Source organism: Kitasatospora sp. NPDC005856, from assembly GCF_040629945.1.
GTDB lineage: Bacteria > Actinomycetota > Actinomycetes > Streptomycetales > Streptomycetaceae > Kitasatospora.
Map to the genome: position 1 here is coordinate 55,808 of NZ_JBEXWT010000005.1, position 55,708 is coordinate 111,515.

Below are 55,708 nucleotides of genomic sequence, written 5' to 3' on the forward strand. Positions count from 1 at the left end.
CGGCGGCCCCGCCGACCGGCGCGCCGGCGCCCGGGAACAGGTGGCCGCCCTGACCACCCGGGAACGGGACGTACTGACGCTGATCGCCGCCGGGCTGTCCAACGGCCAGATCGCCCGTCGGCTGGGGGTGGTGGAAGGCACCGTGAAGGCCCATGTGAGCTCCATCCTGGCGAGGCTGGGCGTGGCCAACCGGGCGGCCGCCGCCGTCCTCGCCCACGAGGCCGGGCTGACCCTCGGCGCGAACTGCGCCGGCGGCCCGCGGGACTGAGCCTGCCGCGCCCGGGGCCGTGCCGGAGCACGAGCCCGTGGCGGAGCCCGTGCCCGCGCCCGGTGCCGACGGTATCGACGGTGCCGACAGCAGCCATCCGAGGACGGGCGCCCCGGCCAGGGCCGTCACCAGGGCAGTGGCCGCCGGCCGCAGGGCGAGGACCACCGCCGCCGTGACCGTGCCGCCGAGCGCGGCACCGGCGAGCACGTCGTGCGGGTAGTGCACCCCGGCCGCCACCCGCAGCGCGGCCGTGGCACCGCCGACGGGTATGACCAGCAGCGCCCACCGCGGGCGCAGCAGCACCAGCCCCGTCGCCAGCGCGACCGCCAGGGTGGCGTGGTTGCTCGGGAACGACCAGTCGCCCGGCGGAGGACAGTCGGCTACCGCCGTGCCCGGCAGCCCGGCCAGTGCCCGGCAGGGCCGCTCCTCGTCGAGGAGCACCTTCAGTACCTCGCTCGCCCCGTAGGCCAGCACCGTGCCGAGCCCCACCAGCACCACCCCCGCGACCACCCCGGCGGCCCGCCGCCCCCGGGCCGTCCACCAGCAGAACGCCAGCAGGAGCCCCAGCACCAGCAGCCCGACCTCGGTGGCCGGCTCCAGCAGCGAGGCCACCGCGCTCGGGGTGTCGCCGACGGCCTCCACCACCCGCCGGTAGCCGCCGGCCGACCACCCGGCCGAGACCCGCACGGGCCCCGACCCGCCGCCCCGCTCCGGCACCAGCCACGCCACCACCCCGGCCCCCGCACCGAGCAGGGCCGCGGCCAGGACGGGCCTGGACCTGGGCCTGGGCCTGGCGGTGGCCCCTCGCCCGCCCGCCTTCCGCGGTGTGCTGTTCTGCCTCGAATTCCCGTCCGTGTACGTCATGGTCCGGACGGTAGAAGCCGAGACCCCCTGGCCGCCCGACCCGAAAGTCATGCCGTGCCCCTGACGATGGTCAGGGTTGACAGCACATCACAGGGCGACGGCCGGCCAAGTGGCCGTCCGTGCCGGCTCCCCCCCCGGCTCGCCCTCCCGCCCGCCCGCCTTCCCGCCTTCCCACCCGCTTCGCCGGTTCCCCCGACCGCGTCGTGCTCGTCCTCCCGGGCGTCGGGTACACCCCCGCCCGGCCGCTCCTCCACTTCGCCCGCTCGGGGCTCCTCCGACACGGTTGGACCGTCCAGGAGGTGTGGTGGCAACTCCCCGACGAATTCTGCACGTTCGAGCCGGCGGCCCGGATCGCCTGGGCCGAGCGGACCGTGCGGCGATTGCGAGGAACGTGCGGCGGATTCACGCGGAAGAGCGGTCACCGCCGCCCCGGGAACCCGTGGCGCCGACTGCCGAGGGTGGCGGCCAGGGAGGCGGCCAGGAGGACGAGGGCGGACCAGGGCAGGGCGGTCGGGCCGGCGTGGTCGAGGAGGAGGCCGCCGGCCAGGCCACCGGCGGCGATGCCGAGGTTCCAGCAGGTGACGAGCAGCGACTGGGCGATGTCCCCGGCCGGGCCGGCCGCGTCGGCGATGGCGGTCTGGAGGAGGGTGGCGACGCCACCGAAGCCGAGGCCCCAGAGCGCGGCGGCGGCGTAGGCCGGCCAGCCGGTCGAGCCGAGCAGGGCGGCGGCGAGGAGCAGCGCCGCGGCGGCGAGGAGGACGGAGGCCACGATGGTCAGCGGCCGCAGGTGCCGGTCGATCAGGACGCCGGTGCCGAGGATGCTCACCAGCGAGGACAGCCCGATGACGAGCAGGACGGTGTCCGTCCGGCCGTCGAGCCCCAGCGGTGCGAGCAGCGCGGCGACGTACGTGTAGAGGACGTTGTGGGCGAGGACGAAGGTCGCCGTGACGGCCAGGACGGCGGCCACGCCGGGCATCCGCAGTACCCGCCGGACGGGGATCCGGGCCTGGTCGGCCGGGCTGGGCAGTTGCGGGAGCACGAGCAGCATCCAGCCGGTCAGTGCCGCGGCGATCAGGCTCATCAGCCCGAAGGTGATCCGCCAGCCCACCAGATCGGCGAGGAGGGTGCCGGCGGGCACGCCCACCGACAGGGCCACCGTCGAGCCGGTCATGGCGACGGCCATCGCCCGTCCGCGCTGCTCGGGCGCGACGATGCCCCGGGCGTACCCGGCCAGCAGCGCCCAGAGCAGCCCCGCGACCAGACCGGCCGCGAACCGGGCGGCCATGGTGAGCGGGTAGCTCGGCGAGACGGCGGTGACGGCGTTGGCCGCGGCGAAGCCGCCGACGGCGACCAGCAGCAGGCGTTTGCGCGGCAGGCGACCGGTGACGGAGGTCAGCGGGATGGCGGCCGCGATGGAGCCGACCGCGTAGACGGTGACGGACTGCCCGGCGGCGGACTGGCTGACGCCGAGGTCGGCGCTCATCGCGGGCAGCACCCCGGCGGGTAGGGCCTCGGTCATGATCGTGACGAATCCGCCGGTGCTCATGGCCAGCAGGGCGGGCCAGGGCAGCTTCGGTGCGGCGGCCACCGGTCGGTCGGGGGTGCGGAGTTCGGGAGTGGGCATGGGCCCGATCGTCTATCGTTGACATACGTGTCAAGGTCCAGTCGGGACGGCATCGGACCGGAGTGAGGGTGGTCACACATGCGCATCGGTGAACTCGCCCGGCGGGCGGAGACCACTCCGCGCCTGCTGCGCTACTACGAGCAGCAGGGACTGATCACGCCGCACCGCGAGGCCAACGGCTACCGCGAGTACGACGAGTACCTCGTGGACAGGGTGCTGCAGATACGGGGGCTGCTGGACGCGGGGCTGCCGACCCGGATCATCAAGCAGATCCTGCCCTGTCTGGACACCCCGCGGACGATCCACTTCGCCGACGCCACGCCGGACATGCTCGACACCCTGGAGTCCGAGACGGACCGGATGACCCGCCGGATCCAGTGCCTGACGCGCAACCGGGACGCCATCCGGGAGTACCTGGACGTGGTCAGAGGCCTGTCCGACCAGCCGACCGACCGGCCGACCGAGCCGCTGACCTCCCGCCCGGAGGTCGCCGCTTGACCTTGCCACCGGTGTCAAGGTCGGATCCTGTCGCCATGACCGAATCCCCGATCCGCCACACCGCCTTCGGCGACGGCACCCCGATCGTCCTGATCCACGGCTACACCGTCGACCACCGCGTGCTGCTCCCGCTCGAACCCGCCTTCGCCGACCGCCCCGGCTGGCAGCGCCTCTACCTCGACCTCCCCGGCCACGGCGCCAGTCCCCGGCTGCCGGGCCGGGCCTCGGCCGGCGCGCTCGTCGAGGCCGTCTCCGGATGGATCGAGGAGCGGGTCGGCCGGCGGCCCTTCGCCGTGGTCGGGCAGTCCTTCGGCGGCCAGCTGGCCAGGGCGGTGACCGCGCGGTTCGGCGAGCAGGTGCTGGGCTCGGCGCTGCTGGTGCCGGTGGTGCGCTGGGGAGCCGACCGGTCCCTGCCCGAGGAGTCCGTGGTCGAACGCGACGACGACCTCCTCGCCCGGCTCCCGGCCGCCGACCGCGAGCTGTTCCGGTACGTCATGGCCCGCCACACCACCGTGAGTTGGGAGCTCTTCGAGCGCTACGTCCGGCCGGGCTGGGAGGCGCACGACCGGGCGGCCGCCGCCGAGCTCGAGGGCGACTTCCTGCTGCCGCACTGGCCCGAACACCGGGCCGCGCCGCCGCACCGCGGCCACCACCTGCTGGTCACCACCCGGCAGGACGCCCTGGTCGGCTGGCGCGACCAGCTCGCCCTGCTCGACCACTACCCCCGGATGACCGCCGCCGTCCTGGACGGTGTCGGCCACAACCCCCAGGTCGAGGCCGCCGGGACCGTCCGCACCCTGTTCGGCCACTGGCTCGACGCACTCCGCCGCTGAGGCCCGGCCCCGGGAAGGCCGACGGCCCCGCGACCGGTCGTTCCGGTCGCGGGGCCGTGCGCCGCCATCGTCGCGCCCGCCGTGGTCACCGTCGTCCCCGTGCACCACCACCGTCGTCGCCGTCGTCGCCGTCGACGCCGTCGACGCCGAGGTCTCCGCCGGGGCCCGACCCCGGCGGGCCCGGGCTCAGCCGATGGAGCGGGGGAGACGGGTGGTCAGGTAGAGGATGGTGAAGGAGCCGAGGAGCTGGATGCCCAGGCACAGGGCGAGGGCGCGGTCCATGCCGAGGACGGGGGAGAGCGAGAGGTAGAGCGTGCCGAGGGTGGCGACGCCGAGGGCGAGGCTGGCCTGCTGGCCGGTGGCGAGGACGCCGCTGCCGACGCCGGCCCGCGCGGCGGGCACCTTGGAGAGGACGACCCGGAACAGCGGGGTGCCGATCAGGCCCTGTCCGATGCCGGCGAGGGCGACGCCCGGGGCCATCCGCAGCGGGGAGAAGTGCGACCAGTCGGCCAGGACGGTCAGGGCGAGGGTGGCGAGGCCGGCGGCCTGGACGACGGCGCCCGCGCTGAGCACCCGGCTGCCCCAGCGGCCGATCAGCCGCGGGCCGGCGAGCGAGGCGGTGAAGTAGCCGACCGCCATCGGGACGAGCGCCCAGCCGGCCGCGACCGGGCCGAGCCTCAGGCCCTGCTGGAGGGCGACGGCGATGACGAACATGAAGCCGCCGAAGCCCGCGAAGTAGGGGAGCGCGATGCCGAGGCCGCGTCGCATCTCCGGGATGCGCAGCAGGGACGGCGGCACCAGCGGGGTGTCCCCGCGTCGTTCGGCGCGGCGCTCGACGGCGACGAAGGCGACGGCGAGGACGGGGAACAGCACGAGCAGCACCCAGGACCAGAGCGGCCAGCCGGCGGCCCGGCCCTCCATCAGCGGGATGAGCAGGGAGAGCAGCGTGGCGGTGAGCAGGACGGTGCCGGGGACGTCGACCCGGGCGGCCGCGGTGGCCCTGCTCTCCGGGACGTAGCGGACCGCGAGCACCACGGCGAGCAGCGCGAAGGGCGTGTTCAGCAGGAACACCGAGCGCCAGCCGGTGCCGAACAGGTCGGCGGCGACCAGCATTCCGCCGAGCACCTGCCCGATCACCACCGCGATCCCGCCGACCGCGCCGTAGACGCTGAGCGCGCGGCCGCGCCGGGCGCCCTCGGTGGCGGCGGTGATGGTGCCGAGCACCTGCGGGATCAGCAGCGCGGCCGAGGCGCCCTGGGCGGCCCGGGCGGCGACCAGGGACCAGGCGTCGGGGGCGAGACCGCAGGCCAACGAGGTGAGGGCGAACGCGACGGCGCCGTGGACGAAGAGCCGGCGGCGGCCGTAGCTGTCGCCGAGGCGCCCGCCGAGGACGAGCAGCACGGCGAAGGCGATGCCGTAGCCGGCGGCGACCAGTTCCAGGACGGCGGGCCCGGCGGCCAGGTCGTGGTCGATGGTGGGCAGGGCGACGTTGACGATGAAGAAGTCGAGCATCGGGAGGAAGGCGCCGAGCAGGACGGTGACCAGCCCGGCGGTGCCGAGGGTGCCGGCGGCGGGACCGGCGGCGGGGCCGGTGGGGCCGCCCGGTCCGGGGGTGGTCGTACGGGCGGCCGCGGTGCCCGGGGTGGTGGCGGTGCGGCCCGATGCGGGGGCGACGGCGAGTTGTTGGGTCACGGGTCCTACGATCCGCCGCGCCGTACCCTGGTACCAGAGTGTGGTTATCCAGGTATAAGAAGTACCTGGCAACAGGCTGACGGCTGACGCATGCTGGGGAGCATGAGTCTCGCCACGCCCCCCGCGCAAGCCCGCACCGGTTCGGCCGGTCCGCGCCCGGCCACTCCCGACGACGCCCGCCGGCACGAGCTGGCCGCGTTCCTGCGCAGCCGCCGCGAGCGTCTGGCGCCCGAGCAGGTGGGCCTGCCGATGACCGGCCGCCGCCGGACGCCGGGGCTGCGCCGGGAGGAGGTCGCGCAGCTCGCCGCGGTCGGGGTGACCTGGTACACGTGGCTGGAGCAGGGGCGGGACATCCAGGTGTCCACCCAGGTGCTGGACTCGGTGGCCCGGGCGCTGCTGCTGGACCCGAGCGAGCGCACCCACCTGTTCACCCTGGCCGGCGCCGACGACCCGGCGCCGCTGAAGGAATGCCCCTCGGTGACCCCGAGCGTGCGGCTGCTGCTGGACCACCTGGCGCCGTTCCCGGCCATGGTGCTCAACTCCCGCTACGACGTACTGGCGTACAACGACCAGTACGCCGCGATCGTCGGCGACCTCGACCGACTGGCCCCCGAGGACCGGAACCTGATGTGGATGGCGTTCACGCCCTCGCGCTTCCGGGAGGTGCTGGTCGACTACCGCACCGAGCGCCTCGGCATCATGGCCCGGTTCCGCTCGGGGATGGCCGACCACAGCTCGGATCCGGCCCGGAAGGCGCTGCTGGCCCGGATGCTCAAGGCCTCGCCGGAATTCGCGGAGCTCTGGCAGCGGCACGACGTGAAGCGGCCGGGCAACGGGATCAAGCGCTTCCAGGTGCCGGGCGTCGGGCTGTTGCGCTGCGAGTACACCAACTTCTGGCTCAGTCCGCAGCTGGGGACGCGGCTGATCACGTACACCCCGCTGGACGACGAGACCCGCGCGCTGATGGACGAGCTGCCCACCCGGCGGGGCAGGTCCTAGGCGGCCCGAACCGCCGCGTCCCGGCCGAGCCACAGGCACACCACGGCGAGCGGCAGTTCGATGCAGGAGGCCATGACCAGCGCGGCGAGCATCGCCACGCCCGGTCCGGCGCAGGCGATGTCGGCCAGCGCGTCCCCGGTGAGCAGCAGGGCCACCGCCGCGCCGGCCCAGAGGGCGGCGGGGCTGCGCCGGCGCAGCAGCCCGTCCAGCGAGAGCAGGGCGGCGAACTCGGTGAGGTCGAGCACGACCCAGGGGGTCTCGTGGCAGACGGCGAGGACCGCCAGCCAGGGCAGCAGCGCGACCGCGGCCAGGAGGGGGAGCCGGGCGAGGCGCGCGGGCGGGACGTACGAGGAGGCGGGGCGGGCGGCGAGGACGGCGGTGCTCATGCGGCACCCCGGTCCCGGTGGCGCACCCGCTCCAGCGGAAGGCGCTCGGCCGTTCCGCCCGCCGGGTGTTCGACCCGCACCGCGTCGAAGGGGCCCTCGGCCCAGGCGATCCAGAACCGGCCGGCCACCGTGACCACCTCGGCCGTCGACCGCACCCGGCGCAACGGCCGCCGCCCGGTGAACACCACCGCGGGCGCGGCGCCGTCGGCCGCCAGCCGGCCCCAGGCCAGCACGTGCCGACTCCGCCCGGCGGACGGGCAGCGCCGGGCCCCGCGCAGCAGGTACGGGGTGAGCCGGGCGGCGACCACGACGTCGGTCAACTCCCCGTACTGGTAGAGCTCCAGCGCGGCCCGGCCGCGGCCGGACCCGACGCTGCGGACCGACCAGGGCCCGGCCCCGGCCGGCAGCGCGTCCTCCGGCAGCGTGCCCTCGAAGAGCGTCGTCGGGAACAGCGCGCCCTCGGACGGCGCCCCCGCCGGCAGCGCCCCCGCCGGCGCCGGCGCTCCGGAAGCACCCCCGGGGCCGGGCCGCCCGTGCGGCGGAGTGATGGAGTGCGATGCAGTGCTCGTCATGTCCCCAAGCCTTCCGCCGGGACCCCCGTCCTGTCGGTGGTGCCCCACACCGAATCAGGGGTGTACTTAGCTACACCCCCACCCGGCACCCCCCTTCATGGCGGCTCGTGATCACCGGGCCCTACGCTGTCCGCCATGTCCTCCACCACGTTGCGCCGAGCGCTCGTCAGGAGCCTCCGGCGCCCACCGTGGTCGCCCGAGGTCTGGCGGGACGTCCGCTTCACGGCCGCCGGAATCCCCATGGCGCTGCCGGTCTGGCTGGCCGTCACCGAGTCGACGCTGCTCCTCCCGGTGCTCGTCGCCGTCCTGCTCTGCACCCGCCCGCTGACCGCCGTCCAGCGCGGTCGGCTGCGCGCCCTGCACGGGGTGGAGGTGCCGCCGCTGCGCCCGCCGACCGGGCGCCAGGTCTGGCTGCTGGGGATGACCTGGCGTCAGGTGCTCCACCACCTGGTGGCCGGCCCGCTGCTGGCGGCGGGCGCGCTGGTGGTGCTGTACGCCTGGGCGGCCGCCGTGGTGCTGGCCACCGTGTACGGCTGGATGTGGCTGCTGCCCGCCGGCACGGCGCTGCGCTCCGGCCTGGCCGGGGAGGACGTCGTACTCACCCTCGGCGGGTTGCTGCTGCTGGCGGCCCTCCCCTCGGCGGGCACCCAGCTGGCCCGGCTGGAGGTGTGGGTGGCCCGGCGGCTGCTCGGCCCGGACCGGGCGGAGGCCCTGGAGCGGCGGGTCGAGGAGATCGCCGAGAGCCGGGCCGGGCTGGTCGACGCGGTGGACGCCGAGCGCCGCCGGATCGAGCGCGACCTGCACGACGGCGCCCAGCAGCGCCTCACCTCCCTGGCGATGAACCTGGGCCTGGCCCGGCGCACCCTCAAGGACCTCCCGCCCCACGTCATGCAGGTGATCGTCGAAGCGCACGTGGAGGCCCAGGCGGCCATCGACGAGCTGCGCGACCTGGTCCGCGGCCTGCACCCGGCCGTCCTGGAGGACCGCGGTCTGGACGCGGCGCTGTCCGGCATCGCCGCCCGGGCCCCGCTGCCGGTGCGCCTGGACGTCGACCTCTCCGAGCCGGTCGCCCCGACCGTCGAGGCGGTCGCCTACTTCACCGTCTCCGAGGCGCTCACCAATGTGGCCAAGCACGCCCGCGCGCAGCAGGTCGACCTCTCGGTGCGGACGGCCGACGGCCGGCTGCGCCTGGTCATCAGCGACGACGGCGTGGGCGGCGCGGACGCCTCGCGCGGCACAGGGCTCACCGGTCTGCGCAAGCGCGCCGCCTCGGTCGACGGCACGCTGTCCGTTCTCAGCCCCCTCGGGGGCCCCACCACCATCACCGTGGAGTTGCCGTGCGCGCTGTGATCGCCGAGGACTCGGTCCTGCTGAGGGTCGGCCTGGTCAAGGTCCTGGAGGCGGTGGGCTTCGAGGTCGTGGCCGCCGTCGGGGACGCCACCGAACTGCTGGCCGCCGTCGAGGAGCACCGCCCGAAGGTGGTGGTGGCCGACGTCCGGATGCCCCCGGGGTTCAGCGACGAGGGGGTGAAGGCGGCGATGGTGATCCGCCGGCAGTGGCCGGACACCGCCGTCCTGCTGCTCTCCCAGTACGTGGAGGAGCGCTACGCCGCGGACCTGCTGGCGACCAACACCAGTGGCGTCGGCTACCTGCTCAAGCAGCGGGTGGCCAATGTCGACGACTTCGTGGACGCGCTCCAGCGGGTCGCCGAGGGCGGCACCGCGCTGGACCCCGAGGTGGTCGCCCAGCTGCTGGTGCGCCGCCACCGGGATCCGCTGGAGAAGCTGACCCCGCGCGAGCGCGACGTGCTCGCCCTGATGGCGGAGGGCCGGTCCAACGCCGCGATCGCGGGTTCGCTGGTGGTCAGCGACAGCGCGGTGGCCAAGCACATCAACTCGATCTTCACCAAGCTCGACCTGCCGCCGGCCGACGACAGCCACCGCCGGGTGATGGCGGTGCTGCGCTTCCTGGAGGTCGGGTAGCGGTGAAGGGGGCGAAGGGGGCGAGGGGCTGGCGGGCCGTCGGGACGGTCGTGATCGTGCTGGTCATGCTGGGTGCCGGACTGCAGACCTGGTCGATGGCGGTCCAGCAGCGCACCAGCACGACCCGGCCGTACGACCTGGCGATCCACCGTCTCCAGCTGGAGACCGGCAACGCCTCGGTCCGGGTGCGGGCCGGGCGGGAGGGCCGTGTGGTGGTCCGGCAGAGCCTGGACTGGCTGGTGCGCAAACCGGTGGTGTCCACCGTCTTCGACGGTGACGTGCTCACGGTCGGGATGCGCTGCCGGCAGGTCCTGCCGTTCGCGGACTTCGGCTGCGGCGCCGAGATCGAGCTGGAGGTGCCGGCCGCGACGGAGGTGTCCGGCTCGGTGGGCTCCGGCTCCGTCCAGGTGGAGGGCCTGAGCGGGGACGTGCGGATGGAGCTGACCTCCGGGCAGCTGTTGCTGTTCGACACCTCCGGGGACGTGTCCTTGCACGCCACCTCCGGCCAGGTGCGGGGCACCAACCTGAGCATGCGGCGGGTGACGGCGCAGGTCGTCTCGGGCTCGGTGCAGCTGGGCTTCGCGAAGGCCCCGCGCGAGGTGGACGCCACGGCCACCTCCGGTTCGGTGGAGCTGACCGTGCCGAAGGGCAGCCGGTACGCCGTCTCCAGCGAGATCGGCAGCGGCAACGGCCGGATCGACCCGCGGCTGGCGGACCCGGCCAGCCCGAACCGGGTGCACACCGCGGTCACCTCCGGATCGATCACCGTCGTCCCGGCGGCGTCGGAGCCGCAGGAGCAGCCGATGCCGCCGATGTCGCCGATGTCGCCGATGTCGGCGGAGCAGACGGGGCCGACCGGGCCCGCGGAGTCGTCATCGCCCTCCATGGCGCCGACGCCGCCGTCGGCTCCGTAGCGGGAGCGCCGCGGAGCGGGCGGCGGCCGCTCGTCCGGGCGGGGGACGGGTGGGGGACAATGGAGAGTCCCGTCCCCATCACCCGAGGTCAGCCGCGCATGACAGCCACGCCCGCACCCACCGCGCCCGACACCGAGTTCGCGCCGCTCGACATCGGCCCGATCCAGGTGTGGCCGCCCGTCGTGCTGGCGCCGATGGCCGGCATCACCAACGCGCCGTTCCGCACCCTGTGCCGTGAGCAGAGCGGCGGCCGCGGCCTGTACGTCTCGGAGATGATCACCACCCGGGCGCTGGTCGAGCGCAACGCCAAGACCATGCAGCTGATCAAGTTCGACCCGAGCGAGAAGCCGCGCTCGATCCAGCTGTACGGGGTGGACCCGGTGACCGTCGGCAAGGCCGCCCGGATGATCTCCGAGGAGGGCCTGGCCGACCACATCGACCTCAACTTCGGCTGCCCCGTCCCCAAGGTCACCCGCAAGGGCGGTGGCTCGGCACTGCCGTACAAGCGCAACCTGCTGCGCGAGCTCCTGCGTGAGGCCGTCGCCAACGCCGGCGACCTGCCGGTGACCATGAAGATGCGCAAGGGCATCGACGACGACCACCTCACCTACCTGGACGCCGGCCGGATCGGCGCCGAGGAGGGCGTGGCGGCGATCGCCCTGCACGGGCGCACCGCCGCCCAGCACTACGGCGGGACGGCGGACTGGTCGGCGATCGCCCGGCTGCGCGAGTCCGTCCCGGCGCACATCCCGGTGCTGGGCAACGGGGACATCTGGTCGGCCGACGACGCGGTGCGGATGATGCGCGAGACCGGCTGCGACGGCGTGGTGGTGGGCCGCGGCTGCCTGGGACGGCCGTGGCTGTTCAGGGACCTGGTCGCGATCTTCGAGGGCGACGTGGACTACGCCCGCCCCGACTTCGGCTACGTGGCCGAGGCGATGGTCCGGCACGCGCAGCTGCTCGGGGAGTGGCTGGGCGACGAGGCGCGCGGCGTGATCGACTTCCGCAAGCACGTCGCCTGGTACACCAAGGGCTTCTCGGTCGGCTCCGAGCTGCGGGTGAAGCTGGCCGGCTCGTCCTCATTGGCCGAACTGGCCGAAACCCTCTCCCAGGTGGAGCAGTCCCAGGGCTGGCCGGACGGTGCGGACGGCCCGCGCGGGCGGACCAGCGGCAACAACCGGGTGGTCCTGCCCGAGGGCTGGTTGGACGATCCGTATGACTGCGCCCGACCGGGCGTTGACGCCGAATCGGACACATCTGGCGGATGATCTATACGGAACAGCGAAAACGACCCTGCGAGGCCGAATGCCACTAGGTCCCAGCCCTCTTGTCCATCCTGGACAAGAGGGCTCCTTTTCGGCGCTCGAACGTCACGGAGCGAGCACGTTTCCGGACAGTGTGCGACGATCGGCGGAGGCGTTCTACGTTCGACCCGTGAGATGCGCTGGTGACGCTTGCCACACGGGGTGGGGGCTGACGGCCGGTCAGTGGACGAAGTGGACAGGTCGGCTGTGAATCGCTTCCCGAAGTCGGTCGGCCGGTGATCGGGCGATCCGGGTGCAGGAAATCAAGCCGGGGCAACGCCATGGACCCGCGGTCGTTACGGTGCGTCCGGATCGTACGATCTTCGGGCTCGCTTGCATTCAAGAGTTGAACGCTGGCTCGCGTCAGGCGGACGATTTCACCAACAGAGGTGAACGCCTTTATGTGCATTCGATCTAGCGGGTTACCGCTTGGTACCGGCCTCGGGTGGCCTATTCAGGGCAGAGAAGTGCCTTCGAAATGGGTATGTTCTCCGGCGTCAGGGCAACCGCGTACGAGGAGACCGACCCGTGCCGTCCCAGCAGAAGTTTGTTTACTCCTTCACCGAAGGAAACAAGGACCTCAAGGATCTTCTCGGCGGCAAGGGCGCGAACCTGGCCGAGATGACCAACCTGGGCCTCCCCGTCCCTCCGGGGTTCACCATCACCACCGAGGCCTGCAAGGTCTTCCTGGAGACCGGCAGTGAGCCGGCCTCGCTGCACGAGGAGATCAGCGCCCACCTGGACGCCCTCGAGCAGGAGATGGGCAAGAAGCTCGGCCAGGCCGACAACCCCCTCCTGGTCTCGGTGCGCTCCGGCGCGAAGTTCTCCATGCCCGGCATGATGGACACCGTCCTCAACATCGGCCTCTCCGACGCCTCGGTGGCCGGCCTCGTCGCCCAGTCCGGCAACGAGCGCTTCGCCTGGGACTCCTACCGCCGCCTGGTCCAGATGTTCGGCAAGACCGTGCTGGGCGTCGACGGCGAGCTGTTCGAGGAGGCCCTGGACGAGGCCAAGCACGCCAAGGGCACCGTCAACGACCTGGACCTGGACGCTTCCGACCTCCGGGAGCTGGTCGAGGTGTTCAAGGGCATCGTCGAGCGCGAGACCGGCCGGGCCTTCCCGCAGGACCCGCGCGAGCAGATGGACCTCGCCGTCCACGCGGTCTTCCACTCCTGGAACGGCGACCGCGCCCGGCTGTACCGCCGCCAGGAGCGCATCCCGAACGACCTCGGCACCGCGGTCAACGTCTGCACCATGGTCTTCGGCAACCTCGGCGAGGACTCCGGCACCGGCGTCGCCTTCACCCGCGACCCCTCCACCGGCGCCCAGGGCGTCTACGGCGACTACCTGTCCAACGCCCAGGGCGAGGACGTCGTCGCCGGCATCCGCAACACCCTGCAGCTGTCCGAGCTGGAGAAGCTCGACAAGAAGTCGTACGACGAGCTCATGGCGATCATGCAGAAGCTCGAGAACCACTACCGCGACCTCTGCGACATCGAGTTCACCATCGAGCGCGGCAAGCTCTGGATGCTGCAGACCCGCGTGGGCAAGCGCACCGCCGCGGCCGCCTTCCGGATCGCCGTCCAGCTGGTCGACCAGGGCCTGATCGACCTGGACGAGGCCCTGATGCGGGTCACCGGCGGCCAGCTCTCGCAGCTGATGTTCCCCCGCTTCGCTCCCAACACCGAGTCGCAGCAGATCGCCTGGGGCCTGGCCGCCTCGCCGGGCGCCGCGATCGGCAAGGTCGTCTTCGACTCGTACACCGCCGTCAAGTGGTCCCGCTCCGGCGAGAAGGTCATCCTGGTCCGCCGCGAGACCAACCCGGACGACCTGGACGGCATGATCGCCGCAGAGGGCATCCTGACCTCGCGCGGCGGCAAGACCTCGCACGCCGCCGTCGTCGCCCGCGGCATGGGCAAGACCTGTGTCTGCGGTGCCGAGGAGCTGGAGGTCGACACCAAGGCCCGCAAGTTCACCACCGCCGACGGCCAGGTGATCCACGAGGGCGACGTCGTCTCCATCGACGGCGCCACCGGCAAGGTCTACCTCGGCGAGGTGCCCGTCCTGCCGTCCCCCGTGGTCGAGTACTTCGAGGGCACCCTGCACGCCGGCGCCGACGTCCAGGGCGGGCTGGTCCAGGCCGTGCACCGGCTGATGTCGCACGCCGACGGCCGCCGCCGGCTGGCCGTGCGCGCCAACGCCGACAACGCCGAGGACGGCTCGCGCGCCCGCCGCTACGGCGCCCAGGGCATCGGCCTGTGCCGCACCGAGCACATGTTCCTCGGCGAGGAGCGCCGCAAGGAGGTCGAGCACCTGATCCTGGCGGACAACGACAAGGACCGCGAGCTCGCCCTCTCCACCCTGCTGCCGCTCCAGAAGGGCGACTTCCTGGAGCTCTTCCAGGCGATGGACGGCCTGCCCGTCACCGTCCGCCTGCTGGACCCGCCGCTGCACGAGTTCCTGCCGGACATCACCGAGCTGTCGGTGCGCGTCGCCCTCGCCGAGGCCCGCAAGGACCCGAACGAGAACGACCTGCGCCTGCTCCAGGCGGTGCACAAGCTGCACGAGCAGAACCCGATGCTGGGCCTGCGCGGCGTCCGCCTCGGCCTGGTCATCCCCGGCCTGTTCGGCATGCAGGTCCGGGCCATCGCCGAGGCCGCCGCCGAGCGCAAGCTGGCCGGCGGGGACCCGCGCCCCGAGGTGATGATCCCGCTGGTCGGCACCGTCCAGGAGCTGGAGCTGGTCCGCGACGAGTGTGAGCGGGTGCTCGCCGAGGTCGCCCAGTCCACCGGCGTCCAGCTGGACATCAAGCTCGGCACCATGATCGAGCTGCCGCGCGCCGCGGTGACCGCCGGGCAGATCGCCGAGGCCGCCGAGTTCTTCTCCTTCGGCACCAACGACCTGACCCAGACGGTCTGGGGCTTCTCCCGGGACGACGTGGAGGCCTCGTTCTTCACCGCCTACCTGGAGAAGGGCATCTTCGGGGTCTCCCCGTTCGAGACCATCGACCGCGACGGTGTCGGCTCGCTGGTCAAGCACGCCGTCGAGGCCGGCCGGGCCACCCGCCCCGACCTCAAGCTCGGCGTCTGCGGCGAGCACGGCGGCGACCCGGAGTCGGTCCACTTCTTCCACGAGGTGGGGCTGGACTACGTCTCCTGCTCCCCCTTCCGGATCCCGGTGGCGCGCCTGGAGGCAGGCCGCGCCGCCATCGAGTCGGCGGGCAGCGACTCGCGCTGAGAGGGTAGGCATCCCCTCCGCACGCGCGGGCACGACTGACCGCTCACCCTCCCGTCGGGAGGGCGTACACCGGAGCTCGGCGCAGGAGAACCGGCGTACGTGACACGGCCGGGCGGGAACGGACAACGGCGTCCGTTCCCGCCCGGCCGTTCGCGTCGGGCCCGGACCCGACGGGAACCCACGGCCGGGCGGCGGGCGGTGTGGCGGCGGCCACGTGTGTAGCTCGCCCGGTGCGGCCCGGCCCCCTGCCAAGCTGGACCGCATGACCAACCGCAGAAACCCGCTCGTCGTCGTGGCCGTGCTGATCCTGGCGGTCCTGGCCGGGGTCGGCTACCTCCTCACCGACAAGGGGAGCGGCCACCCCAAGGCCACCGCGAGCCCCGCCACGGGCGCCACCGCCGGCCCCGCGACGCCCGGGTCCACGGCGGCCAAGCCCTCGGCCCCCAAGCCGACCCCGTCCGCCGGGGGCGCCGGCGCCACCCCGGCCCCGGCCGGCACCTGGGTCCCGACCGACCCGGCCATGGCCGACGTCTGCCGCACCAAGCTCCCCAGCCAGGCCCAGGACACCCTCGGCCTGATCGCCAAGGGCGGGCCCTACCCGTACAGCCGCGACGGCATCGTCTTCGAGAACCGGGAGAGCCGCCTCCCCAAGAAGACCGGCGGCTACTACCACGAGTACACCGTGGTCACCCCGGGCTCCAACGACCGCGGCACCCGCCGGGTGGTGACCGGCGACTCCGGCGAGCAGTACTGGTCCGCCGACCACTACGCCACCTTCCAGGAGATCGACTCCCGCTGCTGAGCGGGCCCGCCCGGGCCGCCCGCACCCCACGATCCACCCGCATCCCACCGGCCGCCCGCACCCCACAACCCCCCCCGCATCCCACCGGCCGCCCGCACCGCGCCGGCGCCCCTCACCGCGCCCGCCGCCAGGTGATCCGGGGGTGCGGTGCGTGCGGACCGGTGGTGACCAGGGCCGTCAGCTCGTGGAGCACCGGGGCCGGGTCACGGCGGAGCTGGGCCGGGGTGGTGCGGACCACCGGGAGACCGGCGGCGGTGAGGCGGTTGGCGCGGGCCAGGCCCCGCTCGTGCTCGGCCGGGCGCAGGTGCCAGGCGCGGGAGTCGATCTCCAGGGCCACGCAGGCGTGCGGCCAGTAGGCGTCCGGGACGGCGAGGAACCGGCCGTCCAGGAAGAGCACCGGGTTCCACAACGGGTCCGGCAGCCCGGCGTGCGCCAGCAGTTCGCGGGCCTCGCCCTCCACCACCGACCGCACCCCGACCGTCAGGTCCTCGACCACCCTGGCCACCTGGGGTAGCCCGAGCGCACCCGGCCGGGACAGCAACTGGTCGAGCAGTTCGCCGAGTTCGCAGTGGCGGCGCTGGACGGCCTCCGCGCACAGCGCCCGGAACCGGCGCTGCCCGGTCTCCTTCGGCGCGAGGTCCGCCAGTGCCCGGGCGACCGTGGTGCTCCACAGCCCGTCGGTCCGCTCGAAGCCGCCCGGCATCGCCCCGGAGGCCCGGTGGATCCGGACGAACTCCCGGTCACCCACCCGCCGTTGACCGGGGATCAGGATGTCGACCGCGTTCAGGTCGGACGGGTGGCCGGCGCTCGGCAGGCCGGCCTCGGTCAGCACCGCGAGGCCGGTCAGCAGCACCTCCCCGGACCGTGGCTCGCGCCCCTTCGGCGTCGCGTACGCCAGGGCGGCCCGCAGCTTCTGATGGAACGTCAGTCTCCCGCTCTGGAGGCAGATCACCCGGGGCAGCACCTGCTGCCAGGGCCCGCCCGGACGCAGCCGGTGGGCGATGGTGCCGGAGGGCACCCCGAGGCGGCGCAGTTGCGCCCGGGTGGCGATGTGCTGCTGGTCGGCACCGAGCAGGGCGACCGGGTCGAGGGGATAAGCGCGGGTCATGCCCGGTGACTGCCCGCCGCGATCGGAGGTATGCGAAACATCCCCCGTCGGTGGGGTCGGCGGTCACGGGTGTTGACGCGGCGGCGGTGGAACCGCTGAGCTGGATGCCATATGACCATTCCATCCACCCACCTCGGCCCCGCGCTGGACGCGCTGAACGGCCTCTGCGTGGGCGACGCCCTCGGCGCCCAGTTCTTCGTCCCGGAGACCGCCCGGACCCACCTCACCGCCCGCACCGAACCGCCCGGCCCCTGGCCGTGGACCGACGACACCGAGATGGCCTGCTCGGTGTACGCCGCCCACACCGAGCGCGGCGCGATCGACACCTTCGACCTCACCCACGCCTTCGCGCTGCGCCACGACTTCGACCGCGGCTACGGCCCGGCCGCCAACCGGCTGCTGCGGCTGGTCCGCGAGGGCGGTGACGCGAAGCGGCTGGCCGCCGAACTCTTCGACGGCCAGGGCTCGTACGGCAACGGCGCCGCGATGCGGGTCGCCCCGCTGGGGGCGGCGTACGCCGAGGACCCGGCCGCCGTCGTCCGGCCCGCCGCCGACACGGCCGTGATCACCCACACCCACCCCCAGGCCGTGGACGGCGCGATCGCGGTCGCGGTGGCGGCCGCGTACGCCGTGCGGGCGCGGACCGGGACCACGACGCCGAACACCTTCCTGGCCGCGGTCGCGGCACTCACCCCGCGCGGAGCCGTCCACGACGCCCTGACCGAGGCGATCGGCCTGCTCGCCGAGCCGGATCCGCTGGTCGCCGCGCGGGTGCTCGGCAACGGCAGCCGGACCTCCGCCGTCGACACCGTCCCGTACGCCCTCTGGTGCGCCGCCCGGAACCTGGCCGACTACCGGACCGCGGTGTGGGAGGCGATCGCGGCCGGCGGCGACATGGACACCGTCGCGGCGATCACCGGCGGGGTGGTCGCCGCGCACACCGGCACCGAAGGCATCCCGGCTGCCTGGCTGGCAGCCCGGGAACCGCTGCCCGACTGGCTGCCCCACGCACCGGGAACGGTCCGGCAGGCCCCGACGCGGGGCCTGCTCGAGCCCATGCTGCTGCCCCGCCCCTGCCCGGTGCCGGACGTGGTGTGGACCGAGGAGCAGTGGCGGCGGATCCGGGCAGGGCTGCGCTCCCGCGAGACGGAGCACCGGTGGGAGTCGTACACCGCCGAGGGCGTGCTCCACCTGCACCGCAGCTGGACCGGCTTCGAGATCTGGAGCGTGTCGGTGGCCCCGGCGCGGGGCGGCGGCTGGCGGCCGGTGTCGGCCCTGGTCGAGGTGCATCCCGACCGGTACAAGGGTGCACCCGACCCGGAGCTCCTCGCGCGGATCCTCGACCTGGCCGCCAGGGGCTACGGCTGGTAGCCGCAGCCCCGCTCAGGCCGTGATCATCAGCTGCCCGGCGCCGCTGCCGCCCTGTCTAAGGCACTCCTGGTTGATCGCCGGATCCGGGGCGCTCGGCGAGGTGGCGGCGGCGATCCGCAGCTCGATGATGTCCCGCACGGCCGGCCACTCGTCGTCGAGGATCGAGTAGAACGCGGTGGAGCGCACCACGCCGTCCAGCCCGCGCGAGTGCGCCCGGCGGACGCCCTCGGAGGTCGCGCCGAGCCGCTCGATCGCGGTGCGCGAGCGCAGGTTGCGGGCGTCCGCGCGCAGCGAGATCCGCTGCACGCCCCAGGTCTCGAAGGCGTGGCGCAGCATCAGCAGCTTGGCCTCGGTGTTGATGCCGGTGCCCTGGGCGCGCGGCGAGAGCCAGGTGTTGCCGATCTCGGCCGCGTCCGGGACGGCCGTGGCCGGATCGCCGAACGGGACCCCGGGCGCGGGCGGCCAGACCAGCGGGCCCTGCCAGTAGTCGAGTTCCAGGAACCGGGTGGAGCCGACCACCCGGCCGTCGGCGAGGTTCACTGTCGCGAACGGCAGCGACCGACCCGCGGCCTGGTCGGCGAGCGCCCGCGCGACGTAGTCGCGGGCGGCTTCCAGGCCGTGCGGGACGGGGGTGAAGGCGTAGGTCGTACGGTCCTCGGCGCCGGCCTCGGCGATGGCCTCGGCATGGTGCGCGGCGAGTGGCTCCAGCCGCACGGTGCGGCCGGTGAGGATGACAGGTACGGGCACGGAACCTTGGTCCTTCATCGGTCGGAGGGTGCCTCCCGGGCCGGGGTACGGCACGGGGTGCTCTGGCTGGGTACGCCTGGGCCCGGGTCCGCCGGCCGGTTGCCCGCGCACGCCGGAGGTCCGGTCGGGCGGGGTGGGGGCGGCGGCCCGGAACGGGCGGCGCGGGGTGCCGGAACGGACACGGGTCCTCGGACCGGTCCGGCGGGAAGAGCGAGGGGACAGTGTGCGTCCGCGAGATGGCCGAGAAGGGTACGAGAGCGCGAAGGGAAGCAGGCGGCCAGGTGAAGGCAAGATGCGTCGTGGGTGGCTGGCCGAGCACCGGACCGGGACGTGGCCGACGGCGTTACGGACGACGTGACGACGACGCGACGATGCGAGGCAGCGAGAGGACGATACCCGCCAGAAGGCGGTGCGTCACTTCGCGGCACGCGAATGGCCGCGCGGTCCGTTCGCGTGCCCTGCGGACGGGCCCCCTCCGGGGCCGTGACCAGGGCCGTGACCAGGGGTTCTCGCGCCTGGTGCGATCATGGTCCGGAGCGTTCCCCCGCGGCCGTCGGGCGAGTCCCCGGGGAGCCGCCGGACGGGCCCCGCGGCGGCCCGCGGCGGGAAGTCGGCAGGACCGGGGCCGGGGGCGGGAATTCCGGCGGCGCCCGGCACGCTGGAGAGGACGAGAAGCCGGTCGGCCGGGACGAGCCGGGAGCCGACCGGGACGAGCAGAGGACGGGGTTGGGTGCGCGGTGCGTGACTTCCAGGCGTTGTACGAGCTGGATCAGCGGGGCGTGGCCGCCGTTGCCGCGGCCAACGAGCAGTTGCGCGACACCGGTGCCGGCCTCGTGCTGCTGCAGCACTTCGAGGGCTTCATGGACGCCGGGGAGGCCGGCGGTCAGGTGGTGGCCCACCTGCTGGAGACGGGCGAGCCCCAGGTGGTGGCCCGCTTCGACCACGACCGTCTGGTGGACTACCGGGCCCGCCGCCCGGCGATGGTCTTCGACCACGACCGCTGGACGTCGTACGACCCGCCGGAGATCCTGCTCCAGCTCGTCCACGACGCCGCCGGCGCGCCGTTCCTGCTGCTCACCGGCCCCGAGCCGGACGTCGAGTGGGAGCGCTTCGCGCGCGCCGTCCGCGAGCTGGTGGAACGCTTCGAGGTGCGGCTCTCGATCGACTTCCACGGCATCCCGATGGGCGTGCCGCACACCCGCCCGGTCGGCCTGACGCCGCACGGCAACCGGCTGGACCTCGCCCCGGGCTACCCGCAGTGGTTCGAGCAGGCGCAGGTCCCGGGCAGTGCCCAGGCGCTGGTGGAGTACCGCCTGGGCGAGGCCGGGCACGACGTCCTGGGCTTCGCCGTGCACGTCCCGCACTACGTGGCCCGCTCCGCCTACCCGGCGGCGGCCGTGCAGATCCTGGAGTCGGTGCAGTCCGCCACCGGGCTGGTGCTGCCCGCCACCGGGCTGCGCGAGCGGGTCTCCGAGGTCTACGCCGACATCGAGGAGCAGCTGGCCCAGGGCGACGGCGAGTTGCGCTCGGCGATCCGCGGCATGGAGGGCCAGTACGACGCCGTGGCGGGCGCGGAGGGCCGGGAGAGCCTGCTGGCCGAGCCGGTGGACCTGCCCTCGGCGGACGAACTGGGGCGGCGCTTCGAGCAGTTCCTGGCCGAGCACGAGCGCGGCGCGGAGTAGCGGACCGGGCGCAGCGGCCGGGGCGGGCGGAATCGGCCCTGAATCGGTCGGCCGGGCGGGGTCCGAGGGGCGGATTCCGGCCGGTTACGATGCGTCGGGAGACGATCGGGCCAGGGCGGGAGTCATCGGCCGCGACCGTTCGTTGGCCCCTGATGTGCCCGGGGGACGGGCCGCCGTAAGGAGCCGACCGTGACCCGTATCCCCGGGGGGAGACCATGCCGAGGACCGCACGCCCGACCATCGCCCTGACCGTCGGACTGGCCGCAGTACTGCTGGCCGGCTGCACCGACGACACCGGTTCGGACAGCCGGGGGAGCGGCGCCGGGGGCGGCACGCCCGCCCGCGCGCAGGCCGGGGCGACCTCGTCGCCGACCGCCGCCGCACCGCCCGCCGGCCCGTACGTCGCGCTCGGCGACTCGTACACCGCCGGGATGAAGATCGCCCCGCAGGTCGGCGAGCCGGGCGCCTGCCACCGCTCCGGGGCCAACTACCCGTCCCTGGTGGCGAAGGCGCTCTCGCTCGCCGCCGGGCAGTTCACGGACGTCAGCTGCAGCGGCGCCCGCACCGGGGACCTCATCGGCCCGCAGAAGGTGGCGGACGGGACCAACCCGGCCCAGCTGGACGCGCTGACCGCGGACACCCGGCTGGTCACCCTCGGGATCGGCGGCAACGACGCCGGCTTCATGGAGGTCGTGACGGCGTGCGCCAAGGAGAACCTGGTGGACATCCTCAAGGGCGTGATCACCGACAGCGAGGACCGGATCAGCAACTCGCCCTGCCGCGACCACTACGCCGCCGGCAACGGCACCGACGAGGTCCAGCGCAAGGTGGACGCGGCCGGTGACCGGGTCGGCCAGGTGCTCCAGGACGTCAAGAAGCGCTCCCCGAAGGCCCGGGTGTACGTGATCGGGTACCCGGGGCTGCTCCCGGCCGACCCGGCGAGCTGCCTGCCGGTGCTCGGCAACGCCGTGGCCGCCTCCGACCTGAGCTTCCTGGTGGAGAAGCAGCAGCAGCTCAACGGCATGCTGAAGAAGCGCGCGGAGGCCGCCGGTGCGGTGTTCGTGGACGTCGCCGGGCCCTCGGCCGGGCACGACATGTGCGCGGGGGAGGACCGGCGCTGGGTGGAGCCGCCCCTGCCGGCCCAGGGGCTGGCGCCGATCCACCCCAATGCCAGGGGGCAGGAGGCGGTGTCCGGCGTGGTCCTGAAGGCGATCAGGGGCTGAGGAACGCCCGAGCCGGTACCGGTGCCGGCATCGGTACCGTGCCGGGGACGTAGGGGACGTAGGGGACGTAGGGGACGTACGGGGCGCGCGGGGCCGTGCCGTCCGGGTGGGGCCGACTCGCCGGGGCGGGCACCCGCGCGCCGTGCACCGTTCACGCCCCGGCCCGCGCTCCTTCGCGCGCGGCACACCCCGCGTGTCGGGGGCCCGGCGTACGGTGAGGGGCATATGGATGACACCACGCACCGCCTCGCCGCCCCGATCCCGTACGACCACGCTGCCGAGGCCCGCTGGGTCCCCGAACCCGACAAGCGCCCGGGTCGCACCGCCTTCCAGCGCGACCGCGCCCGGGTGCTGCACTCGGCCGCACTGCGCCGGCTGGCCGGCACCACCCAGGTGGTCGCCCCGATGCGCAGCGACTTCCCGCGCACCCGGCTCACCCACTCCCTCGAATGCGCCCAGGTCGGGCGGGAGTTGGGCGCCGCCCTGGGCTGCGATCCGGACCTCGTGGAGACCGCTTGCCTGGCCCACGACATCGGCCACCCGCCGTTCGGCCACACCGGCGAGGAGGCCCTCGACCAGGCCGCCGAGGCCTGCGGCGGCTTCGAGGGCAACGCCCAGTCGCTGCGCATCCTGACCCGGCTCGAACCCAAGCGCTTCGCGCCCCAGGAGGAGCAGCCCGCCGCCCGGCTCGCCCCCTGGCCGGGCCGCAGCGTCGGCCTCAACCTGAGCCGGGCCGCCCTCGACGCCGCCACCAAGTACCCGTGGACCAAGGGCGCCCACCCCACCGACCCGGCCTCGCCCAAGTACGGCGTCTACGCCGACGACCTGGCGGTCTTCCGCTGGCTGCGGGCCGGCTCCCCGGCCGGCCGCAGGTGCTTCGAGGCCACCGTGATGGACTGGTCCGACGACGTGGCGTACTCCACCCACGACGTCGAGGACGGCCTCCAGGCCGGCCACATCGACCCGGCCGCGCTGCGCGCGCCCGGTGAGCGCGCCGAGCTCTTCAAGGTCGCGGAGCGCTACGCCCGGGACGCCGAGCCGGAGGAGCTGTCCGCCGCGCTGGACCGGCTGCTCGCCCAGGAGTGGTGGCCCCGTTCCTACGACGGCACCGCCCGCGCCCGGGCCGGGCTCAAGGACCTCACCAGCCAGCTGATCGGCCGCTTCTGCCTGGCGGCCGAGCAGGCCACCCGCGCCCGCTACGGCCCCGGCCGGCTCAGCCGCTACGCCGCCGAGCTGGTGGTGCCGAGGGACGTCCGGCTGGAGTGCGCGGTGCTCAAGGCGGTCGCCGTCCGCTACGTCATGCAGCGCGACGAGCAGGCCCAGCTGCGGGCCCGCCAGCGGATCGTGATCGCCGAGCTGGCGTACGTGCTCACCCAGCGCGCCCCCGAGGGGCTGGACCCGGTGTTCGCCGCCCTGTACCGCGAGGCCGAGGACGACCGCGCCGCCCTGCGCACGGTCATCGACCAGATCGCCACCCTCACGGACGCCTCGGCCCTGGCCCTGCACGCCAAGCTGGTCGGCGCCGCCTGGGCGTAGGCCCTGTCCGGCGCCGCCCGGGCGCGGCCGCTCGGCCGCGGCCGCCGCGACTCGAATGCCCGGCCGCCCCAGTAGACTTCCGGGGTGGCCGGGCGGATCAGGGACGAAGACGTACAGGCGGTGCGCAGCGCACTGCCGATCGACGCGGTGGTCGGCGACTACGTACAGCTGACCAACGGTGGCGGCGGCGAGTACAAGGGCGTCTGCCCCTTCCACGACGAGAAGTCCGCCTCCTTCTACGTGAACCCCGCCAAGGGCGTCTTCCACTGCTTCGGCTGCCAGGAGAACGGCGACACCATCGCCTTCCTGATGAAGATCGAGCACTTCACCTTCGCCGAGGCCGTCGAGCGGATGGCCGCCCAGGCCGGCATCACCCTGCGCTACGAGGAGGGCGGCTACAGCCCCCGCCACCAGCAGGGCGAGCGCACCCGGCTGGTCGAGGCGCACAAGGTGGCCGCCGCCTACTACCGGGAGCAGCTGGCCTCGCCGGAGGCGGAGATCGGCCGCCGCTTCCTGGCCGAGCGCGGCTTCGACGAGGAGGCCGCCGCGGCCTTCGGCGTCGGCTACGCCCCCGTGGGGTGGGAGCACCTGGTCCGCTACCTGCGCGGCAAGGGCTTCACCGACAAGGAGATCCTGTTGGGCGGCCTCGCCTCGCAGGGCCAGCGCGGCGGCCTGATCGACCGCTTCCGGGGCCGGCTGGTCTGGCCGATCCGGGACATCGCCGGCGAGGTGGTCGGCTTCGGCGCCCGCCGCCTGCGCGAGGACGACAACGGCCCGAAGTACCTCAACACCCCCGAGACCCCGATCTACAAGAAGTCCCACGTGCTGTACGGCATCGACCTGGCGAAGAAGGAGATCGCCAAGTCGGGCCGCGCGGTGGTGGTCGAGGGCTACACCGACGTGATGGCCTGCCACCTGGCCGGGGTCACCTCGGCGGTGGCCACCTGCGGCACCGCCTTCGCCGAGGACCACATCAAGATCATCCGTCGGCTGCTGATGGACACCTCGCAGTACCGGGGCGAGACCGTCTTCACCTTCGACGGCGACGCGGCCGGCCAGAAGGCGGCCCTGCGCGCCTTCGAGGACGACCAGAAGTTCGCCGCCAAGACCTCCATCGCGGTCAGCCCGGGCGGCATGGACCCGTGCGAGCTGCGCCTGGCCCAGGGCGACGAGGCGGTCAAGCACCTGATCGACAACCCGGTCCCGCTGTTCGAGTTCGCGCTGAACTCGGTGGTGGCCCGGCACCGGGTGGACACCCCGGAGGGGCGTTCGGCGGCGCTGGAGGAGGCGGCCCCGATCGTCGCCAAGATCAAGGACCGCTCGATCCAGCACGAGTACGCCGTCCGCCTGGCCGGCATGCTCGGCATCCTGGACGAGCAGTTCGTCGTCCGCCGGATCTCCCAGCTGGCCCGCTGGGACCGCGAGCGCCAGCAGAACCCGCGCGGCGCGGCCGCCCAGCGCCGCCCGGAGCCGGTCCAGCCGCAGCGCCCCGCGCAGCCCTCCTTCCGGCTCAACCCGCGCGACCCGGCCCAGTTCGTCGAGCGCGAGCTGCTCAAGCTGGCGCTCCAGCACCCGGACCTGGTCGGCCCGGCCTTCGACCACTACGGCGAGGACGAGTTCCCGACCCCGCCGTACACCGCCGTCCGGCAGGCCATCGCCAAGGCCGGCGGCGTCGCGTACGGGGCGGGCCTGCCCGACTTCACCAGCGCGGTGCGCGAGGCCTCCCCGGACGACCAGGTGCGCTCGCTGGTCACCGAGCTGACCGTCGAGCCGGTGCGCTCGCGCCGCAAGGCGGACGCGGTCTACGCGGGGGAGTTCCTGGTCAAGCTGCGCATGCTGGCGGTGGACCGGCGGATCACCGAGGTCCGCGGCTACCTCCAGCGGCTCGGCCCCCGCGCCGATGCCGAGCAGCTGCACGCGGTGCAGACCGAGCTGTGGCAGCTCCAGCAGTACGGGCAGCAGCTGCGCAGCCGGGGCGCGGCGGCGCTGTAGCGCTCCGCGCCACCCGCCGCGGGAACCGCACGCAGAAAGTCGGCGCACGAGTCTCGGCCGCGGAGTGTGGCGTACCGCACACTGGAGGGCGTCCCACCTCCGTACAGCGCGGGTCCGCCAGAGTCGCGCCCGCCCCGAGGGGATGCCCGTGGAGCAAGGCCTCGCCGCAGCGACCACCACCAGTACGGGAGCCAAGCCCGCCGGACCGGCCGGGCAGCAGGAGACCGGGGAGCAGGAGACCCACCACGGCCGGGCCCGGGCCGCGCCCCCGGACGGTGCCCGGGTTCCCGCCCAGGGCCTGCCGGAGGGCCACCCGGACAGCCCGGACAGCCCGGACAGCCCGGAGGGGCTGGACGCCCCGGACGGCCCCGACGGCCCGGCCTCCGGGCCGGAAGCCGGGCGCGGGTTCGAACCCGGGCCCGGGACACCGGCCGGGATCGGGGAGCCGGGGGAGCGCCGGGGCCCCGCCGACGACACCGGGCCGGCTGCCGACCTGCTGCGCCAGTACCTGCGCGAGATCGGCCGGATCCGCCTGCTCACCGCCGAGGAGGAGGTCGAGCTGGCCCGCCGGGTGGAGGCCGGAATCTTCGCCGAGGAGCGGCTGAACGGGCACCCGCCGCCGCCCGACCCGCTGGCCGGCGAGCTGGACGCCCTGGTGGTGCGCGGCCGGATCGCCAAGCGCCGGCTGATCGAGGCGAACCTGCGGCTGGTGGTCTCCGTCGCCAAGCGCTACGTCGGCCGCGGGCTGACCCTGCTGGACCTGGTCCAGGAGGGCAACCTGGGACTGATCCGGGCGGTGGAGAAGTTCGACTACACCCGCGGCTTCAAGTTCTCCACGTACGCGACCTGGTGGATCCGGCAGGCGATGAGCCGGGCGCTGGCCGACCAGGCCCGGACGATCCGGGTGCCGGTGCACGTGGTCGAGCTGATCAACCGGGTGGTCCGGGTCAAGCGCGGACTGCTCCAGGAACGCGGCCTGGAACCGACGGCCGCCGAGATCGCCGCCGCCCTCGAGCTGACCGAGGAGCGGGTGCGCGAGCTGCTGCGGTTGGCCCAGGAGCCGATCTCGCTGCACACCCCGGTCGGCGAGGAGGAGGACGTGGCGCTCGGCGACCTGATCGAGGACGCCGACGCCGCCTCGCCGGCCGAGTCCGCGACCTTCCTGCTGCTGCGCCAGCACCTGGAGGCCGTCCTGGCCACGCTGGGGGAGCGGGAGCGCCAGGTCGTCCAGCTCCGCTACGGGCTGGACGACGGCCGTCCGCGCACGCTGGAGGAGATCGGCGCGGTGTTCGGTGTGACCCGGGAGCGGATCCGCCAGATCGAGTCGAAGACCCTGGTCAAACTCCGCGACCACGCCTTCGCCGAGCAGCTGCGCGGCTACCTGGAGTAGTCAGCGGCCGGCCGTGGTCAGGACGCCCCCGCCGACGCGGACGGCCCCGCCGGCCCGGTCGGTGGCGCCGGCTCCGGCGGTGCTGCCGCCGGGTCGGCCGGTGCTGCCGCCGGGTCGGCCGGCGCCGGGGCGGCGGGTGTGGCCGGGGCCGGGGTCGTGGGTGCTCCCGCGCCGGTGCCCGGCGGGGGAGATGCGGGCCCGATCGGGATCGGGGTGGAGGCCACCACCATGGCCAGGTCGGAGACCACCGCGGTGCAGTCGTGGCCGGCCGACTGGTAGCCGCAGACCTGGAAGGTGACGGTCGGGTCCGCCGCGTTCAGCATCGACGAGTAGTTGTCGTAGCCCCAGTGGATGAGCGCCGTCTCGCTCTCGCCGTTGCTGTCGGCGATCGTCGCGTAGTCCTTGGGCTGGCCCTCGGTGATGGCCGCCCAGGCGGCCCGGCAGGTCTGGCTGTACCGGAGGTAGACGACCACCTTGCCGACCACCTGGGTCTGCAGGGTCCGGGCGTCCTTGCCGCAGCCGGTGGTCTTCGGGTCCTTGTGGGCGCAGCCGACGGCCTGGCAGGCCGGGGTGCCCGGGGCGGGTTTGGCACCGGTGGAGACGCCGGGCGTCACGGTGGGCCGGTCGGCCGCCGAGGCCTGGCCGTCGTGCCGGCTGATCCGCAGGCCCACCAGCACCAGCAGCAGCGCCAGCACGGCGGCGACGGAGACCAGCGTCGCCGGACGCCGCCACCAGACGGCGGGGACGGTCTCGGGCTCCTGCCCCGTGACCAGCGCCCCGTCGGTGGCCGGTTCCGGGAGGGTGTCCTCCTCGGGGGAGGGAACCCCGGCCGCCTCGGGGGCGGGGTTCCCGGCCGCGGGTTCCTCGGGGCCCGAGGGTGCGGCGGCGACGGCCGACCGCTTCACGTCCCGGCCGTCATGCTCGCTCGTGTCGACGCCCTCGCCGATGCCCTCGCCGACGCCCACGATCGCGCCCTCGTCGGGGCCCGCGACCGGTGCCCCGGCCTCCGGCCCCGCCACCGCCTGCCGCCACAGCGCCCGCAGCACGGCCCCGTCGCAGTCGACCGTCCCGGCCAGCGCGTCCAGCGCCTGCTCGGTGACGACCCGCTTGCCGTTGAGCCAGCGTTCCCAGGAGGCCCGGCTGTAGTGCGTCCGGGACGCCAGTTCGGACAGCGACAGTCCGGCGGTGTCCTTGATGGCCCTGAGCTCCTCCGCCAGGCGTCTGGCGGGCTCGGACAGCTCCTCGGGCAGTGGCTTCCAGGCGGAACCCAATGCGGCGCTCCAAACTCGAGAAACGGGGGACGGGGAACGGGTGAGCGGCAGGTCCCGGCCCGGGCCGTTCGGCGTCTCCGCTTCTCCAACCTGATCGGCCTGGCGTCCCAAACCCCAGGTCCTGGCGCTGAGACGGACGGAAGTGTCTCACAACCCCCGGAGACGCTCGAACATTCACGTGGTCATCGGGCAGAGTTCTCTGGCCGGTGCGGTCCGCCCGTCGGTGGAACCGTTCGGACACCGATCGATCACCCGTCGTCGGTCCGCACCCGCTCCCGGCCCCCCACCGGACCGGGGCAGCCTCGCGGGGGGAGGCTGCCCCGGCCCGCCCGGGATGCTCCGGCGGGGAGGGCGCTTCACTGCGCCCTCCCCGCCGTGAGGTTCCCCCGGGACCGCGAACGGAACGGTCAGTGGTGGAAGCCCGACCGGGCGGCGATGCCGAGCTCCCGCAGCGGGACGGGCTGGCGCCGCAGTTCCGGCAGCAGCCGGTCGAGGTCGGCCAGCAGCAGGTCGGCGAGGTCCCGGGAGAAGCCGTTGCGGCAGACCACCCGGAGCACCGACAGGTCCTCCCGGTTCGCCGGGAAGGTGTACGCGGGCACCTGCCAGCCGCGTTCGCGCAGCCGCCGTGAGACGTCGAACACGTCGAACGGGACGTCCCCCTCGGTGGTGAAGGCGAACACCGGGAGCTCGTCGCCCCGGGTCAGCAGCCGGAAGCAGTCCAGCCCGCCGATCCGCTCCGCCAGGTAGGTGGCGACCTCGCGGCAGGCGCCCTGGACGGCTCGGAAGCCCTCCCGGCCGAGCCGCAGGAGGACGTAGTACTGCGCCACCACCTCGGCGCCGGGCCGGGAGAAGTTGAGGGCGAAGGTCGGCATCTCGCCGCCCAGGTAGTTGACCCGGAAGACGAGTTCCTCCGGCAGCGCCTCCTTGTCGCGCCAGAGCGCCCAGCCGACGCCCGGGTACACCAGGCCGTACTTGTGGCCGGAGGTGTTGATCGAGGCGACCCGGGGCAGCCGGAAGTCCCAGAGCAGTTCCGGGTCGAGGAAGGGCGCCACCATGCCGCCGGAGGCGCCGTCCACGTGCACCGGGACGTCGATGCCGGTGCGTTCCCGGAAGGCGTCCAGGGCCGCGCAGATCTCCGCGACCGGCTCGTACGAGCCGTCGAAGGTGGAGCCGAGCACGGCGACCACACCGATGGTGTTCTCGTCGCACAGCGCCACCGCCCGCTCGGCGTCCAGGTGGAAGCGGCTGCCCTCCATGGGCGCGGTGCGCGCCTCGACCTCCCAGAAGGTGCAGAACTTCTCCCAGCACACCTGCACGTTGACGCCCATCACCAGGTTCGGCCGGGCCCCTGCGGCGTAGCGGTCGGGGTTGCGGCGCATCCAGCGGCGCTTGAGCGCCATGCCGGCCAGCATGCAGGCCTCGCTGGAGCCGGTGGTGGAGCAGCCGACCGCGGCGTCCGGGTCGGGGGCGTGCCAGAGGTCGGCGAGGATCGCCACGCAGCGCCGCTCCAGTTCGGCGGTCTGCGGGTACTCGTCCTTGTCGATCATGTTCTTGTCGAGGCACTCGGTCATCAGCCGGGTGGCCTGGGCCTCCATCGAGGTGGTGACGAAGGTCGCCAGGTTGAGCTTCGCGTTGCCGTCCAGCATCAGCTCGTCGTGGATCAGCTGGTACGTGGTGTCGGCCGCGACGGGGCCCTCGCCGAGCCGGTGCAGCGGCGGGGCCAGCTTCATCGAGCCCAGCGGGTCGGTGACGGTCGGGTACGGGCCCATGCTCAGCCGGCGGTCGCCGCCGGCCCCCTTGTGCAGCGCCATGGCGTCCTGCCGCCCTTCGCGTCGGTGGCCGTGTCCCGTTCCACGCTGCCACCGGGAGCCGGGCGACGCATCCGCACGGCCCGTCACCTCCGGGCCGGGGTCAGGCCACCTCCGGGTGGACCTGGTCGCGGGCGGCCCGGTACTGCTGACGCACCGCCGAGCCGATCGCCAGGTCCTGCTCCCCGTCGGGTTCGACGGTCTCGGCGTCCGGCAGCTCCCACTCCGGCGGCTCCGGGGTGCCGGCCAGCGCCCAGGCGGCCTGCCGGGCGGCCCCGCGGGCGGCGTGGGCGCCCGGTGGCGGCACCACGACCGGGACGCCGAACAGCATCGGGGCGATGTGCCGGACGGCGGGCAGCCGCCCGGCCGTGCCGAGCAGGAACACCCGCTTCACCGCGACGCCCCGGGAGCGCAGCACGTCGAGGGCGTCGGCGATGTTGCACAGCATGCCCTCGACGGCGGCCCGGGCCAGGTGTTGAGGGGTCATCGCCTCGGCCCGGAGCCCGGTCAGGGTGCCGGCCGCGTGCGGCAGCGCGGGGGTGCGCTCGCCGTCCAGGTAGGGCAGCAGCACCAAGCCGTAGGCGCCGGGGGAGGAGTGCAGGGCGAGGTCGCTCAGGCCCTCCAGGTCCCGGCCGAGCAGGGCGGCGGTGGAGCGCAGCACCTGGGCGGCGTTGAGGGTGGCGACCATCGGCAGGTGCCGGCCGGTGGCGTCGGCGAAGGAGGAGACCAGGCCGGAGGCGTCCACGACGGCCTCCTCGTGCACCGCGAAGATCGTTCCGGCGCTGCCGAGCGAGACCACCGCGTCGCCCGGGCCGAGGCCCAGGCCCAGCGCGGCGGCCATGTTGTCCCCGGTCCCGGCGGAGATCAGCAGGCCCTCGGGGGTGTGCCCGGCGGGCTCGGCCGGGGGCAGGACCTCGGGCAGCCTGAGCTGGTGGCCGATCGCCAGCTCGACCAGGTCCTGCCGGTACTCGCCGGTGATCGGCGACCAGTAGCCGGTGCCGGAGGCGTCGCCGCGGTCGGTGGTGCGGCGCTTGGGGTGGCCGAGCAGTTGCCAGACCAGCCAGTCGTGCGGCAGCAGCACCTCGGCGATCCGCCGGGCGTTGGCCGGCTCGAACTCGGCCAGCCAGCGCAGCTTGGCGATGGTGTACGTGGGGGCGGGCACGGCGCCGATCGCGGCGGTCCAGGCGGCCGGGCCGCCGAAGGCCTCCAGCAGCTTGGCGGCGGCCCCGCTGGAGCGCGGGTCGTTCCACAGGATCGCCGGGCGGACCTGCACCCCGCCGGCGTCCAGACCGATCATCCCGTGCTGCTGGGCGCTGACCCCGATCGCCCGGACGCCCTCCAGCAGGCCGCCGGTCGCGGCGTCGCCGAGCGAGTGCAGCCAGACCTGGGGGTCGGCCTCGCCCGGGCGCAGGTCCTGGTCCTCGGGGACGGGATGGGGAGCCTTGCCGGAGCGCAGGACGGCGCCGGTGTCGGCGTCGCACGCGACGATCCGGGTGCGGTTGGTCGAGCTGTCTATCCCCGCGACGATGGCCATGCCGAGATCATGCCTCAGCCCGGCCCGGGACGCGTCCGGGCCGGGTGAGACGTTGCCGGTTCGCGATCCCGGGCCGGGGTTCGCCCGGCCCCGGCGTCACCGTCCCGTCACGGACGGGGGTGACCGCCGGGCCGCGGGTCACGTGTCACGTGTCACGTGACCCGCGGCCCGGACCGGTGGCGCGGGTGCGACACCGGTCGGTCGGCGCCCGTCACGGCCGGACGGTGCCCCAGCCGTCGTCCCCCGTCCGGGAGCGGTTGAAGTACGGCACCCGGTCGGTGACGGCGTTCGGCAGCCGGTCGCCGACCCGGTCCGCGACCGCGCCGGCGGCCTTCCCGGCCACGGCCCCGGCCTGCTGCCGGGCCCGGTCGGTCGCGTTCTGGACCGTGGGGTTCCGGGCGATCTGCCGGGTGACCTTGGCGATCTGTTCGTAGCGCCGGCGCCCGGCCCGCGAGCCCAGGACGTAGCCGGCCGCGAAACCCGCGGCCAACGACAGCTTCCACATGGTCGGATCCACCCTCTCCTGGCGGCTTCTGCCGCATTGCCCTACCCGTCCGTCGGGACGGCGAACCGTCCGCGCCCCAGCATCCCCGGCCTCGTCGCCGGGCGCGCGCCGGGCACGCCGGGCGGCAACCGGGCGGCATCCGGGCGGCATCCGGGGAAAGCGATTGGCGGACCACCCCCCCGAGTGCGCTAATGTATGTCCCGCAGCGAGCGCCGAGGAGCCCGGGGAAACCGGGGGCCGAGGCGGAAGCCGATCCCCCATAGCTCAATTGGCAGAGCAGCCGACTGTTAATCGGCAGGTTATTGGTTCGAGTCCAATTGGGGGAGCTCGGGAGAAGGGCCCTCGGGTCCCTGATCCCTTCCGTGGTGCGGAAGTTCAGTACCGCGATCCCGCATAGCTCAATTGGCAGAGCAGCCGACTGTTAATCGGCAGGTTATTGGTTCGAGTCCAATTGCGGGAGCTGCGCCGGGCCTGCCCGGTGACTGCTCAGAGCGAAGGCCCCTCGGTCGACCGGGGGGCCTTCGTGTTGTCCCCGCCCGGTTGCGCGACGTGACGTACGCGACACCGCCCGCCTCCCCGGATCCGGGCCCGCACCCGGTTCCGCACCTGTGGCCGGCTCCCGGGTCAGCCGGTCGCCTTCCGGTAGAGGTCGGAGACCCGCCGGTCGAAGGTGACGCTGTACGAGGTGCCGGGGGTGTCCCCGCCCTCCTGGTAGCCGCCGATCACGCCGACCACCGCGCCGTCCCCGGAGACCCACGGGCTGCCGCTGGTGCCGTCGGTGTAGCCGCCGCAGTCGAAGCGCTCCTGGGTGGCGCTCTGCGAGCTGGTCCGGGCCGCGCAGGTGATCGGCTCGTCGCTCTCGTTCGGGTAGCCGGTGACCGAGACGGACAGCCCGAAGCCCTGGCCGGTGCCGATCGGGTTGCCGCCGACGGCGTCCTCGACCTGTCGGCCGCCCACCGGGCCCACCGTGACGAACGCCACGTCGTACTCCGGGTCGTCGTCGGCCGCCCAGCGCGGGTCGACGGTGATCGCCTGTACCGGCCAAGTCCCGTACGGCGTGGACCCGTTGCGGTAGCCGGGGGTGAACACCAGGCCGTCCAGCAGGCCGATCCGGCGGCTCTGCACGCAGTGCGCCGCGGTGACCAGCAGATTGCGCCGGGGGCTGTTCACCACGCTCGCGGTGCAGGCCCGCGGGCCCTGGGCGGTGTGGATGGAGAGGGTGCCGATCCGGTCCCGGGCGGGGCTCTGCTGCGCGACCTCGGCGGTCGGCGCCCCGTCCTGCCCGCCGCACGCGGTGCCGGTGGCCAGCAGCAGGGCGGCCAGCGCGGCCGTTCGTGCCGTGCGCGCGGGCCGTGCCGGGCGGGAGGCCATCGGGGCTCCGTCTCGTTCCTCGGGGCGGGCACCGGGGCCGTGCGTTCCGCCGTTCGTGGGGAAGATCTACCAGGCCGCGCCCGGCGGCGCCACCACCGGGTACCGGTCCGCCGCGCGGTCGGCCGGTGGTGCGGTCGTGGCCGCGGCTGACGCCGCGTCGCCATCCGGCCAGGCTGCCCCGTACGGGTGTCCGGCCGCCACCGGGGCTGCGCCGCCCGGGAGCTGGGCACCGTCGCGCACCCAGCTGCGCCCCCGGCGCGCACCACGGGTGATCGACCGGCTATGCTGCCCGGGACGGCCTCGCTGGGGCCGTCTGCTGCTGCCGTGCCGACGACCGGCGCGCGCGGCGAACCGGGGCGGTAGCTCAGCCGGTTAGAGCAGGGGACTCATAATCCCTTGGTCGTGGGTTCGAGTCCCACCCGCCCCACCTTCTCGATGTGCGACGAGTGTCGTACGACCCTTCGCGGGCGGGCCGCCGAGTCGGCGCCCGCCGCCTTCCCACCGCCTGCGACGTCGCAGAGTCTAGGCCGCGGCCACCTCCCTTCCCCGTGTGGCGCGCCGGAATTCACCCACCCGTGGGCATCGGCCCGAGCCGTCCCTGACGCCTGTCCGCCGTCGCCCGGCGGCCGCCCGTCCCCTCGTTCCCGCGTACCGGTCCCTGGCGCGGTGCGTCGAAAAAGTGATATCACTTTGCCATCGGATGCGGATGCTCGCCGAAGGAGTCGCTCCCATGACCACACCGCGTTTCGCCGTCGAGGACGGCCCCGCGCTGGACCTCCCGGTCCCCAGGATCACCGAACGGGCCATCACCGGGGTGGCCGGTCTGCCGGTGCTCGGCGCCGCGCTGCTCGGGCTGCTCGCCGGGATCGGCTCGACCGTCGCCGGCGCGGCCCAACTGGCCTCCAAGACCACCGGGTTGGGCATCGCGCTGGTGGTCGCCGGGCCGCTGCTGGCGCTCGTCTCGCTGGTGACGACGGTCGGGCTGACGGTGGTCTCGCCCGGCCAGGCCCGGGTGGTCCAGCTGCTCGGGCGCTACCGGGGCACCGTCCGCGCCGAGGGCCTGACCTGGCTGAACCCGTTCACCAGCCGGCGCCGGATATCCACCCGGATCCGCAACCACGAGACCGAGACCGCCAAGGTCAACGACGCGGACGGCAACCCGATCGAGATGGCCGCCGTGGTGGTCTGGCAGGTCGAGGACACCGCGATGGCGGTCTTCGAGGTGGACGACTACGCCGACTTCGTCGCCATCCAGACCGAGACGGCCGTGCGGCACATCGCCACCAGCTACCCGTACGACGCCCACCACGAGGGCCAGTTGTCGCTGCGCGACGGCGCCGACGAGATCGCCCGCAAGCTCTCCGCGGAGATCGCCGCCCGGGTCGCCTCGGCCGGTGTGCGGGTCGTGGAGTCCCGGATCACCAGACTCGCGTACGCTCCGGAGGTCGCCCAGGTGATGCTCCAGCGCCAGCAGGCCGGGGCCGTGGTCGCGGCGCGCAGGCTGATCGTCGAGGGCGCCGTCGGCATGGTCGAGGAGGCGCTGGAACGGCTCGCCGAACGCGATGTCGTGGATCTGGACGAGGAGCGCAAGGCCGCCATGGTGAGCAACCTCCTGGTGGTGCTCTGCGGCGACCGCGGCACCCAGCCCGTCGTGAACACGGGTTCCCTCTACCAGTAAGGCGAGGCCTTGGCGACGGAACGGAAGAAGCTCCTGTTGCGACTGGATCCTTCGGTTCACGACGCACTCGCCCGATGGGCCGCGGACGACCTGCGCAGCACCAACGCGCAGATCGAGTTCCTGCTCCGCCGCGCCCTCACCGACGCGGGCCGGATGCCCGGCGGCGCGGCCCGGCTCCCCCGGCGCGGGCGCCCGCCCAAGGAGAGCCCACCCGAGGAGAGCTCGCCCGAGGAGAACCCGGAGAGCGGAAGTCCCGACCAGGACTGACCGCGGCGGCCGGGCTCGCAACGGAAGGACCGGAGAACGAGATGGACCTGCTCACGAAGCTGCCCGCCACCCTGCCCGAGAGGCTGTACCTGCTCGCCTACGATCCGCGGCGCGGGCGGGTCACCCAGCAGTCCGGCCTCCACCTGCTGCTGCAGGCGGCGGCGCTGACCGAACTGCTGCGCCGCGGACTGGTGCGCGAGGAGGGCCGGACGGCCGTCGCCCGGTCCCGCGACGCCGCCGCCTCGGCCGGCCTCGATCCGTACAGCGCCCAACTGCTGGACCGGATCCGGGAGAAGCGGCCGCACAGCTGGAACTGGTGGGTCGGCCGCGCCCCCTCCGTCGGGCGCGACCAGCCGGCCCGGCGGGTCCGGGAGGGCCTGGCGGAGGCAGGCTGGATCGGCCTCGACCAGCGCCGGGCGGCCGGGGTGTTCCCGGTCACCCGGGTCACCCTGGGGGACCCCGAGGTGCGCCGGACGCTGGCGGCCTCCGTCACCGCCGCGCTGAAGGGCCCGCTCAGCCGGGTGGACCCGGCCGACGCGGCGCTGGTGGCCCTGGCCGCCGCCGGGAGGCTGCGCACGGTGCTGACCCCCAAGCAGCGCAAGGAGTACCGCGGCCGGATCGAGAAGCTGGGCCCGGCGGCCGGCCCCGTCCCGAAGGCGCTCGCCACGGCCCTGGCCTGGCGGATGGCGGGCCACGCGGCGGAGAGCGCGGCCCTGGGCTGACGGACCGTCCACGGGGGTGGCGGTCCGTCCACGGGACGGCCCGGTCCCGGTCCCGGTCCCGGGAACGCGGAACGCGGAGCCCGGGCGCCGTCGGGCGTCCGGGCTCCCGGCCGTCCCGGGCCCGTAAGCTGGCCGGATGCTCGAACCCGCCCTGCTGCCGACCCCCCTGGTGGACTGCACCGACGAGGCCTTCGCCCGGGCCGGGGTGGAGCTGCGGCTGAAGCGGGACGACCTGCTGCACCCGACCGTTCCCGGCAACAAGTGGCGCAAGCTGGCGCCCAACCTGGCCGCCGCCGCGGAGCAGGGCCACACCCGGCTGCTGACCTTCGGCGGCGCCTACTCGACCCACCTGCGGGCCGTCGCGGCCGCCGCCGGGGCGCTCGGGCTGGAGAGCGTCGGGCTGGTCCGCGGGGAGGAACTGGCCGACCGGCCGCGCAACTGGTCGCTGCGGGCCGCCGAGGCGGCCGGAATGCGGCTGGAGTTCCTGACCCGGGCCGAGTACCGGGAGGCCACCGGCCGGGCCGAGGGGGAGGACGGCACGGACGCGCTCCTGCGCCGCTGGGGCCGCTGCCTGGTGCTCCCGGAGGGTGGCTCCAACGCGCTGGCCGCCGTCGGCGCGGCCGGGATCCCCGCCGAGCTGCCCGATCTCGGCGCGCGGGACGTGGTCTGCTGCCCGGTCGGCACCGGCGGCACCCTGGCCGGCATCGCGGCCGGTCTGCCGGCGGGCGCACGGGCGCTCGGGGTGGCCGTGCTGCGCGGCGGCGAGGGCTACCTGGAGGCGGAGGTCGCCCGGCTGCACACGGACGCCTACGGGCGCGGGTTCGACAACTGGCGGATCGACCACGGACACCACGGCGGCGGCTACGGGAAGGTCCCGGCCGAGCTGGCCGGCTTCGCCGAGCGGTTCGAGCGCCGCCACGGGATCGGGCTGGAGCGGCGCTACGTCGCCAAGCTGCTCGCCGCGCTGACGGACCTGACGCGGGCGGGCGCCTTCCCGCGCGGCACCCGCCTCACCGCCGTCGTCACCGGACTGCCGGACCCGGAGTAGCGGCCGGCCGGCCCACGGCCGGTCGGTCGCGGGCCGGCCGTGGACCGTCGATCAGCCGAAGCTCAGGTTGGCGCACGGGTCGGTGTCGGCGTTGCGGGTGTTCTCCGCTATGCCGGTGGGGACGCCGCTCGGGAGGCCGTTCGGGGTGGCGCCGGGGGTGCTGCCCGGGGTGGCTCCCGCCGTCACACCGGTCGGGGCACCCGTCGGGGCGCCGGTCGGGGCGCCGGGCTCCGGGTTCGGGACGCCGGGCTCCTGGCTCGGGGTGCCGGGCTCCGGGTTCGGGGCGGCCACCGAGTCGATCCGGGTGCCGGCCGGGCGGAAGTCGGCGCCGAGGGTGACGGTGATCCCCTCGGAACCGGGCTCCTCGACCGCCTTGGCACCGGGGAAGAGCGCCACGACCTGGTCGGCGGTGGCCTTCAGCGCGGGATCGTAGGAGACCCGGGTGGCCTGCTGCCCGGGGGAGTTGGGGCCGAGCGTGACGTTGTGGAAGCCGCGCGCCTTGAGCGTCTCGCCGCCGGAGCCGGCCAGGCCGGGCGTGCCGACCCCGTTGACCACGGTGATCGGTGCCGCGCTCTGCTCCGGGGTGAGTGGAGCGCTCGGGGCGGCGGTGCCCGGGCCGGCGGTCGGGGAGGAGGTCACCTGGCCCGTCCCGGAGGTGCTCTGCCCGTCCAGGGTGCGGTCCTCGCGCAGCAGCTTCCACAGGGCGTCGGCGTCCGGCTGGACCAGCCGGATCCGCTCGCCGGCGAAGCGCCAGGGGGCGGTGACGAAGGAGACGTCGGAGAGCTTGATGTCCTCGATCGAGCGGGCGAAGTCCACCAGTTTCATCGCGGTGCCCAGGCCCTCGTCCACGGTGAGCGACTTGGTGGCGGCGTCGGCCAGCGGCAGCAGGGTGGGCAGCGAGAAGCCCTGGCCCTGCACCTTCTTGATCATCGAGGAGAGGAAGGCCTGCTGGCGCTTCATCCGGCCTATGTCGGAGTTGTCGCCGATGCCGTGCCGGATCCGCAGGTAGTCCACCGCGGACTGTCCGGAGAGCTTCTGGATGCCCTTCTTGAGGTGTATGCCGTACTGGTTGACGTCGTTGGGCACGCAGGCCTCCACGCCGCCCACGGCGTCGGACATCGCGGCCGCGCCCTTGAAGTCGACCACGACGGTGTGGTCGATCCGCAGCCCGGTGAGCTTCTCCACGGTGTTCTGGGTGCAGGCGGGGTTGCCCGTCTCGGCCAGGCCCACGGTGAAGGCGGAATTGAACATCTGGTCGGTCTTCGGCGCCGTCCAGGTGCCGTTCGGCAGCTTGCAGGACGGGATGGTCACCAGGGTGTCGCGGGGTATCGAGACGCCGACGGCGTGCTTGTGGTCGGCGTAGACGTGCACCAGGATCGCGGTGTCCGAGTGGCCGACGCCCTCGTCGCCGCCGCCCAGCGAGTCGTTGCCCCCGTCGCGGGTGTCCGAGCCGAGCAGCAGCACGTTGACCGGGACGGAGGCGCCCGGGCTGGCGGGGACGGGGGCCGGCGGGCGCTCGGTGGCGACGCCGCCGGAGTCGAAGGTGGTGATGTTGTTGTCCAGCCGGTGGTAGAACCAGGCTCCGGCGCCCACGACCGACAGCACCAGTACGGCGGCCAGGCCGATGGCGGTCCGCAGGTAGCGGCGCCGACGCGTACTGCTGCTCATCCTCCGTGCCCCCCGTCTTCAGATCTCTCGCGTTCGATGTTCGAACGTTAGACGTTCCGGGAGGCGGTTCGGTTACCCCCCTGGGGCCTACGGAAGGCCCCAGGGTCCTGTGATGCTGGTCACGCGCCCGGGCCGGAGGCGCCCGCGAGCATCCTGCGGAGCAGGTCGCGCAGGGCCGTCCGCTCGTCCGGGCCGAGCGCGGCCAGCGGCTCACGGGCGAAGTTCAGCGACTCCCGCAGTTCCTCGGAGGCGGCCGAGCCGGTGTCGGTGGCGGCGACCAGCTTGACCCGGCGGTCGTGCCGGTCGGCCTCGCGGGTGACGAAGCCACGGGATTCGAGCCGGTCGACGATGCCGGTGATGTTGGACGGCTCGCAGCTGAGGGTCTGGGCGATCTGGCGCATCGGCATCGGGCCGCGGCGCAGCAGGGCGAGCACCTTGGCCTGGGCGCCGGTGAGCGAGCGCGCGGCGGCGGCCTCCTCGTACTCGCGGTGGAACAGTGCGACCAGGTTGGCCATCAGGTCGACGACCTCGCGGGTGATCTCGTCGGGCTGCGGTGCGGCGTCCTGGATCAACTGGGTGTCCATGGTCAAGAGTCTACCTGAAAAGTTGACAAGGTGAACCTTTCATGTCCATCGTTACTTAAGTTGCTCAACCTTTCATGTGCTCGAAGCACGCCTGAACGACATTCGAGCGATACCCGAGCCGCATCCCGATCCGCATCAGAACCGCAAGGAGTGCCCCGATGGCAGAGCAGGCCGCCGTCCCCGCGACCGCCCGTGAATGGCACCTCGCCGCCCGCCCGCACGGCTGGCCCGTGCCGACCGACTTCGCCCTGGTCGAGGCCCCGGTCCGGACCCCGGGCCCGGGCGAGATCCTGGTCCGCAACGCCTACCTCTCGGTGGACCCGTACATGAGGGGCCGGATGAACGACGTGAAGTCGTACGTCCCGCCGTTCCGGCTGGGCCGGGCCATGGACGGCGGCGCGGTCGGCTACGTCGTCGCCTCCGGGGCCGAGGGCTTCGCCCCGGGCGACGCGGTGCTGCACGGGCTCGGCTGGCGCGAGTACGCGACCCTGGACGCCGCCCACGCGGTCAAGGTCGACCCGGCCGTCGCCCCGCTCTCCGCCTACCTCGGCGTCCTCGGCATGCCCGGCCTGACCGCCTACGCCGGCCTGCTCGCCGTCGGCGGCCTCAAGGAGGGCGACAAGGTCTTCGTCTCCGGCGCGGCCGGCGCGGTCGGCTCGTTGGTCGGCCAGATCGCCAGGCTCAAGGGCGCCTCGCTGGTGGTCGGTTCGGCCGGCTCGGCGCGGAAGGTGGCCACGCTGGTGGACGAGTTCGGCTTCGACGCGGCCTTCGATTACAAGGAGGCCCCGGTCGCCGAGCAGCTCGCCGCGGCCGCCCCGGAGGGCATCGACCTCTACTTCGACAACGTCGGCGGCGACCACCTGGAGGCCGCGATCGGCGCGCTGAACGTGCACGGCCGTGCGGTGCTCTGCGGTGCGATCGCCCAGTACAACGACACCGCCGCGCCCGCCGCCCCGCGCAACCTCGCGCTCGCCATCGGCAAGCGGCTGCGCCTGGAGGGCATGCTGGTGGGCGACCACGCGGGGCTCCAGCCGCAGTTCGTCGCGGAGATGGCCGGCTGGCTGAAGTCCGGTGAACTGCGCACCGAGGAGACCGTGGTGGACGGCTTCGAGAACGCCGCCGAGGCCTTCGTCGATCTGCTGCGCGGCGTCAACACCGGCAAGATGGTCGTCCGCCTGGAAGGCTGACACACCGTCAGATCGCCTGACCGGCACGCCGCCCCGCCGCCCCGCCGCCCCCGACCGGGCGGCGGGGCGGTCCGCCATGGGCGGTGTCGTTCGTGGTCGGGCGCGGGCCCTTCGGGCGCACTACCGCATTCCGGCCGGATCCGAAAGTGCGTCATCCATCCTGTGGTGCCGCGCGGTACGGTGGTTCCGCCGACGATGGGGCCGTTCGGGGGAGAGATCCGGCCGAGGGGTAGACCTCGTTGAGGATTCGACTAGCATTGAGCGAAAGCCTGTCCGTTTTGCTCAATTTAGTAGCTTAATGTCGGCTAACGTGAGTAACTGCGGATCAACTGCAGGCACGAGGCAGCTGGGGAAGGCGACCCTCGTCCACAGCCTGGAGGTCCCGGTGACGACACGTGGAGTTCTGTACATCCACACCGCGCCCCGCGCGCTGTGCCCGCACGTCGAGTGGGCCGTCGCGGGGGTGCTCGGTGTGCGGGTGAGCCTGGACTGGATCCGCCAGCCGGCCGCACCCGGTCATTGGCGTGCCGAGCTCTCCTGGCAGGGGGAGCCCGGTACGGCTTCGAGACTCGCCTCCGCGCTGCGCGGCTGGCAGCTGATGCGGTACGAGGTGACCAGCGAGCCCTGCGCCACGGCGGAGGGCGAGCGGTACAGCAGCACGCCCTCGCTCGGCATCTTCCACGCCGTCACGGGCATCCACGGCGACATCCTGATCCCCGAGGACCGGTTGCGCGCCGTCCTGCTGCGCGCCCGCAGCGAAGGGGCCGACCTGGAGGCCGAGATCGCCCGGCTGCTCGGCAAGCCCTGGGACGACGAGCTGGAGCCGTTCCGGTACGCGGGCGAGGGCGCGCCGGTGCGCTGGCTGCACCAGGTGGTCTGAGGCCGTCCGGACCGGACCGGGCGGGGACGGGACCGTCGACCACGGCCACCCCGTGAGGAAGACGAAGGGGCCGGCGCTCGCGGAGAGCGCCGGCCCCTTCGTCACGTGCGTCAGCGGGTGCGGAAGGCCAGCACCACGTTGTGGCCGCCGAAGCCGAACGAGTTGTTCAGCGCCGCGATCCGGCCCTCGGGCAGCTCGCGGGCCTCACCGCGGACGATGTCGGCCTCCACGTCCTCGTCCAGCTCCTCCACGTTGATGGTCGGCGGGGCGAGCCGGTGGTGCAGGGCCAGCACGGTGGCGACGGTCTCGATGCCGCCGGCGCCGCCCAGCAGGTGGCCGGTCATCGACTTGGTGGCCGAGACGGCGATGTGGTCGAGGTCGTCGCCCAGCTCCTTGCGCAGCGCCTTCAGCTCGGCGGTGTCGCCCTGCGGGGTCGAGGTGGCGTGCGCATTGACGTGCACGATCTCGGCCTTGTCCAGCTCGTTGCGCTCGAACAGGTCGGCCAGCGCGCGGGCCACGCCGGCGCCGGTCGGCTCGGGCTGGGCGATGTGGTGGGCGTCCGAGGACAGGCCCTGGCCCACGGCCTCGCAGTAGATCCGGGCGCCGCGCGCCTCGGCGTGCTCGACCGACTCCAGCACGACCACGCCGGCACCCTCGCCCAGCACGAAGCCGTCGCGGGCCTTGTCGTACGGGCGGGAGGCGCGCTCGGGCTCGTCGTTCCGCTTGGACATCGCCATCATGTTGGCGAACGCGGCGATCGGCAGCGGGTGGATCGCCGCCTCGGTGCCGCCGGCCACCACGACGTCGGCGCGGCCGGAGCGGATCATCTCGATCGCGTAGCCGATCGCCTCGGCGCCGGAGGCACAGGCGGAGACAGGGGTGTGCACACCCGCGCGGGCGCCGACCTCCAGGCCGACGTTGGCCGCCGGGGAGTTGGGCATCAGCATCGGGACGGTGTGCGGGGAGACCTTGCGGGCGCCCTTCTCCTTCAGCACGTCGTACTGGTCGAGGAGGGTCGTCACGCCGCCGATGCCGGAGGCGATGACGGTGCCCAGGCGCTCGGGGGCGAGCTTGGAGGACTCGTCGGTGGCCGGGGTCTCGTAGCCGGCGTCGGCCCAGGCCTCGCGGGCGGCGATCAGCGCGAACTGGGCCGAGCGGTCCAGCTTGCGGGCCAGCGGGCGGGGCAGGATCTCGCCCGGCTCGACGGCGGCCCGCGCCGCGATCTTCACCGGCAGGTCCTCGGCCCACTCCTCGGTCAGGGCCGCCACGCCGGACCTACCGGCGACCAGGTTCTCCCAGGTGCTGGCGGCGTCGGCGCCCAGCGGCGTGAAGGCGCCGATACCCGTGACGACCACGGTGCGGTTTTCAGCGGTCACTGGTTTCTTCTTCTCTCACGTGTGCGGGGGGTCGGCGGCGTGCCGAGGATGGGCCCGGCCGGGCGCCCGGATGTGGGCGTCCCGGCCGGCGGGGGTCGGCCAGGCTCGACGAGCCCGGCCGACCGGTCAGCCTTCGCCGGCGTACGGGACGCCGGACGGGCTGGCCGAGTCGAACGAGTCGATCGATCAGGCGTTGAGGATGTAGTTCACCGCGTCGCCGACGGTCTTCAGGTTCTTGACCTCGTCGTCCGGGATCTTGACGTCGAAGCGCTCCTCGGCGGCCACGACGACCTCGACCATGGACAGCGAGTCGACGTCCAGGTCGTCGGTGAAGGACTTGTCGAGCTGGACGTCCTCGGTCGGGATGCCGGCGATCTCGTTGACGATCTCGGCGAGACCTTCCAGGACCTCTTCCTGGGTAGCCATACTGGCTGCTCCTCTTCGGTGTTGAGCGTGTCCGGCCGGCGGCCGGACACAGGTTTGTGAATTGGGCGGATGCGCCTAGGGGAGAGTAACGACTGCGGCGGCGTACACGAGACCCGCCCCGAACCCGATGATCAGGGCCAGGTCCCCGCTGTGGGCCTCACCGCTCTCCAGCATGCGTTCCATCGCCAGCGGGATGGAGGCCGCGGAAGTGTTGCCGGTCTCGGCGATGTCGCGGGCGACGGGCACCGACTCAGGCAGCTTGAGCGCCTTGATCATGGCATCCGTGATCCGCATGTTGGCCTGGTGGGGGATGAACGCGCCGAGCTGGTCGGCGGTGATCCCGGCGGCGTCCAGCGCCTGCTGGGCCACCTTGGCCATCTCCCACACCGCCCAGCGGAAGACCGGCTGGCCGTCCATCTTCAGGGCCGGCCACTTGGTCTCCTCGCCCGCGCCGTTGATCGCGTCGGACTTGGCGAAGGCGGTGTCCCAGGCCTGGGTCTGGGTGATGAGGTCGGCCTGCGAGCCGTCCGAGCCCCAGATCAGCTTGCCGATGCCGGGGGTGTCCGAGGGGCCGACGATCGCGGCGCCGGCGCCGTCGCCGAAGATGAAGGCGGTGGAGCGGTCCGACTGGTCGGTCAGGTCGCTGAGCCGCTCGACGCCGATGACCAGCACGTACTCGGCGTTGCCGCCGCGGATCATGCCGTCGGCCAGGCCCAGGCCGTAGCCGAAGCCGGCGCAGGCGGCCGAGATGTCGAAGGCCGGGGCGTTGCCGCAGCCGAGCCGCTCGGAGATCTCGGTGGCGATCGCGGGGGTCTGCTTGAGGTGCGAGACCGTCGAGACGATCACGCCGCCGATCTGCTCGGCGGAGATCCCGGCCTGGGCGATGGCCTTGCCGGCCGCCTGGACCGACATCTCGGAGACGGACTCCTCCGGGCCGGCCCAGCGGCGCTCGGCGATCCCGCTGCGGGTGCGGATCCACTCGTCGGAGGAGTCGATCCACTCCAGGACCTCGGAGTTGGGGATCACCCGGACCGGGCGGTAGCCGCCGACGCCGAGGATGCGCGAGTACTGCGCGCCGCTCACCGGACGGATCTGGGGCTTGGTCATGCCTGGGTCTCCTGCTCCTGTCCGCCGTGCTCCGCAACGAGCGCGCGGGCCTTGTCCAGATCGGCGGGGGTCTTGAGGGCGAGCGTGGCCACACCCTTGAGGTTGCGCTTGAGCAGCGCGGTGAGGGTGCCCGCGGGGGACAGCTCGATCACGGCCGTCGCGCCCAGCTGCCCGAGGGTCTCCATGCAGAGGTCCCAGCGGACGGGGTTGGAGACCTGCGACACCAGGCGCGCGAGCACCTCGGCGCCGGAGTCCACGACCGCGCCGTCCTTGTTGGAGACGTAGCGCACCTGCGGGTCGGCCGCGGTCAGCGTCGGGGCCAGCTGGGCCAGCCGCTCGACGCCCGGGGCCATGTGGTCGGTGTGGAAGGCGCCGGCCACCTTGAGCGCGATCAGCTTGGCGCGCTCCGGCGGGTCCGCCTTCAGCGCCTCCAACTGGTCCAGGGTGCCGGCGGCGACGATCTGGCCGCCGCCGTTGTTGTTGGCCGCGGTCAGGCCGTGCTCGGCCAGCTTCGCCGCGACCTCCTCCGGATCGCCGCCGAGCACGGCGAGCATGCCGGTCTCGGTGACGGCGGCGGCCTCGGCCATGGCCCGGCCGCGCTCGCGCACGAAGGTCAGCGCGTCGTGGGCGCCGAGCACCCCGGCGCCGGCGGCGGCGGTGATCTCACCGACGCTGTGGCCGGCCACGGCGCCGACCAGCTTGCGGGCGAGGTCCTCGTCCGGGAACAGCTCCCGGGCGGTCACCAGGCCGGCCGCGACCAGCAGCGGCTGGGCGACGGCGGTGTCCTTGATCTCCTCGGCGGACGCCTCGGTACCGGCGTGCACCAGGTCGAGCCCGGCGACCTCCGACCAGCCGCGCAGGCGGTCGGCGACGCCGTCGAGCTCCAGCCAGGGGCTGAGGAAACCGGGGGACTGAGCACCCTGTCCAGGGGCGACGATTACGAGCACGGTTCAACCCTCTCTCGCCAGGCGCCCAGGGGCGGGTAGGCGACGGTAACGAAGAAAACCATCCTGGATTGTGCGGTTCCTACACTCCGGCTCAGCCGGGCTCTCCGACGGCGTCCAGCCGGCCGAGGGCCAGCGCGATCCGCAGCGTGAACGCGGACCGCACGTCGGACGGGGCGTACCCCGTGACGTCAGTCACACGTCGCAGCCGGTAGCGCACCGTGTTGGGGTGGACGAAGAGCATCCGGGCCGCGCCCTCCAGCGAGGACGCCTGCTCCAGGTAGACGCTCAGCGTCTCCAGCAGGGCGGAGCCGGCCTCGTCCAGCGGTGTGTAGATCTCCTCCACCAGCTGACGGCGGGCGGCCTGGTCGCCGGCCAGCGCCCGCTCGGGCAGCAGGTCGTCGGCCAGCACCGGGCGGGGGGCGTCCGGCCAGGCGGCGCAGGCCCGCAGGCCGGCCGCGGCGGCGTGGGCCGAGCGGGTCGCGGAGAGCAGGTCGGGCACGGTCGGGCCGACCACCACGGGGCCCGGCGCGAACTGCCCGATCAGGGCCCGGGCCGCGTGCACCGGCTCCTTCTCGCCGCCGACCACGACCACCAGGCGCTTGCCCAGCACCCCGGTCAGCACGTTCAGCTTGGCGTACCGGGCGGCCCGGCGGATCGCCTCGACCACCAGCTCGCTGTCGCCGTCCGGGGCGCTGCCCATCACCACCCGGACCTGGCTGGGCTGGCCCCAGCCGAGCGCGGCGGCGCGGGAGAGCACGCCCTCGTCGGCGTCGCCGGACAGCAGCGAGTTGACCACCAGCGCCTCCAGCCGGGCGTCCCAGGCGCCGCGCGCCTCGGCGGCCTGGGCGTACACCTGGGCGGTCGCGAAGGCGATCTCCCGGGCGTAGACCAGCACCGACTCGCGCATGTCCGCCTCGTCGCCGGGGGCGGCCACCTCCTCGATGGCCTCCTCCATCACCTCGATCGTGGTGCGGATCAGCTCGACGGTCTGGCGCAGGGTGATCGCCCTGGTCAGCTCGCGCGGAGCGGTGCCGAAGACGTCGGTGGAGATCGCCTGGGCGGTGTCCGGGTGGCGGTACCACTCGGTGAAGGCGGCGATGCCGGCCTGGGCGACCAGGCCGATCCAGGACCGGTGCTCCGGCGGCATCCGCCGGTACCAGCCGAGCTGGTCGTCCATCCGCGAGATCGCGGCGGTGGCCAGCTTGCCGGAGGACTTCTCCAGCCGCTTGAGCGTCGCCGCCCGGCGCTCGGCGCGCTCGGCGGCGTTTCTGCGCTCCTGGGCGGTCAGACGGGGCGCCGCACGGCCGGGGCGGTCACGGGCCGACCGGGCGGCCGGGCCCTTCCCGGCGGGTTCGGGTGCGGCGCTGGGGCTGGGTTCGCTGGTGGAGTTCGCGGAGGCGGCTGGCACAAGGACAAGACTGCCTCACGTGAGTGACTGCTTGTGCACACACCCCGGCCCAGCGGCGCGGTGGCAAGAGTCACACTCCGGGCCCGGCCACTACGGTGGGGGCGTGACCGAAGCCCCCGACCGCCCCCGTGCCGACCTGCGCCGCACCGCCGAGCGCTACCGCTCCGCCCCGGCCGAGGGCGTCGAGACCAGGCACGCGTTCTCCTTCTCCGGCCACTACGACCCGAAGAACACCCACTTCGGCGCGCTGCTCGCGTGCAACGAGGAACTCCTCGAACCCGGCGCCGGGTTCGAGGAGCACAGGCACCGGGACACCGAGATCCTCACCTGGGTGCTGGAGGGCGCGCTGGCCCACCGGGACTCGCACGGCCACAGCGGGGTGGTCCGCCCCGGGATGGTCCAGCACCTCAGCGCCGGTTCCGGCGTCACCCACACCGAGCGCAACGTCGGCGGCGCCACCGGGCCGGTCCGCTTCGTCCAGATGTGGCTCCAGCCGGACGAGTTCGACGCGCCCCCGGCGTACGGCCTGCGCAAGGTGGAACCGGCGGACGGCGGGTTGACGCTGCTCGCCTCCGGGCTGGAGCGCGACGCCGGGACGGACGCCCTGCGGCTGCGCCGCGGTGACGCCGCGCTCTGGCTGGCCACCGCCGGGCCGTGGCAGCCGCTGCCGCGACTGCCCGGGGCGCCCTGGCGGTACGCCCACCTGACCGCCGGCTCACTGGGCTACCGGACCGTCCCCGGGCCCAAGGGCGGCGGCCGCTCGATGGTCCCGGGCGACAGCGTGCGGATCACCGGCGAGGCCTTCGCCGACCCGGCGGCGGGCGAGACCGGGGCCGAACTCCTGCTCTGGGAGATGCACTCGCCGGTCTCGTACGGCTAGGGCCTGGCCGGCGTCGCGGACCCGGCAAGGATCCGCCGGACAGGCCTCAGCCGTCCAGTTCCGCCAGCACGGCGTCCGAGAAGGCCGGCCAGGCCTCGATCGCCCACGGACCGAAGTCCCGGTCGGTGAGCGCGACGCAGGCCGCGCCGGCCTGCGGGTCGACCCACAGGAAGGTGCCGGACTGGCCGAAGTGCCCGAAGGTCGCGGGGGAGTTGGCGGCGCCGGTCCAGTGCGGGCTCTTGCCGTCGCGGATCTCGAAGCCGAGGCCCCAGTCGTTCGGGCGCTGGTGGCCGTAGCCGGGCAGCACGCCGCCGGTGCCGGGGAAGGCGACCTCGCGGGTGGCCTTCCGGACGGTGGACGGGTCGAGCAGCTTGGGGGCCTGCAGCTCGGCGGCGAACCGGGCGAGGTCGGCGACGGTGGACAGGCCGCCGGCACCGGCCGGGGACTTGTGCGCCGTGTGGATCAGGGTGTCCGTCATGCCCAGCGGCTCGAACACCGCCTCGGCGACGTAGCGGGAGAACTCGATCCCGGCGGCCTCGGACAGCGTCCGGGCCAGCACGTCGAAGCCCGCGTTGGAGTACAGGCGGCGGTTGCCGGGCTCGGCGAACACCCGGTCCTCGTCGAAGCCCAGGCCGGAGGTGTGGGCGAGCAGGTGCCGGACGGTCGCCCCGGGCGGCCCGGCCGGGTCGTCCAGCTCGAACACGCCCTCCTCGACGGCGACCAGCGCCGCGTACGAGGTGAGCAGCTTGGTCACCGAGGCGAGCGGGAACAGGTGCTGCTGGGGCCCGTGCGCACCCAGCACCGCGCCGTCCGCAGCCCGGACCACCGCCGCCGCGGCATGGGGCACCGGCCAGTTCTCGATCATCCGCAAGCTCTCCATGGGATCCGACTGTAGTCGCCGGGAAATCCCCCGGAGAAGGCGGTGGCGGAGCCGCCCGGGTGGCGGGGCTTGCTTGGAGTGCACTCCAACTCGGTAGCGTCGTCCACGTCGCACAGGACAGGGGGAACGAGCGATGGCCGCACCCGCACGGATCGAGATCGACCTGCGCAGCTGCGCCGAGGTGTTCAGTCGCCCGAGCGGCGATCCGGACCGGACGCCGAGGCACACCATCAGCGAGGTCGCCGCGGCGAGCGGGCTGACCGCCCACACCCTGCGCTGGTACGAGCGGATCGGCCTGCTGGACCCGGTCGACCGGGTGGCGGGCGGCCAGCGCCGCTACTGCGACGCCGATCTGCACCGGCTGGCCTTCCTGGGCCGGCTGCGGCTGACCGGCATGTCCGTGGCCGACATGCTCAAGTACGTCGACATGGCCCGCCAGGGCGAGCGGACCTACGAGGGACGGCGGCGGCTCCTGGAGGCCCAGCGCGAGGAGGTCCGGCAGCGGATCGTCGACCTCCAGGCCACCCTCGCCGTCCTCGACTACAAGATCGATCTCTATGCCGGGAAGGTCACCGACGGCACCGGTGTCCCGGCCACATGCCAGAACATCCGCGCAGAGGAAGAGCAGAGCGCATGACTCAGACCGTCCTTCCCACCGTCGAACTCGGCACCGGCGGCCCGCTGGTGGGCGTCCAGGGCCTCGGCTGCATGGGCATGAGCGAGTTCTACGGCCCCACCGACACCGGCGAGGCGCTCGCCACCCTGGACGCCGCGCTGGAGGCCGGCGTCACCCTCTTCGACACCGCCGACATGTACGGCTCGGGCCGCAACGAGGAGCTGATCGGCCCCTTCGTCCGGGCCAACCGGGACAAGGTGGTGCTCGCCACCAAGTTCTCCATCATGCGCGACGCGGAGAACGGCGCCCTCCGCGGCATCAGCAACGATCCGGCGTACATCCGGACCGCGGTGGACGCCTCGCTGCGCCGCCTCGGCGTGGACGTGATCGACCTGTACTACATGCACCGCCGTGACCCGGCCGTGCCGCTGGCCGACTCGGTCGGCGCCATGGCCGAGCTGGTGCGGGCCGGCAAGGTACGCCACCTCGGCCTGTCCGAGGTGACCGGGGCGGAGCTGCGCGAGGCGCACGCGGTCCACCCGATCACCGCGCTCCAGTCCGAGTGGTCGGTGTTCGCCCGGGACGTCGAGCGCTCGGCGGTGCCGGCCGCGGTGGAGCTGGGCGTCGCCTTCGTGCCGTACTCACCGCTCGGGCGGGGCTTCCTGACCGGCGCCTTCCAGGACGCCAACGAGCTCTCGGCGGAAGACTACCGCCGCACCCACCCGCGCTTCACCGGCGACAACGCGACCGCCAACGGCGAACTGCTCGACCCGCTGCGGAAGATCGCGGCGGCCCGTGGTGTGACGCTCGCCCAGGTCGCGCTGGCCTGGGTGCACCAGCGGGCCGAGGTGCACGGGCTGGCCGTCGTGCCGATCCCGGGCACCCGCAAGCGCAGCCGGCTGGCCGAGAACGCCGCGGCGGCGACGCTGCGGCTGACCGCCGAGGAGCTGGCGCTGATGGAGCCGGTGGCCGGCCGGGTGGCGGGCAACCGCTACCCGGACATGAGCGCCACCTCGGAGGCGCGGGAGTAGCGGGCGGTCCTCGGATCCGCCCGGGGCCAGGGGGAGCCGGCGGACGCCCCCGGGGCCGCGGCCGGGTTCAGACCGTGCGGCCCGTGAAGGCGGCCAGCCGGGTGTGCGCGTCGGCGTCCTCGGCGACCGGCCGGGCGGCGGCGAACGGGACGCCCGGCGGCCGCTGTCCGGCCGGCAGCACCGACTCGGCGACGGCCAGTGCGGTCCGCGCCAGGTCGTCGTCCAGGGCGAAGCCGTTGCCGAGGCTGCCGGCGATGTCCCCGGTGTGGGTCACCAGCTCCATCAGGTAGCCGCCCACCGCCGCCGCACCGGGCACCTCGCCCCAGGGGGCGACGGTCGGGCGGCCGAGCTTGGCGTCGTCCGCCCAGGCGGCGGTGGCCCGGGTGCGGGCCCGGCCCAGCGCGGCCGGCCAGCCCTCGTCCGAGGGGTCCTCGATGGCGGCCACGACGTCCTCGGCGCGGCCGCCCTCGCCCATGTACGCGAACCGGTGGACGCCGCCGATCACGTGGTTCAGCAGCTGACGCAGGGTGAACTCGGTGCAGGGGGTGGGTCGGTCGAGGTCGGACGGGGTGATCGTGACGAGCAGTTTCTCCAGCTGGTCGAGGGCGGTGAGGTACTGCGGGCGGGCGTCCTGGACGGCGGTCATCGGCGCTCAACTCCCTGGTGTCGGGTGGTCTTTCGGTCTCGGAACGCAATTTCCCAGTAAAACCTGACAACTGCCGTCAGGATTACTGGGATTCTTGAGGGCATGAAGGCCGACCGCCTGCTCTCGATCCTCCTGCTGCTCCAGACCCGGGGCCGGGTGTCCGCCACCGAACTCGCCGAGCGGCTGGAGGTGTCCGTCCGCACCATCTACCGCGACGTCGAGTCGCTCTCAGCCGCCGGGGTGCCGGTGTTCACCGAGCGCGGGCGGCACGGCGGCATCGGCCTGCTGCCCGGCTACCGCACCGACGTCACGGGCCTGACCGCGGACGAGGCCAGGGCCCTGTTCGTGCTCTCCGCCCAGGGCGCGCACAGCGACCTCGGGCTGGACGGGGCGCTCGGTTCGGCCCTGCGCAAGGTGATGGCGGCACTGCCGGCCCCGCACCGGCCGGCCGCCGAGCGGATCAGCGAGCGGATCCTGGTCGACCCGGCCCGCTGGATGCAGACCCCCGGCGCGGCCGGCCCCGCCGGGGGGCCGGACCTGGGCGAGCTGCAGTACGCCGTCTTCGCCGACCGGCGGATGCGGCTGCGCTACCGGCACGGCGGCACGCCCGCGCCGGTGGAGTACACCGTCGACCCGTACGGGCTGGTGAGCAAGGCCGCGGTCTGGTACCTGGTGGCCGATCTGCACGGCGAGCCGCGGCTGTTCCGGGCCGACCGGGTGCTGGCCGCCGACACCACCGAGGAGACGGTGCGGCGCCGGGCCGGGGTCGGGCTCGGCGACGTCTGGGCGGTGCTGCGCGAGCAGGTGGAGCGGCTGCCGAAGGACCTGCCGGTGCGGGTGCGGGTCCGGCGCGGACGGCTGGACATGTTCCTGCGCATCCACGGCGGCCGGGTCACCGCGCCGCCGCCGGAGGCGGGCGCCGGCCAGGCCGAGGAGTGGTCCGAGGTGGGGATGGCCTTCCCGGCCCCGGCGGCCGTCCGGTCGCTGCTGGCCTTCGGCGCGGACGTCGAGGTGCTGGCCCCGCCGGCCGCCCGGCGCGAGCTGGCTCGGGCGGCGGCGGACGCCCTGCGGTTGTACCAGGACCAGCCCGTGTAGCGGCCGCGACGGGACCGGCCCGCCCGGCGGTCGCACCGGGACCGGATCCGGGCCTCAGGCGCCGGGGTCGGCCCGGACCACGTCCTGGTAGTGGCCGAGCGAGATCGCCGCGAAGTTGCGCAGGCTGTCGGTGCCCTCGGCGAAGTAGCCGTTGTGGCCCGCCGCGCGGGCCGAGGAGATCTGCTCGGAGCCGAAGCCGCTCGCCGTCGGGTCGGCGCCGTGGCCGAGCCCGCCGACCTCCAGGAACGGCACGTTGCCGATCCAGTCGCTGGGGTTGCGGGTGGCCCAGACGTGCACGCCGGCGCCCAGCTCGGTGGTGCTCTGCACGCCCATGCCCGGGCTGCCGAAGACCACCAGGTCGGTGATGCCGGAGGTGTCGGACGGCGAGGCCGCCGCGCGCGGGATCTCCGGGGCGGCGGTGCCGCAGACCACCGAGCCGTACGAGTGGCAGAGCAGCGACGGCGGAGCGTCCGGCCGGGTCGTCTCCTTGAGCCCGGCGAGCAGCCGCTCCAGCCGGGGGGCGGCGACGTCGGCGAGCCGGGAGGTGGCGGCGTCCGGGCCGAGGCCGGAGGGGGTGACGTAGCCGGTCCAGGAGATCACGGCGGTCCGGGTGCCCGGCGCCTGGCGCCGGACCTCGGTGTAGAGGGCGCGGGCCATGCCGGCCGGGGACCGCAGCGGATCGGCCGCCTGGTCGTGGTGGCCGAGGTCGGCGTCCGAGCCGGGGACGAGCACGGAGATCCGCTCGGCGTCGGCGAGGTCGCCCCACACCTCGCTGACCAGCCCGCGGCCGCGCGGGTCGAAGGCCAGGACCTGCCGGCCGGGGGCGAGCAGGTGCTCGACGTCGTTGGCGCGGGAGACGGCCAGCGCGCGGGTGTCGGAGTCCAGTCGGTGGTCGGCGGCGCGGGCCCGGGCCCGGTCGCGCTCGGCGGCCAGGGCGATCCTGTTGGCGCGGTAGCGCAGGTCCAGCGGGGCTCCGTCGTAGTTGCCGACGACCAGCGGGTAGTCCTGGATCAGCCGGTCCAGTTCGGTCGGCGCGAGCGAGGCGAAGAACGCCGCGGCGGCGGCCGGGGTGGTGGTGGCCGGGTCGGGCAGGGAGTGGCCGAAGGAGTGGTCCTGGACCCAGGCGGCGCTGCCGGCCGGAGGGGTGGAGATCGCCAGCTGTTCGGAGGAGACCGCGGCCGCGGCGGCGGCGCCTCCGGCGTCGGCGAGCACCGCGCAGCCGGCGAACGCCCCGATCAGTACCCGCTTCCAGCGCCGACGGTTGCGCACCGCACCAACTCCCTTGGGGCCCGTCACCGTTTCGCGGGCGGTGCCCGGAGGGTGCGGTAGCTCTGCTGAATTCCCTGCGCAAGCCTAGGGCGCCCGAAGGGGTGGCGGGCACGCCTAAACTGTGGGATGGATCACATGAACCGGGGGTGTCCGCGCGGCGTCTCCCAGTGGTTCGGAGAGTGGTCCGCGCGGCCGTTCTGCGGGGCCGCGCTCAGGAGTCGAACTCGCGTACCAGGCGCTTCGGCGCCGTCCGCCGCCAGGCCTCGGTGACGAGGTCGTGCAGTTCGTCCCGGTCCACGAGGTCCAGCCGGACGCTCACCCAGCCGTGCCGTCCGACGTACGGGGCGAAGGAGAACACCTCGGGCTCGGCGGCGAGCAGTTCGGCCTGGTCCTCGGGGGAGGCCTTGACGGTGACCCGGTCCCCGTCGGGTGCGCCCATCGCGAAGATCCGGCCGCGGACCCGCAGCGTCTCGATGTCCCAGGTCGGTTCCGGGGCGGCCTCCGGCAGGGCCAGTGCCATCGCGCGGAACTCGTCGAAGGTGACCATGGGGGCAGGGTAGGGCAGGGCGCCGACAGCGCGCCCCGGGGGCGCGGACCGATCGGTCCGCGCCCCCGGCGGGTGCGCCGCGCTGTGCCGTCCGAAGCGGCCCGCGCCCGGCGGACCGTCACACCACACCCAGCGCGTACGCCGCGAACAGCGCCGCCCCGGCTCCGGCCACCGCCTTGCCGCCCCGGGAGAAGGCCGTCCACGGGCCGTCGAAGCGGCGGGTGAACCAGCCGAGCGCCACCAGCGCGGCGGCGAACAGCGGCAGCAGCGCCAGCCGGGCGGCCACCCAGCCGAGCGAGTCCGGCGCGGTGGTCAGCCCCGGGACGGCACCCAGACCGGCCGCGCCCGGCACGGCGACCGCGAGCATCGCGCTCTGGTGCCAGCAGAAGATCGTCATCGCCGACAGGTTGACCACCACGACCGGCAGCCAGAGCAGCGGACGGCGGGTCAGCAGCCGGCCCAGCCGCTCCCGCAGCAGCACCGCGGCGCCGCACTGGAACGCCGCCAGGGCGAGCACCAGCAGGGACGGCGGGTGCGAGTTGGTGCGCGCGGCCCCGGGCACGCCGACCATGCTGGCCGGGTAGTGGAACACCAGCAGCAGCGCGGCGAACAGCGCGCCGCCGCCGAGCAGCAGCACCCGGGCCGTCGGGCGGCCGAGCCGGCCCTGCGCCCAGATCACGCCCAGCTGGTAGCCGAACAGCCAGCCGGGCAGGATGTTCAGCAGCGCGACCCAGGACGGCACCGCCTCGGCCCACGGCCCGTAGCGCAGCAGGTCCACGGCGGCGACCACGGCGACCGGCAGGCCCGCGGACCAGCCGCCCAGCCGGCGCCCGGCGGCCACGCAGAGCGGGGTGAGCGCGGTCAGCCCCAGGTAGACCCCGATGTACCAGAGCGGCTGCACCACCAGGGTGGCGCCGGTGCGCAGGGTGTCCGAGGGGACACCGAGGGCGGGCAGCAGCGGGATCAGCGCCGCCCAGACGGCCGTCACCCCGAGCACCGGGCGCAACAGCCGGACGGCACGGGCCCGCAGCCAGCCGCCGTAGGTCACGCCCCTGGCCCGGGCCCGTTCCAGCGAGCGGACCGAGGAGTGGCCGCCGACCAGGAAGAACACCCCGAGCATCTGGAGCACCCAGCTGAGCGGGGCGAAGAAGCCGAGGGTGGAGAGCGGGCTGGCGTTGTGCAGGGCGCCGTCGGCCGAGCGGGTGAGGCCGCCGAGCATCCAGTGGCCGACCGGGACGGCGAGCAGGGCGAGGGCGCGCAGCCCGTCCAGGGCACGGTCGCGGTCGGCCGGGGTCTTCGCGTCGACCCGTGCGGCGGCGCGGCGCAGCGCGGTGAGCGGTCGGGCGCTGCGGGCCCGGGTGGTGCGGGCCCGGATGGTGCGGGGCTGCGGAGTGCCGGGGGTGGTGGCCATGGTGGTGCTCCTTCCGGTGCGGGCGGTCAGGCGCGGCCGAGCGCGACGGCGGCGTAGGCGGCGAGGGAGGCGGTGCCGGGGGCGAAGTAGCCGTTGTGGCCGTGGGATCCGGTGGCCGGCAGCGGGTGGGCGCCGAAGCCGGGGGCGGTCGGGTCGGCGCCGTGGCCGAGGCCGAACAGCCGGACCTTGGGCACGTCGCCGATCCAGTCGGAGCCGTTGCGGGCGGTGGCCCAGAGCGGGACGCCCGGGTCGAGGTCGGCTGCCGAGCCGATGCCCATGCCGGGCGAGCCGAGCACCACCAGGCCGGAGGCCTGGGCGGGGGTGGGGCGGGCCAGGCCGCAGACCACCGAGCCGTAGCTGTGGCAGAACAGGGTGGGCGGGGCCTGCGGGCGGGTGGTGACGGCGAGTCCGTCGAGCAGCCGGGTGAGGCGGGGCGCGCCGGCCCGGGCCAGGTCCTCGGTGGCGGCGTCCGGGCCGAGGCCGAGCGGGGTGGTGTAGCCGGCCCAGGCGATCACGGCGGTC

At 74.1% G+C, this 55,708-nt stretch carries 51 protein-coding genes, 3 tRNA genes and 1 pseudogene (2 of these 55 cut by a window edge); 30 read left to right on the plus strand and 25 right to left on the minus strand.

Annotated features, from left to right (window positions below):
- Window positions 1-268, plus strand: partial view of a response regulator transcription factor gene (locus tag ABZ449_RS05305; RefSeq protein ID WP_360340485.1) — the end only. 437 nt of this gene lie to the left of the window's left edge; only the last 268 of its 705 coding nucleotides appear in the window; the start codon falls outside the window, past its left edge; it ends in the stop codon at window positions 266-268.
- A gap of 213 nt (window positions 269-481) precedes the next feature.
- Here ABZ449_RS05305 and ABZ449_RS05310 read toward each other — a convergent pair.
- Window positions 482-778: pseudogene (locus tag ABZ449_RS05310) on the minus strand (phosphatase PAP2 family protein); the annotation flags it as partial.
- Between ABZ449_RS05310 and ABZ449_RS05315 the strand changes: the two are divergent.
- On the plus strand, window positions 744-923 hold the full coding sequence (locus ABZ449_RS05315; RefSeq protein WP_360340799.1) for a hypothetical protein: 180 nt from the start codon (window positions 744-746) through the stop codon (window positions 921-923). The pseudogene ABZ449_RS05310 and the gene ABZ449_RS05315 sit on opposite strands and share 35 nt — an antisense overlap.
- 627 nt (window positions 924-1,550) lie before the next feature.
- Here ABZ449_RS05315 and ABZ449_RS05320 read toward each other — a convergent pair.
- Window positions 1,551-2,756: an MFS transporter gene (locus tag ABZ449_RS05320; protein WP_360340488.1), complete on the minus strand. Its 1,206-nt coding sequence runs from the start codon at window positions 2,754-2,756 to the stop codon at window positions 1,551-1,553.
- 78 nt (window positions 2,757-2,834) lie between these two features.
- Here ABZ449_RS05320 and ABZ449_RS05325 point away from each other — a divergent pair, with 78 nt between their 5' ends.
- Together ABZ449_RS05325 and ABZ449_RS05330 are read left to right on the plus strand one after the other, a co-directional pair.
- Window positions 2,835-3,254 (plus strand): MerR family transcriptional regulator, encoded by a 420-nt coding sequence (locus ABZ449_RS05325; RefSeq protein ID WP_360340491.1) that lies wholly within the window; start codon window positions 2,835-2,837, stop codon window positions 3,252-3,254.
- A 35-nt stretch (window positions 3,255-3,289) separates the two neighbouring features.
- A complete protein-coding gene (locus ABZ449_RS05330; RefSeq protein ID WP_360340494.1) occupies window positions 3,290-4,087 on the plus strand; it encodes an alpha/beta fold hydrolase in 798 nt (265 codons plus the stop codon).
- A 186-nt stretch (window positions 4,088-4,273) separates the two neighbouring features.
- Here the strand turns inward: ABZ449_RS05330 and ABZ449_RS05335 are convergent, their stop codons facing one another.
- Window positions 4,274-5,632 (minus strand): MFS transporter, encoded by a 1,359-nt coding sequence (locus tag ABZ449_RS05335; protein WP_360340787.1) that lies wholly within the window; start codon window positions 5,630-5,632, stop codon window positions 4,274-4,276.
- A 249-nt stretch (window positions 5,633-5,881) separates the two neighbouring features.
- On the opposite strand from ABZ449_RS05335, the gene ABZ449_RS05340 reads away from it, so the two are divergent.
- Window positions 5,882-6,778 carry a helix-turn-helix transcriptional regulator gene (locus tag ABZ449_RS05340; RefSeq protein ID WP_360340497.1) on the plus strand — a complete coding sequence of 299 codons (897 nt, stop codon included), beginning with the start codon at window positions 5,882-5,884 and terminating at the stop codon, window positions 6,776-6,778.
- Here the strand turns inward: ABZ449_RS05340 and ABZ449_RS05345 are convergent.
- Complete coding sequence (locus tag ABZ449_RS05345) at window positions 6,775-7,164, minus strand: hypothetical protein (protein WP_360340500.1); 390 nt, start codon at window positions 7,162-7,164, stop codon at window positions 6,775-6,777. The genes ABZ449_RS05340 and ABZ449_RS05345 overlap by 4 nt on opposite strands.
- Window positions 7,161-7,736, minus strand: a complete 576-nt coding sequence (locus ABZ449_RS05350) for a hypothetical protein (protein ID WP_360340503.1) — start codon at window positions 7,734-7,736, stop codon at window positions 7,161-7,163. The genes ABZ449_RS05345 and ABZ449_RS05350 overlap by 4 nt, the downstream gene beginning before the upstream one ends.
- A gap of 135 nt (window positions 7,737-7,871) precedes the next feature.
- Between ABZ449_RS05350 and ABZ449_RS05355 the strand changes: the two genes are divergently transcribed.
- The 6 genes from ABZ449_RS05355 (at window position 7,872) to ABZ449_RS05380 (ending at window position 15,975) form a co-directional block, all read left to right on the plus strand.
- On the plus strand, window positions 7,872-9,086 hold the full coding sequence (locus ABZ449_RS05355) for a sensor histidine kinase (RefSeq protein WP_360340506.1): 1,215 nt from the start codon (window positions 7,872-7,874) through the stop codon (window positions 9,084-9,086).
- Complete coding sequence (locus tag ABZ449_RS05360; protein WP_360340509.1) at window positions 9,074-9,718, plus strand: response regulator transcription factor; 645 nt, start codon at window positions 9,074-9,076, stop codon at window positions 9,716-9,718. The genes ABZ449_RS05355 and ABZ449_RS05360 overlap by 13 nt, the downstream gene beginning before the upstream one ends.
- Window positions 9,719-9,720: 2 nt before the next feature.
- Entirely contained in the window at window positions 9,721-10,632 is a 912-nt protein-coding gene (locus tag ABZ449_RS05365; RefSeq protein WP_360340512.1) for a DUF4097 family beta strand repeat-containing protein, read from the plus strand.
- Between the two features lie 98 nt (window positions 10,633-10,730).
- Entirely contained in the window at window positions 10,731-11,900 is a 1,170-nt protein-coding gene (dusB, locus tag ABZ449_RS05370) for a tRNA dihydrouridine synthase DusB (RefSeq protein WP_360340515.1), read from the plus strand.
- 564 nt (window positions 11,901-12,464) lie between these two features.
- Window positions 12,465-15,173 (plus strand): pyruvate, phosphate dikinase, encoded by a 2,709-nt coding sequence (gene ppdK / locus ABZ449_RS05375; protein WP_360340518.1) that lies wholly within the window; start codon window positions 12,465-12,467, stop codon window positions 15,171-15,173.
- A gap of 262 nt (window positions 15,174-15,435) precedes the next feature.
- Window positions 15,436-15,975, plus strand: coding sequence for a ribonuclease domain-containing protein (locus ABZ449_RS05380; RefSeq protein WP_360340521.1), 540 nt, complete (start codon window positions 15,436-15,438; stop codon window positions 15,973-15,975).
- 112 nt (window positions 15,976-16,087) lie between these two features.
- Here ABZ449_RS05380 and ABZ449_RS05385 read toward each other — a convergent pair whose 3' ends face one another.
- Window positions 16,088-17,083 (minus strand): hypothetical protein, encoded by a 996-nt coding sequence (locus ABZ449_RS05385; protein ID WP_360340524.1) that lies wholly within the window; start codon window positions 17,081-17,083, stop codon window positions 16,088-16,090.
- A 111-nt stretch (window positions 17,084-17,194) separates the two neighbouring features.
- Here ABZ449_RS05385 and ABZ449_RS05390 point away from each other — a divergent pair, with 111 nt between their 5' ends.
- Window positions 17,195-18,454, plus strand: coding sequence for an ADP-ribosylglycohydrolase family protein (locus ABZ449_RS05390; RefSeq protein WP_360340527.1), 1,260 nt, complete (start codon window positions 17,195-17,197; stop codon window positions 18,452-18,454).
- A 12-nt stretch (window positions 18,455-18,466) separates the two neighbouring features.
- Here ABZ449_RS05390 and ABZ449_RS05395 read toward each other — a convergent pair whose 3' ends face one another.
- A complete protein-coding gene (locus tag ABZ449_RS05395) occupies window positions 18,467-19,201 on the minus strand; it encodes a GNAT family protein (protein ID WP_360340530.1) in 735 nt (244 codons plus the stop codon).
- A gap of 737 nt (window positions 19,202-19,938) precedes the next feature.
- Here ABZ449_RS05395 and ABZ449_RS05400 point away from each other — a divergent pair.
- The 5 genes from ABZ449_RS05400 to ABZ449_RS05420 all read left to right on the plus strand — a co-directional run bounded on the left by ABZ449_RS05400 (window position 19,939) and on the right by ABZ449_RS05420 (window position 27,024).
- A complete protein-coding gene (locus ABZ449_RS05400) occupies window positions 19,939-20,883 on the plus strand; it encodes a PAC2 family protein (RefSeq protein WP_360340533.1) in 945 nt (314 codons plus the stop codon).
- A 215-nt stretch (window positions 20,884-21,098) separates the two neighbouring features.
- A complete protein-coding gene (locus ABZ449_RS05405) occupies window positions 21,099-22,106 on the plus strand; it encodes an SGNH/GDSL hydrolase family protein (RefSeq protein WP_360340536.1) in 1,008 nt (335 codons plus the stop codon).
- A 225-nt stretch (window positions 22,107-22,331) separates the two neighbouring features.
- Window positions 22,332-23,642, plus strand: coding sequence for a deoxyguanosinetriphosphate triphosphohydrolase (locus ABZ449_RS05410; protein WP_360340539.1), 1,311 nt, complete (start codon window positions 22,332-22,334; stop codon window positions 23,640-23,642).
- A gap of 84 nt (window positions 23,643-23,726) precedes the next feature.
- Window positions 23,727-25,634 carry a DNA primase gene (gene dnaG / locus ABZ449_RS05415; protein ID WP_360340542.1) on the plus strand — a complete coding sequence of 636 codons (1,908 nt, stop codon included), beginning with the start codon at window positions 23,727-23,729 and terminating at the stop codon, window positions 25,632-25,634.
- Between the two features lie 298 nt (window positions 25,635-25,932).
- Window positions 25,933-27,024 carry an RNA polymerase sigma factor gene (locus tag ABZ449_RS05420; protein WP_360340790.1) on the plus strand — a complete coding sequence of 364 codons (1,092 nt, stop codon included), beginning with the start codon at window positions 25,933-25,935 and terminating at the stop codon, window positions 27,022-27,024.
- Between the two features lie 17 nt (window positions 27,025-27,041).
- Here ABZ449_RS05420 and ABZ449_RS05425 read toward each other — a convergent pair whose 3' ends face one another.
- The 4 genes from ABZ449_RS05425 to ABZ449_RS05440 form a co-directional block, all read right to left on the minus strand.
- A complete protein-coding gene (locus ABZ449_RS05425; protein ID WP_360340545.1) occupies window positions 27,042-28,295 on the minus strand; it encodes a DUF2690 domain-containing protein in 1,254 nt (417 codons plus the stop codon).
- A 407-nt stretch (window positions 28,296-28,702) separates the two neighbouring features.
- Window positions 28,703-30,106 (minus strand): glutamate decarboxylase, encoded by a 1,404-nt coding sequence (locus tag ABZ449_RS05430; protein ID WP_360340548.1) that lies wholly within the window; start codon window positions 30,104-30,106, stop codon window positions 28,703-28,705.
- Window positions 30,107-30,206: 100 nt separating this feature from the next.
- Window positions 30,207-31,637, minus strand: a complete 1,431-nt coding sequence (locus tag ABZ449_RS05435) for an FGGY family carbohydrate kinase (RefSeq protein ID WP_360340551.1) — start codon at window positions 31,635-31,637, stop codon at window positions 30,207-30,209.
- 211 nt (window positions 31,638-31,848) lie between these two features.
- Window positions 31,849-32,154, minus strand: a complete 306-nt coding sequence (locus tag ABZ449_RS05440; protein WP_360340554.1) for a hypothetical protein — start codon at window positions 32,152-32,154, stop codon at window positions 31,849-31,851.
- A 241-nt stretch (window positions 32,155-32,395) separates the two neighbouring features.
- Here ABZ449_RS05440 and ABZ449_RS05445 point away from each other — a divergent pair.
- A tRNA-Asn gene (locus ABZ449_RS05445) sits at window positions 32,396-32,468 on the plus strand.
- 61 nt (window positions 32,469-32,529) lie between these two features.
- A tRNA-Asn gene (locus ABZ449_RS05450) sits at window positions 32,530-32,602 on the plus strand.
- Between the two features lie 164 nt (window positions 32,603-32,766).
- On the opposite strand, the gene ABZ449_RS05455 is transcribed toward ABZ449_RS05450, so the two are convergent.
- Window positions 32,767-33,513 carry a trypsin-like peptidase domain-containing protein gene (locus tag ABZ449_RS05455; protein WP_360340557.1) on the minus strand — a complete coding sequence of 249 codons (747 nt, stop codon included), beginning with the start codon at window positions 33,511-33,513 and terminating at the stop codon, window positions 32,767-32,769.
- Window positions 33,514-33,866: 353 nt separating this feature from the next.
- On the opposite strand from ABZ449_RS05455, the gene ABZ449_RS05460 reads away from it, so the two are divergent.
- From ABZ449_RS05460 to ABZ449_RS05480, 5 genes are all read left to right on the plus strand, one after another.
- Window positions 33,867-33,940 (plus strand) — tRNA-Ile (locus tag ABZ449_RS05460).
- 303 nt (window positions 33,941-34,243) lie between these two features.
- Window positions 34,244-35,191, plus strand: coding sequence for an SPFH domain-containing protein (locus tag ABZ449_RS05465; RefSeq protein ID WP_360340560.1), 948 nt, complete (start codon window positions 34,244-34,246; stop codon window positions 35,189-35,191).
- A gap of 9 nt (window positions 35,192-35,200) precedes the next feature.
- The gene (locus ABZ449_RS05470) at window positions 35,201-35,458 is read left to right on the plus strand and encodes a hypothetical protein (protein WP_360340563.1); all 258 of its coding nucleotides are present in this window, start codon (window positions 35,201-35,203) and stop codon (window positions 35,456-35,458) included.
- 41 nt (window positions 35,459-35,499) lie between these two features.
- A complete protein-coding gene (locus ABZ449_RS05475; protein WP_360340566.1) occupies window positions 35,500-36,180 on the plus strand; it encodes a GPP34 family phosphoprotein in 681 nt (226 codons plus the stop codon).
- Window positions 36,181-36,316: 136 nt separating this feature from the next.
- Window positions 36,317-37,228, plus strand: a complete 912-nt coding sequence (locus ABZ449_RS05480; protein ID WP_360340569.1) for a pyridoxal-phosphate dependent enzyme — start codon at window positions 36,317-36,319, stop codon at window positions 37,226-37,228.
- Between the two features lie 51 nt (window positions 37,229-37,279).
- Here ABZ449_RS05480 and ABZ449_RS05485 read toward each other — a convergent pair whose 3' ends face one another.
- Together ABZ449_RS05485 and ABZ449_RS05490 are read right to left on the minus strand one after the other, a co-directional pair.
- A complete protein-coding gene (locus tag ABZ449_RS05485; protein WP_360340572.1) occupies window positions 37,280-38,896 on the minus strand; it encodes an LCP family protein in 1,617 nt (538 codons plus the stop codon).
- A gap of 119 nt (window positions 38,897-39,015) precedes the next feature.
- Window positions 39,016-39,480, minus strand: a complete 465-nt coding sequence (locus ABZ449_RS05490; RefSeq protein ID WP_360340575.1) for a MarR family transcriptional regulator — start codon at window positions 39,478-39,480, stop codon at window positions 39,016-39,018.
- A 158-nt stretch (window positions 39,481-39,638) separates the two neighbouring features.
- Here ABZ449_RS05490 and ABZ449_RS05495 point away from each other — a divergent pair, with 158 nt between their 5' ends.
- Entirely contained in the window at window positions 39,639-40,667 is a 1,029-nt protein-coding gene (locus ABZ449_RS05495; protein ID WP_360340578.1) for an NADP-dependent oxidoreductase, read from the plus strand.
- A gap of 385 nt (window positions 40,668-41,052) precedes the next feature.
- Window positions 41,053-41,547 carry a DUF3145 domain-containing protein gene (locus ABZ449_RS05500; RefSeq protein WP_360340581.1) on the plus strand — a complete coding sequence of 165 codons (495 nt, stop codon included), beginning with the start codon at window positions 41,053-41,055 and terminating at the stop codon, window positions 41,545-41,547.
- 110 nt (window positions 41,548-41,657) lie between these two features.
- Here the strand turns inward: ABZ449_RS05500 and fabF are convergent, their stop codons facing one another.
- The 5 genes from fabF to ABZ449_RS05525 all read right to left on the minus strand — a co-directional run bounded on the left by fabF (window position 41,658) and on the right by ABZ449_RS05525 (window position 46,691).
- Window positions 41,658-42,923 (minus strand): beta-ketoacyl-ACP synthase II, encoded by a 1,266-nt coding sequence (gene fabF / locus ABZ449_RS05505; RefSeq protein WP_360340584.1) that lies wholly within the window; start codon window positions 42,921-42,923, stop codon window positions 41,658-41,660.
- Between the two features lie 186 nt (window positions 42,924-43,109).
- Window positions 43,110-43,349 carry an acyl carrier protein gene (locus ABZ449_RS05510; RefSeq protein WP_224283099.1) on the minus strand — a complete coding sequence of 80 codons (240 nt, stop codon included), beginning with the start codon at window positions 43,347-43,349 and terminating at the stop codon, window positions 43,110-43,112.
- 75 nt (window positions 43,350-43,424) lie between these two features.
- Window positions 43,425-44,456: a beta-ketoacyl-ACP synthase III gene (locus tag ABZ449_RS05515; protein WP_360340587.1), complete on the minus strand. Its 1,032-nt coding sequence runs from the start codon at window positions 44,454-44,456 to the stop codon at window positions 43,425-43,427.
- Window positions 44,453-45,403 carry an ACP S-malonyltransferase gene (locus ABZ449_RS05520; protein ID WP_360340590.1) on the minus strand — a complete coding sequence of 317 codons (951 nt, stop codon included), beginning with the start codon at window positions 45,401-45,403 and terminating at the stop codon, window positions 44,453-44,455. The genes ABZ449_RS05515 and ABZ449_RS05520 overlap by 4 nt, the downstream gene beginning before the upstream one ends.
- Before the next feature lie 91 nt (window positions 45,404-45,494).
- Window positions 45,495-46,691 carry a helix-turn-helix domain-containing protein gene (locus ABZ449_RS05525; protein WP_360340793.1) on the minus strand — a complete coding sequence of 399 codons (1,197 nt, stop codon included), beginning with the start codon at window positions 46,689-46,691 and terminating at the stop codon, window positions 45,495-45,497.
- A gap of 223 nt (window positions 46,692-46,914) precedes the next feature.
- Here ABZ449_RS05525 and ABZ449_RS05530 point away from each other — a divergent pair, with 223 nt between their 5' ends.
- A complete protein-coding gene (locus tag ABZ449_RS05530; RefSeq protein ID WP_360340593.1) occupies window positions 46,915-47,691 on the plus strand; it encodes a pirin family protein in 777 nt (258 codons plus the stop codon).
- 46 nt (window positions 47,692-47,737) lie between these two features.
- Here the strand turns inward: ABZ449_RS05530 and ABZ449_RS05535 are convergent, their stop codons facing one another.
- Window positions 47,738-48,571, minus strand: a complete 834-nt coding sequence (locus ABZ449_RS05535; protein WP_360340596.1) for a serine hydrolase domain-containing protein — start codon at window positions 48,569-48,571, stop codon at window positions 47,738-47,740.
- Between the two features lie 133 nt (window positions 48,572-48,704).
- On the opposite strand from ABZ449_RS05535, the gene ABZ449_RS05540 reads away from it, so the two are divergent.
- Together ABZ449_RS05540 and ABZ449_RS05545 are read left to right on the plus strand one after the other, a co-directional pair.
- Window positions 48,705-49,208 (plus strand): MerR family transcriptional regulator, encoded by a 504-nt coding sequence (locus ABZ449_RS05540; RefSeq protein WP_360340599.1) that lies wholly within the window; start codon window positions 48,705-48,707, stop codon window positions 49,206-49,208.
- Window positions 49,205-50,218, plus strand: coding sequence for an aldo/keto reductase (locus tag ABZ449_RS05545; protein WP_360340602.1), 1,014 nt, complete (start codon window positions 49,205-49,207; stop codon window positions 50,216-50,218). The genes ABZ449_RS05540 and ABZ449_RS05545 overlap by 4 nt, the downstream gene beginning before the upstream one ends.
- Before the next feature lie 67 nt (window positions 50,219-50,285).
- Here ABZ449_RS05545 and ABZ449_RS05550 read toward each other — a convergent pair whose 3' ends face one another.
- Window positions 50,286-50,864: a TIGR03086 family metal-binding protein gene (locus ABZ449_RS05550; protein WP_360340605.1), complete on the minus strand. Its 579-nt coding sequence runs from the start codon at window positions 50,862-50,864 to the stop codon at window positions 50,286-50,288.
- A 102-nt stretch (window positions 50,865-50,966) separates the two neighbouring features.
- Between ABZ449_RS05550 and ABZ449_RS05555 the strand changes: the two genes are divergently transcribed.
- Complete coding sequence (locus tag ABZ449_RS05555) at window positions 50,967-51,959, plus strand: WYL domain-containing protein (RefSeq protein ID WP_360340608.1); 993 nt, start codon at window positions 50,967-50,969, stop codon at window positions 51,957-51,959.
- Between the two features lie 54 nt (window positions 51,960-52,013).
- On the opposite strand, the gene ABZ449_RS05560 is transcribed toward ABZ449_RS05555, so the two are convergent.
- The 4 genes from ABZ449_RS05560 to ABZ449_RS05575 all read right to left on the minus strand — a co-directional run.
- Window positions 52,014-53,228, minus strand: a complete 1,215-nt coding sequence (locus tag ABZ449_RS05560; RefSeq protein WP_360340611.1) for an alpha/beta hydrolase — start codon at window positions 53,226-53,228, stop codon at window positions 52,014-52,016.
- Window positions 53,229-53,439: 211 nt separating this feature from the next.
- A complete protein-coding gene (locus ABZ449_RS05565; protein ID WP_360340614.1) occupies window positions 53,440-53,775 on the minus strand; it encodes an MmcQ/YjbR family DNA-binding protein in 336 nt (111 codons plus the stop codon).
- Window positions 53,776-53,893: 118 nt separating this feature from the next.
- On the minus strand, window positions 53,894-55,186 hold the full coding sequence (locus ABZ449_RS05570; protein ID WP_360340616.1) for an acyltransferase: 1,293 nt from the start codon (window positions 55,184-55,186) through the stop codon (window positions 53,894-53,896).
- A gap of 26 nt (window positions 55,187-55,212) precedes the next feature.
- A protein-coding gene (locus ABZ449_RS05575) for an alpha/beta hydrolase (RefSeq protein ID WP_360340619.1) crosses the window boundary here: on the minus strand, window positions 55,213-55,708 show its end. 629 nt of this gene lie beyond the right edge of the window; the window shows 496 of its 1,125 coding nt (coding positions 630-1,125); its start codon lies beyond the right edge, outside the window; its stop codon occupies window positions 55,213-55,215.

What these genes read in the sequence shown, in the direction of transcription:
- ABZ449_RS05320 (WP_360340488.1), bottom strand. Translation starts at nt 2,756, where the DNA reads ATGCCCACTCCCGAACTCCGCACCCCCGACCGACCGGTGGCCGCCGCA.
- ABZ449_RS05325 (WP_360340491.1), top strand. Translation starts at nt 2,835, where the DNA reads ATGCGCATCGGTGAACTCGCCCGGCGGGCGGAGACCACTCCGCGCCTG.
- ABZ449_RS05330 (WP_360340494.1), top strand. Translation starts at nt 3,290, where the DNA reads ATGACCGAATCCCCGATCCGCCACACCGCCTTCGGCGACGGCACCCCG.
- ABZ449_RS05340 (WP_360340497.1), top strand. Translation starts at nt 5,882, where the DNA reads ATGAGTCTCGCCACGCCCCCCGCGCAAGCCCGCACCGGTTCGGCCGGT.
- ABZ449_RS05345 (WP_360340500.1), bottom strand. Translation starts at nt 7,164, where the DNA reads ATGAGCACCGCCGTCCTCGCCGCCCGCCCCGCCTCCTCGTACGTCCCG.
- ABZ449_RS05350 (WP_360340503.1), bottom strand. Translation starts at nt 7,736, where the DNA reads ATGACGAGCACTGCATCGCACTCCATCACTCCGCCGCACGGGCGGCCC.
- ABZ449_RS05355 (WP_360340506.1), top strand. Translation starts at nt 7,872, where the DNA reads ATGTCCTCCACCACGTTGCGCCGAGCGCTCGTCAGGAGCCTCCGGCGC.
- dusB (WP_360340515.1), top strand. Translation starts at nt 10,731, where the DNA reads ATGACAGCCACGCCCGCACCCACCGCGCCCGACACCGAGTTCGCGCCG.
- ABZ449_RS05380 (WP_360340521.1), top strand. Translation starts at nt 15,436, where the DNA reads ATGACCAACCGCAGAAACCCGCTCGTCGTCGTGGCCGTGCTGATCCTG.
- ABZ449_RS05385 (WP_360340524.1), bottom strand. Translation starts at nt 17,083, where the DNA reads ATGACCCGCGCTTATCCCCTCGACCCGGTCGCCCTGCTCGGTGCCGAC.
- ABZ449_RS05390 (WP_360340527.1), top strand. Translation starts at nt 17,195, where the DNA reads ATGACCATTCCATCCACCCACCTCGGCCCCGCGCTGGACGCGCTGAAC.
- ABZ449_RS05405 (WP_360340536.1), top strand. Translation starts at nt 21,099, where the DNA reads ATGCCGAGGACCGCACGCCCGACCATCGCCCTGACCGTCGGACTGGCC.
- ABZ449_RS05410 (WP_360340539.1), top strand. Translation starts at nt 22,332, where the DNA reads ATGGATGACACCACGCACCGCCTCGCCGCCCCGATCCCGTACGACCAC.
- ABZ449_RS05430 (WP_360340548.1), bottom strand. Translation starts at nt 30,106, where the DNA reads ATGGCGCTGCACAAGGGGGCCGGCGGCGACCGCCGGCTGAGCATGGGC.
- ABZ449_RS05435 (WP_360340551.1), bottom strand. Translation starts at nt 31,637, where the DNA reads ATGGCCATCGTCGCGGGGATAGACAGCTCGACCAACCGCACCCGGATC.
- ABZ449_RS05455 (WP_360340557.1), bottom strand. Translation starts at nt 33,513, where the DNA reads ATGGCCTCCCGCCCGGCACGGCCCGCGCGCACGGCACGAACGGCCGCG.
- ABZ449_RS05465 (WP_360340560.1), top strand. Translation starts at nt 34,244, where the DNA reads ATGACCACACCGCGTTTCGCCGTCGAGGACGGCCCCGCGCTGGACCTC.
- ABZ449_RS05475 (WP_360340566.1), top strand. Translation starts at nt 35,500, where the DNA reads ATGGACCTGCTCACGAAGCTGCCCGCCACCCTGCCCGAGAGGCTGTAC.
- ABZ449_RS05480 (WP_360340569.1), top strand. Translation starts at nt 36,317, where the DNA reads ATGCTCGAACCCGCCCTGCTGCCGACCCCCCTGGTGGACTGCACCGAC.
- ABZ449_RS05485 (WP_360340572.1), bottom strand. Translation starts at nt 38,896, where the DNA reads ATGAGCAGCAGTACGCGTCGGCGCCGCTACCTGCGGACCGCCATCGGC.
- ABZ449_RS05490 (WP_360340575.1), bottom strand. Translation starts at nt 39,480, where the DNA reads ATGGACACCCAGTTGATCCAGGACGCCGCACCGCAGCCCGACGAGATC.
- ABZ449_RS05495 (WP_360340578.1), top strand. Translation starts at nt 39,639, where the DNA reads ATGGCAGAGCAGGCCGCCGTCCCCGCGACCGCCCGTGAATGGCACCTC.
- ABZ449_RS05510 (WP_224283099.1), bottom strand. Translation starts at nt 43,349, where the DNA reads ATGGCTACCCAGGAAGAGGTCCTGGAAGGTCTCGCCGAGATCGTCAAC.
- ABZ449_RS05515 (WP_360340587.1), bottom strand. Translation starts at nt 44,456, where the DNA reads ATGACCAAGCCCCAGATCCGTCCGGTGAGCGGCGCGCAGTACTCGCGC.
- ABZ449_RS05535 (WP_360340596.1), bottom strand. Translation starts at nt 48,571, where the DNA reads ATGGAGAGCTTGCGGATGATCGAGAACTGGCCGGTGCCCCATGCCGCG.
- ABZ449_RS05540 (WP_360340599.1), top strand. Translation starts at nt 48,705, where the DNA reads ATGGCCGCACCCGCACGGATCGAGATCGACCTGCGCAGCTGCGCCGAG.
- ABZ449_RS05545 (WP_360340602.1), top strand. Translation starts at nt 49,205, where the DNA reads ATGACTCAGACCGTCCTTCCCACCGTCGAACTCGGCACCGGCGGCCCG.
- ABZ449_RS05550 (WP_360340605.1), bottom strand. Translation starts at nt 50,864, where the DNA reads ATGACCGCCGTCCAGGACGCCCGCCCGCAGTACCTCACCGCCCTCGAC.
- ABZ449_RS05555 (WP_360340608.1), top strand. Translation starts at nt 50,967, where the DNA reads ATGAAGGCCGACCGCCTGCTCTCGATCCTCCTGCTGCTCCAGACCCGG.
- ABZ449_RS05565 (WP_360340614.1), bottom strand. Translation starts at nt 53,775, where the DNA reads ATGGTCACCTTCGACGAGTTCCGCGCGATGGCACTGGCCCTGCCGGAG.
- ABZ449_RS05570 (WP_360340616.1), bottom strand. Translation starts at nt 55,186, where the DNA reads ATGGCCACCACCCCCGGCACTCCGCAGCCCCGCACCATCCGGGCCCGC.